Annotated in this window: 57 protein-coding genes (1 of these 57 cut by a window edge); 35 read left to right on the forward strand and 22 right to left on the reverse strand. The window is 68.0% G+C overall.

The genetic code is table 11. From position 1 onward, the window contains the following. The coding region (locus Q2100_RS01355; RefSeq protein WP_302912530.1) for an AAA family ATPase at positions 1–1,149 on the reverse strand (1,149 nt) is incomplete at its 3' end. A gap of 111 nt (positions 1,150–1,260) precedes the next feature. Between Q2100_RS01355 and Q2100_RS01360 the strand changes: the two genes are divergently transcribed. Further along, entirely contained in the window at positions 1,261–1,689 is a 429-nt protein-coding gene (locus Q2100_RS01360; protein ID WP_302912531.1) for a PPOX class F420-dependent oxidoreductase, read from the forward strand. 3 nt (positions 1,690–1,692) lie between these two features. Here Q2100_RS01360 and Q2100_RS01365 read toward each other — a convergent pair whose 3' ends face one another. The 3 genes from Q2100_RS01365 to Q2100_RS01375 all read right to left on the reverse strand — a co-directional run bounded on the left by Q2100_RS01365 (position 1,693) and on the right by Q2100_RS01375 (position 4,985). Beyond that, a complete protein-coding gene (locus tag Q2100_RS01365) occupies positions 1,693–2,448 on the reverse strand; it encodes an SDR family oxidoreductase (RefSeq protein WP_302912532.1) in 756 nt (251 codons plus the stop codon). 117 nt (positions 2,449–2,565) lie between these two features. Further along, positions 2,566–3,507, reverse strand: coding sequence for a winged helix-turn-helix transcriptional regulator (locus tag Q2100_RS01370; RefSeq protein ID WP_302912533.1), 942 nt, complete (start codon positions 3,505–3,507; stop codon positions 2,566–2,568). Next, positions 3,504–4,985 carry a carotenoid oxygenase family protein gene (locus Q2100_RS01375; protein WP_302912534.1) on the reverse strand — a complete coding sequence of 494 codons (1,482 nt, stop codon included), beginning with the start codon at positions 4,983–4,985 and terminating at the stop codon, positions 3,504–3,506. Before Q2100_RS01375 ends, Q2100_RS01370 begins: the two co-directional genes overlap by 4 nt. A 52-nt stretch (positions 4,986–5,037) precedes the next feature. Between Q2100_RS01375 and Q2100_RS01380 the strand changes: the two genes are divergently transcribed. Then, positions 5,038–6,258, forward strand: coding sequence for an acetyl-CoA acetyltransferase (locus Q2100_RS01380; protein WP_302912535.1), 1,221 nt, complete (start codon positions 5,038–5,040; stop codon positions 6,256–6,258). Here Q2100_RS01380 and Q2100_RS01385 read toward each other — a convergent pair. The 4 genes from Q2100_RS01385 to Q2100_RS01400 form a co-directional block, all read right to left on the reverse strand. Further along, positions 6,230–6,589, reverse strand: a complete 360-nt coding sequence (locus tag Q2100_RS01385) for a hypothetical protein (protein WP_302912536.1) — start codon at positions 6,587–6,589, stop codon at positions 6,230–6,232. The two genes, Q2100_RS01380 and Q2100_RS01385, sit on opposite strands and share 29 nt — an antisense overlap. After that, a complete protein-coding gene (locus Q2100_RS01390) occupies positions 6,561–7,286 on the reverse strand; it encodes an LLM class flavin-dependent oxidoreductase (RefSeq protein WP_302912537.1) in 726 nt (241 codons plus the stop codon). The genes Q2100_RS01385 and Q2100_RS01390 overlap by 29 nt, the downstream gene beginning before the upstream one ends. Positions 7,287–7,397: 111 nt before the next feature. Continuing rightward, positions 7,398–7,856 carry a carboxymuconolactone decarboxylase family protein gene (locus Q2100_RS01395; RefSeq protein WP_302912538.1) on the reverse strand — a complete coding sequence of 153 codons (459 nt, stop codon included), beginning with the start codon at positions 7,854–7,856 and terminating at the stop codon, positions 7,398–7,400. A gap of 45 nt (positions 7,857–7,901) precedes the next feature. Then, the gene (locus Q2100_RS01400; protein WP_264013023.1) at positions 7,902–8,120 is read right to left on the reverse strand and encodes a hypothetical protein; all 219 of its coding nucleotides are present in this window, start codon (positions 8,118–8,120) and stop codon (positions 7,902–7,904) included. A 151-nt stretch (positions 8,121–8,271) separates the two neighbouring features. Here Q2100_RS01400 and Q2100_RS01405 point away from each other — a divergent pair, with 151 nt between their 5' ends. Then, the gene (locus Q2100_RS01405) at positions 8,272–9,024 is read left to right on the forward strand and encodes a DUF3060 domain-containing protein (RefSeq protein ID WP_302912539.1); all 753 of its coding nucleotides are present in this window, start codon (positions 8,272–8,274) and stop codon (positions 9,022–9,024) included. Between the two features lie 3 nt (positions 9,025–9,027). Here Q2100_RS01405 and Q2100_RS01410 read toward each other — a convergent pair whose 3' ends face one another. Next, positions 9,028–9,450: a pyridoxamine 5'-phosphate oxidase family protein gene (locus Q2100_RS01410; protein ID WP_302912540.1), complete on the reverse strand. Its 423-nt coding sequence runs from the start codon at positions 9,448–9,450 to the stop codon at positions 9,028–9,030. Between the two features lie 174 nt (positions 9,451–9,624). Here Q2100_RS01410 and Q2100_RS01415 point away from each other — a divergent pair, with 174 nt between their 5' ends. Then, positions 9,625–10,146 carry a YdcF family protein gene (locus Q2100_RS01415; RefSeq protein WP_302912605.1) on the forward strand — a complete coding sequence of 174 codons (522 nt, stop codon included), beginning with the start codon at positions 9,625–9,627 and terminating at the stop codon, positions 10,144–10,146. An 84-nt stretch (positions 10,147–10,230) separates the two neighbouring features. Here the strand turns inward: Q2100_RS01415 and Q2100_RS01420 are convergent, their stop codons facing one another. After that, positions 10,231–10,665, reverse strand: a complete 435-nt coding sequence (locus tag Q2100_RS01420) for a nitroreductase family deazaflavin-dependent oxidoreductase (RefSeq protein WP_302912541.1) — start codon at positions 10,663–10,665, stop codon at positions 10,231–10,233. Positions 10,666–10,752: 87 nt separating this feature from the next. Between Q2100_RS01420 and Q2100_RS01425 the strand changes: the two genes are divergently transcribed. Together Q2100_RS01425 and Q2100_RS01430 are read left to right on the forward strand one after the other, a co-directional pair. Beyond that, entirely contained in the window at positions 10,753–11,673 is a 921-nt protein-coding gene (locus Q2100_RS01425; RefSeq protein WP_302912542.1) for a DMT family transporter, read from the forward strand. A 106-nt stretch (positions 11,674–11,779) separates the two neighbouring features. Beyond that, entirely contained in the window at positions 11,780–12,118 is a 339-nt protein-coding gene (locus Q2100_RS01430) for a hypothetical protein (protein WP_302912543.1), read from the forward strand. Positions 12,119–12,136: 18 nt separating this feature from the next. Here Q2100_RS01430 and Q2100_RS01435 read toward each other — a convergent pair whose 3' ends face one another. Then, entirely contained in the window at positions 12,137–12,898 is a 762-nt protein-coding gene (locus tag Q2100_RS01435; protein WP_302912544.1) for a ribonuclease T2 family protein, read from the reverse strand. Between the two features lie 126 nt (positions 12,899–13,024). Here Q2100_RS01435 and Q2100_RS01440 point away from each other — a divergent pair, with 126 nt between their 5' ends. Together Q2100_RS01440 and Q2100_RS01445 are read left to right on the forward strand one after the other, a co-directional pair. After that, positions 13,025–15,100: a hypothetical protein gene (locus tag Q2100_RS01440; protein WP_302912545.1), complete on the forward strand. Its 2,076-nt coding sequence runs from the start codon at positions 13,025–13,027 to the stop codon at positions 15,098–15,100. After that, positions 15,090–16,424: an RNA-dependent RNA polymerase family protein gene (locus tag Q2100_RS01445; protein WP_302912546.1), complete on the forward strand. Its 1,335-nt coding sequence runs from the start codon at positions 15,090–15,092 to the stop codon at positions 16,422–16,424. Before Q2100_RS01440 ends, Q2100_RS01445 begins: the two co-directional genes overlap by 11 nt. A gap of 244 nt (positions 16,425–16,668) precedes the next feature. Here Q2100_RS01445 and Q2100_RS01450 read toward each other — a convergent pair whose 3' ends face one another. The 3 genes from Q2100_RS01450 to Q2100_RS01460 are packed head-to-tail and all read right to left on the reverse strand — an operon-like array spanning position 16,669 to position 18,342. Then, complete coding sequence (locus tag Q2100_RS01450) at positions 16,669–17,067, reverse strand: type II toxin-antitoxin system VapC family toxin (RefSeq protein WP_302912547.1); 399 nt, start codon at positions 17,065–17,067, stop codon at positions 16,669–16,671. Next, positions 17,064–17,309, reverse strand: coding sequence for a type II toxin-antitoxin system VapB family antitoxin (locus Q2100_RS01455; protein WP_302912548.1), 246 nt, complete (start codon positions 17,307–17,309; stop codon positions 17,064–17,066). The genes Q2100_RS01450 and Q2100_RS01455 overlap by 4 nt, the downstream gene beginning before the upstream one ends. 43 nt (positions 17,310–17,352) lie before the next feature. Then, positions 17,353–18,342, reverse strand: coding sequence for a hypothetical protein (locus tag Q2100_RS01460; RefSeq protein ID WP_302912549.1), 990 nt, complete (start codon positions 18,340–18,342; stop codon positions 17,353–17,355). A gap of 251 nt (positions 18,343–18,593) precedes the next feature. On the opposite strand from Q2100_RS01460, the gene Q2100_RS01465 reads away from it, so the two are divergent. The 6 genes from Q2100_RS01465 (at position 18,594) to Q2100_RS01490 (ending at position 24,898) form a co-directional block, all read left to right on the forward strand. Beyond that, positions 18,594–19,166, forward strand: a complete 573-nt coding sequence (locus Q2100_RS01465; RefSeq protein WP_407667558.1) for a TetR/AcrR family transcriptional regulator — start codon at positions 18,594–18,596, stop codon at positions 19,164–19,166. 132 nt (positions 19,167–19,298) lie between these two features. Next, positions 19,299–19,745: an MmpS family transport accessory protein gene (locus Q2100_RS01470; protein WP_302912551.1), complete on the forward strand. Its 447-nt coding sequence runs from the start codon at positions 19,299–19,301 to the stop codon at positions 19,743–19,745. Next, a complete protein-coding gene (locus tag Q2100_RS01475; protein WP_302912552.1) occupies positions 19,742–22,603 on the forward strand; it encodes an MMPL/RND family transporter in 2,862 nt (953 codons plus the stop codon). The genes Q2100_RS01470 and Q2100_RS01475 overlap by 4 nt, the downstream gene beginning before the upstream one ends. Before the next feature lie 74 nt (positions 22,604–22,677). Next, on the forward strand, positions 22,678–24,276 hold the full coding sequence (locus Q2100_RS01480; RefSeq protein WP_302912553.1) for an MFS transporter: 1,599 nt from the start codon (positions 22,678–22,680) through the stop codon (positions 24,274–24,276). A gap of 35 nt (positions 24,277–24,311) precedes the next feature. Beyond that, positions 24,312–24,518, forward strand: coding sequence for a CopG family transcriptional regulator (locus Q2100_RS01485; protein WP_302912554.1), 207 nt, complete (start codon positions 24,312–24,314; stop codon positions 24,516–24,518). Then, the gene (locus tag Q2100_RS01490) at positions 24,515–24,898 is read left to right on the forward strand and encodes a type II toxin-antitoxin system death-on-curing family toxin (protein ID WP_302912555.1); all 384 of its coding nucleotides are present in this window, start codon (positions 24,515–24,517) and stop codon (positions 24,896–24,898) included. Before Q2100_RS01485 ends, Q2100_RS01490 begins: the two co-directional genes overlap by 4 nt. A 9-nt stretch (positions 24,899–24,907) precedes the next feature. Here the strand turns inward: Q2100_RS01490 and Q2100_RS01495 are convergent, their stop codons facing one another. After that, positions 24,908–25,969: a hypothetical protein gene (locus Q2100_RS01495; RefSeq protein ID WP_302912556.1), complete on the reverse strand. Its 1,062-nt coding sequence runs from the start codon at positions 25,967–25,969 to the stop codon at positions 24,908–24,910. A gap of 146 nt (positions 25,970–26,115) precedes the next feature. Between Q2100_RS01495 and Q2100_RS01500 the strand changes: the two genes are divergently transcribed. Both Q2100_RS01500 and Q2100_RS01505 read left to right on the forward strand, forming a co-directional pair. Then, positions 26,116–28,446, forward strand: a complete 2,331-nt coding sequence (locus Q2100_RS01500) for an AAA family ATPase (RefSeq protein ID WP_302912557.1) — start codon at positions 26,116–26,118, stop codon at positions 28,444–28,446. Between the two features lie 49 nt (positions 28,447–28,495). Next, positions 28,496–29,182: an HAD family hydrolase gene (locus Q2100_RS01505; protein WP_302912558.1), complete on the forward strand. Its 687-nt coding sequence runs from the start codon at positions 28,496–28,498 to the stop codon at positions 29,180–29,182. Positions 29,183–29,190: 8 nt separating this feature from the next. Here the strand turns inward: Q2100_RS01505 and Q2100_RS01510 are convergent, their stop codons facing one another. After that, positions 29,191–30,243, reverse strand: coding sequence for a diaminopropionate ammonia-lyase (locus tag Q2100_RS01510; protein WP_302912559.1), 1,053 nt, complete (start codon positions 30,241–30,243; stop codon positions 29,191–29,193). A 108-nt stretch (positions 30,244–30,351) separates the two neighbouring features. Here Q2100_RS01510 and Q2100_RS01515 point away from each other — a divergent pair, with 108 nt between their 5' ends. The 13 genes from Q2100_RS01515 (at position 30,352) to Q2100_RS01575 (ending at position 45,609) form a co-directional block, all read left to right on the forward strand. Further along, positions 30,352–31,266, forward strand: coding sequence for a LysR family transcriptional regulator (locus tag Q2100_RS01515; RefSeq protein WP_302912560.1), 915 nt, complete (start codon positions 30,352–30,354; stop codon positions 31,264–31,266). A 71-nt stretch (positions 31,267–31,337) separates the two neighbouring features. After that, the gene (locus Q2100_RS01520) at positions 31,338–32,099 is read left to right on the forward strand and encodes a LamB/YcsF family protein (RefSeq protein WP_302912561.1); all 762 of its coding nucleotides are present in this window, start codon (positions 31,338–31,340) and stop codon (positions 32,097–32,099) included. Continuing rightward, on the forward strand, positions 32,096–32,734 hold the full coding sequence (locus Q2100_RS01525; RefSeq protein WP_302912562.1) for a 5-oxoprolinase subunit B family protein: 639 nt from the start codon (positions 32,096–32,098) through the stop codon (positions 32,732–32,734). Before Q2100_RS01520 ends, Q2100_RS01525 begins: the two co-directional genes overlap by 4 nt. Continuing rightward, the gene (locus tag Q2100_RS01530) at positions 32,731–33,612 is read left to right on the forward strand and encodes a 5-oxoprolinase subunit C family protein (protein WP_302912563.1); all 882 of its coding nucleotides are present in this window, start codon (positions 32,731–32,733) and stop codon (positions 33,610–33,612) included. The genes Q2100_RS01525 and Q2100_RS01530 overlap by 4 nt, the downstream gene beginning before the upstream one ends. A gap of 105 nt (positions 33,613–33,717) precedes the next feature. Then, a complete protein-coding gene (locus Q2100_RS01535) occupies positions 33,718–34,671 on the forward strand; it encodes an LLM class flavin-dependent oxidoreductase (protein ID WP_302912564.1) in 954 nt (317 codons plus the stop codon). Continuing rightward, positions 34,668–35,633 (forward strand): CoA transferase subunit A, encoded by a 966-nt coding sequence (locus Q2100_RS01540; protein ID WP_269896734.1) that lies wholly within the window; start codon positions 34,668–34,670, stop codon positions 35,631–35,633. The genes Q2100_RS01535 and Q2100_RS01540 overlap by 4 nt, the downstream gene beginning before the upstream one ends. Beyond that, positions 35,630–36,460, forward strand: a complete 831-nt coding sequence (locus tag Q2100_RS01545; protein WP_302912565.1) for a CoA-transferase subunit beta — start codon at positions 35,630–35,632, stop codon at positions 36,458–36,460. The genes Q2100_RS01540 and Q2100_RS01545 overlap by 4 nt, the downstream gene beginning before the upstream one ends. After that, positions 36,457–37,365, forward strand: coding sequence for an FAD binding domain-containing protein (locus Q2100_RS01550; RefSeq protein WP_302912566.1), 909 nt, complete (start codon positions 36,457–36,459; stop codon positions 37,363–37,365). Before Q2100_RS01545 ends, Q2100_RS01550 begins: the two co-directional genes overlap by 4 nt. Then, positions 37,362–37,865 carry a (2Fe-2S)-binding protein gene (locus Q2100_RS01555; protein WP_302912567.1) on the forward strand — a complete coding sequence of 168 codons (504 nt, stop codon included), beginning with the start codon at positions 37,362–37,364 and terminating at the stop codon, positions 37,863–37,865. Before Q2100_RS01550 ends, Q2100_RS01555 begins: the two co-directional genes overlap by 4 nt. Further along, a complete protein-coding gene (locus Q2100_RS01560) occupies positions 37,862–40,258 on the forward strand; it encodes a xanthine dehydrogenase family protein molybdopterin-binding subunit (RefSeq protein WP_302912568.1) in 2,397 nt (798 codons plus the stop codon). The genes Q2100_RS01555 and Q2100_RS01560 overlap by 4 nt, the downstream gene beginning before the upstream one ends. Next, positions 40,255–40,926 (forward strand): SRPBCC family protein, encoded by a 672-nt coding sequence (locus Q2100_RS01565; protein WP_302912569.1) that lies wholly within the window; start codon positions 40,255–40,257, stop codon positions 40,924–40,926. Before Q2100_RS01560 ends, Q2100_RS01565 begins: the two co-directional genes overlap by 4 nt. A 100-nt stretch (positions 40,927–41,026) precedes the next feature. Continuing rightward, the gene (locus Q2100_RS01570) at positions 41,027–42,187 is read left to right on the forward strand and encodes an XdhC family protein (RefSeq protein ID WP_302912570.1); all 1,161 of its coding nucleotides are present in this window, start codon (positions 41,027–41,029) and stop codon (positions 42,185–42,187) included. A 38-nt stretch (positions 42,188–42,225) separates the two neighbouring features. Continuing rightward, complete coding sequence (locus tag Q2100_RS01575; protein WP_302912571.1) at positions 42,226–45,609, forward strand: pyruvate carboxylase; 3,384 nt, start codon at positions 42,226–42,228, stop codon at positions 45,607–45,609. A 5-nt stretch (positions 45,610–45,614) separates the two neighbouring features. On the opposite strand, the gene Q2100_RS01580 is transcribed toward Q2100_RS01575, so the two are convergent. Continuing rightward, complete coding sequence (locus Q2100_RS01580) at positions 45,615–47,273, reverse strand: PucR family transcriptional regulator (protein ID WP_302912572.1); 1,659 nt, start codon at positions 47,271–47,273, stop codon at positions 45,615–45,617. A gap of 142 nt (positions 47,274–47,415) precedes the next feature. Between Q2100_RS01580 and npdG the strand changes: the two genes are divergently transcribed. Beyond that, positions 47,416–48,156 (forward strand): NADPH-dependent F420 reductase, encoded by a 741-nt coding sequence (gene npdG / locus Q2100_RS01585; protein ID WP_302912573.1) that lies wholly within the window; start codon positions 47,416–47,418, stop codon positions 48,154–48,156. Positions 48,157–48,161: 5 nt separating this feature from the next. Here npdG and Q2100_RS01590 read toward each other — a convergent pair whose 3' ends face one another. The 3 genes from Q2100_RS01590 to Q2100_RS01600 all read right to left on the reverse strand — a co-directional run bounded on the left by Q2100_RS01590 (position 48,162) and on the right by Q2100_RS01600 (position 51,144). Then, a complete protein-coding gene (locus tag Q2100_RS01590) occupies positions 48,162–48,650 on the reverse strand; it encodes a RidA family protein (RefSeq protein ID WP_302912574.1) in 489 nt (162 codons plus the stop codon). Positions 48,651–48,776: 126 nt separating this feature from the next. Beyond that, positions 48,777–49,736 (reverse strand): nucleoside hydrolase, encoded by a 960-nt coding sequence (locus Q2100_RS01595; RefSeq protein WP_302912575.1) that lies wholly within the window; start codon positions 49,734–49,736, stop codon positions 48,777–48,779. Between the two features lie 70 nt (positions 49,737–49,806). After that, positions 49,807–51,144 (reverse strand): MFS transporter, encoded by a 1,338-nt coding sequence (locus Q2100_RS01600; protein WP_302912576.1) that lies wholly within the window; start codon positions 51,142–51,144, stop codon positions 49,807–49,809. A 296-nt stretch (positions 51,145–51,440) separates the two neighbouring features. Between Q2100_RS01600 and Q2100_RS01605 the strand changes: the two genes are divergently transcribed. After that, positions 51,441–52,316, forward strand: a complete 876-nt coding sequence (locus Q2100_RS01605; RefSeq protein WP_302912577.1) for a hypothetical protein — start codon at positions 51,441–51,443, stop codon at positions 52,314–52,316. Positions 52,317–52,331: 15 nt separating this feature from the next. Here the strand turns inward: Q2100_RS01605 and Q2100_RS01610 are convergent, their stop codons facing one another. Both Q2100_RS01610 and Q2100_RS01615 read right to left on the reverse strand, forming a co-directional pair. Beyond that, entirely contained in the window at positions 52,332–53,192 is an 861-nt protein-coding gene (locus Q2100_RS01610) for a hypothetical protein (protein ID WP_302912578.1), read from the reverse strand. A gap of 258 nt (positions 53,193–53,450) precedes the next feature. After that, complete coding sequence (locus Q2100_RS01615) at positions 53,451–53,792, reverse strand: PASTA domain-containing protein (protein WP_302912579.1); 342 nt, start codon at positions 53,790–53,792, stop codon at positions 53,451–53,453. Between the two features lie 242 nt (positions 53,793–54,034). Between Q2100_RS01615 and Q2100_RS01620 the strand changes: the two genes are divergently transcribed. The 4 genes from Q2100_RS01620 to Q2100_RS01635 all read left to right on the forward strand — a co-directional run. Next, entirely contained in the window at positions 54,035–54,358 is a 324-nt protein-coding gene (locus Q2100_RS01620) for a hypothetical protein (RefSeq protein WP_302912580.1), read from the forward strand. A gap of 126 nt (positions 54,359–54,484) precedes the next feature. Beyond that, the gene (locus Q2100_RS01625; RefSeq protein WP_302912581.1) at positions 54,485–54,730 is read left to right on the forward strand and encodes a hypothetical protein; all 246 of its coding nucleotides are present in this window, start codon (positions 54,485–54,487) and stop codon (positions 54,728–54,730) included. A 280-nt stretch (positions 54,731–55,010) separates the two neighbouring features. After that, positions 55,011–55,316 (forward strand): hypothetical protein, encoded by a 306-nt coding sequence (locus Q2100_RS01630; protein WP_302912582.1) that lies wholly within the window; start codon positions 55,011–55,013, stop codon positions 55,314–55,316. Positions 55,317–55,329: 13 nt separating this feature from the next. Further along, positions 55,330–56,254: the 5' portion of a metallophosphoesterase gene (locus Q2100_RS01635; RefSeq protein WP_302912583.1), read on the forward strand. It continues 35 nt past the right edge of the window; the window shows 925 of its 960 coding nt (coding positions 1–925); its start codon is at positions 55,330–55,332; its stop codon lies off the right edge, out of view.

The raw sequence follows: 56,254 nt of genomic DNA on the forward strand, positions 1-56,254 counted from the left end.
GCTATGCGCACGGCCGGCGGAGGCCTCGAGTTCGGCGGCGATGTCGTCGTCGGGGCCCGTTGCGGCGTTGGCGGCGTGCCATGCCCGCCGGTCCGGATCGACCCGTGGGTCTGTGACGTCGGCGAGCGCGCGGTGTACCGCCCTGCGGTCGGAGAGGTCCGCCGCTCGGTACGCGGCGGACCGCACCAGCGGGTGGTGGAACCGGATGGTTGGTCCGAACTCCAGAATGCCGGCCGCCTCGGCAGGCGCCAGCGCGTCAACCGAGATGTCCAGGGCGGCGGCGGCGCGCAGCAGCAGCCCGGCGTCGCCGACGGGTTCCGCGGCCGCAGCGAGCACCAGCAGCCGGGTGTCGCGGGGAAGCGACATGATGCGGCGGACGAAGCTCTCCTCGACGTGTCCCGCGGACGGCCGCGTGGTCGATGTGCCGAAGCCGCCGACGAGTTCGGCCGCGGCGACGTTGCGCGGCACCTCGAGCACGGCCAGCGGGATGCCGCGGGTCTCTGCGATGATGCGGTCACGCACCCGCTCGTCGATGCGTCCGATGACCACGCTGTCGAGCAGATCCCGGGCGTCGCTGTCGGAGAGGCCGCCGACCTCGAGTTCAGGCAGTCCGTGCAGCACCTCGGCGCCGTGCTCACGCGCCGCGAACACCAGCGCCACCGGTTCGGCGAGCAGCCGGCGCGCGACGAATCCGAGCACCTGTGTCGACACCTGGTCGAGCCATTGCGCGTCGTCGACGACGCACAGCAGCGGTTGGTGTTCGGCGGCCGCCGCCAGCAGGCTGAGCACCGCGAGGCCCACGAGGTAGCGGTCGGGCACCGGCCCGACGCCGCGGCCGAACGCCACCGCCAGTGCGTCCCGCTGGGGTTCGGGCAGCCCGTCGACGTGCGGCGACAACGGGGCGCAGAGTTGCTGGACTCCGGCGAACGCGAGTTCCATGTCGGACTCGACGCCCGCGACACGCGTCACGCTGAAGCCGCGGGCCTGCGCAGTCACGTAGTCCAGCAGCGCGGTCTTGCCTGCGCCCGCCTCGCCACGCAGCACCAGCACTTCGCCGCTGCCCGACCGCGCGCTCGACACCAGGCGACGAAGCTCCTGGCATTCGCCGCCGCGCCCGCGAAGTTCTCGACCCCGGTCTGTGTTCGCCATCCGCGCCATCGTAGGTTTCGTTTCGCGGATAACGATAACGGGGAGCGCGAGGCGGCGTCAGCCCCCGGAGCGGGGCTGACGTCGCCTGCCGATGTCGGGCATCATGGCCAGATGGCATCCGATTCGTTGAGCGACGAGGTCATCGCGTTCCTGTCCGAGGGCACCCGCACCGGCAAGCTCGGCTATGTCGCGGCCGACGGCAGGCCCCTCATCGCACCCGTCTGGTTCGTCGTCGAAGGCGGGCAGCTGGTGCTCAACACCGGGAAGAACACCGCGAAGGGCCGCGCGCTGCAACGAGATCCGCGGGTGGTGCTGCTCGTCGACGACGAGCGGCCGCCCTTCTCCTTCGTCCAGGTCCAGGGCACCGCGGCGCTCACCGACGACGATCCCGACATCCTCGACATCGCGACGCGGATCGCGACGCGCTACATGGGCGAGGAACTCGGTCCGCAGTACGGAGCCCGCAACGGCGTCCCCGGTGAGCTCGTCGTCCGGATCACCCCGACCAAGGTGATCGCGGCGTTCGACGTCGCCGACTGACGCCTACCGGGAGGCGACCGTCTCGCGGACCCAGTCGGCGAAGCGGGTGTCGAACAGGGTCGCGCCCTCGCCCGGCACCAGGGTGTCGTCGTCGATGTCCACACCCCAGTAGCGCGCCGCCGGGTCGGTGACGACCGTGCGCGGGTCACCCTTGGCGGCCAGCGCGGAGCGGACGAGCTCGTCGAGGCCGAATCGCTCCGGTCCGCCGATCTCGACGATGCGGTTCTGCGGCTCACCCACGGCGGCGATCGCGACGGCCTCGGCGACATCGGCCGACGCCATCGGCTGCCACTTCGCGTTCGGCAGCCGGACCGTGTCGCCCTCGGTCGCCGAGTCGGCGATGGTGCCGACAAACTCGAAGAACTGGGTGGCATGCACGATCGTGTAAGGCGTTGCGCCGGAGGCGATCAGCTTCTCCTGCGCGAGCTTGGCCTTGAAGTAGCCGCTCTGCGGGGCCAGCCGGTCGGTGCCCACCACCGAAAGCACCACGTGGTGCTTGACGCCCGCCGCAGCCTCGGCGGAGAGGCCGTTGGTGGTCGCGGCGGTGAAAAAGTCCATTGCCGCGTCGTCGAGGGTCGGTGAGTTGGAGACGTCGACGACGACGTCGGCGCCGGTGAAGACGTCGGCGAGGCCCTCCCCGGTCACGGTGTTCACGCCGCTGCTCGGCGAGGCGGAGATGGCGTCGTGGCCGTGTTCGGTCAGGTCCTGCACGACCTTGCGGCCGATGAGGCCGGTCCCTCCGATGACGACGATCTTCATGATGGCGTTCCTTCCGCTGTGGCGTCCTTCTCGACCGCCAGAACGGATGGCCGGTCGCGGATTCATCCCGGGCTCGTAACGCCACGGCGAAAATCCGGCCCGCAGAACGCCACAGCGTTACGCGCGTGCCACTGCCCCGTCACCGTCGACCGGATGCACCTCGATGCCGTCGCCCGTCAGCGCCGCCGAGCACTGGTCGCACGCGAGCTGCGGCGTGAAGTCGTGGCCGTCGTGGGTCATCAGCAGCGCCGGCCCCTCGGGTGAGGAGTAGTGGGCCTGCGCCCAGTGGATCGCCGTCGCGACGACGGGGAAGAACGCCCGCCCCTTCGGCGTCAGGTGGTACTCCGACCAGTCGGCGCGCTTCGGGTGGGCGGCGGCCTGCAGCACGCCGATGTCGCAGAACACCCGCAGCCGGTCGGCGATCAGCGCGCCGGGCGCCGCGAGTCGGTTCTGGAAGTCGCTGAACCGCCGGGTGCCCAGGAACGCGGCGCCGATCACCGCCGAGGACCACCGGTTGCCGACGATCGCCATCGTGTCTGGGAACAGGCCGGCGGGGTCGCTGCCTGTGCGCCGCCGGGTGGCGGCCCGCGGCACCGAGCGCTGCCAGCCGCCGCTCGGCCCCCATCGCCCGGCGATGTCCTGCGACTCGACGGTCTCACCGCAGTGCGCACAGTGCAGGACGGGCGAGAAGTCGTGGCCACAGTGGCGGTGGTGCATGTCGGGCAGCGCGTCAATGCGGTGGTCGGACCACGTGCGTTCCCATTGCCAGATGGCGACGAGCATCGGCCACAGCGCGCGGCCCTCCGGCGTGGCGACGTAACCCGCGCGCAGCGGCTGCTGCTGGTAGATCTCGCGCTGCAGCAGCCCGTCGCGGACCATGGCCTGCAGCCGGCCGGTGAGCACGGCGTTCGAGATCGGCATTACCGCGAAATCGCTGAATCGAGTTGCCCCTAGCAGTGATTCGCGCACCAGCAGCAGCGTCCACTCGTCACCGAGTAGAGCGAGAGCCCGCCCGATGGCGTTGGTGTCGCCGGCCTGCAGATCGAAGGGCGAGCTCATCGCATGGTGTGCCACTGCCGCAACTCGGCGCCGGCGACCCAGGTGGAGTGCGTGCCGCTGCAGACGCGTTCGGGCAGCCGCAGCGTGCAGACCGGGCCGTCGCCGACGCGGGCAGCGTCGTAGACCACGCAGTAGGAGGCGTCGTCGTTCATGTCCATCGTGAGGGTGACCAGGTAGCCGTCGTCCTCGCCGGTGGAGCCGATCCGCGGCGCCATCGCGGTCTCGCTGCCGAACACGCCGTCGCCGAACGTGATCCGCTCCTCGGTGCCGGCCCGCAGGTCGTGTTTGACCAGGCCGTCGAAGAGGAACCAGCCGGGCTTGCCGGTCGCGGCGTAGACGTAGCGGTAGTCGCGGGTCTGGTAGTCGCCGTTGATCATCCCGAATTCGGTGAGGTGGTCACCGAGGCGCTCCTCGGTGGCCGTGCCGGTCGTCAGGTTGAACCGCCACCGGTGCAGCCGGGACTCGAAGGCGTCGAGCGCGAGGTAGCGGTAGGCGGCGTCCTCCAGGGACTTCGCGCCCTTGGTGGACGGCGACGGGTTGCCCTGGAAGAAGCCGTCGAGGACGATCTCGTCGCCGTCCTCGTAGGCGTTGGTGAAGTGCAGCACGTAGGTGGGGTCGGTCTCGAACCACATCACCTTCGACTGGTCGCCGCGGCGCGGGACGACGGCGAACCGCGACGGCAGGTCGGGGTGCCATGCCGGGGCGTGCACGTCGTGCTTGAGCAGTTCGGGCGACCAGAACAGCGGGAAGTCGTTGAGGATCACGTAGTTCTCGGTGTAGGCCATGTCGTGCGGCATGCGCGGGCCGGGCAGCGGGACGTCGGTGGTGTGCAGCAGGTTGCCGTCCTTGTCGACGGCGCCGTAGCGCAGGTACGGCTCCTCCTTGCTGTAGCTGAAGAACAGCAGTTCGCCCGTGACGGGGTCGACCTTCGGGTGCGCCGAGACGCCCCACTCGGGGACCCAGTCCTCCTTGCCCGCGGTGTCGGCGGTGAACGGGTCGACCCGGTAGAGGTCGCCGCACATGTAGAAGCTCGACAGCGCCATGCCGCGGTGCACCACGATGTCGGTACTCGAGGCGTCCTTCATCCGGGTGCGGGCGCCCCAGCCGTCGTCCCGCCTGGCCGATCCCGGCATCTCGAGGAAACCGGCCCACAGCGATTCGCCGGCGTCCTGTTCGGCGAGGAAGCCGTCGGTGCGGACGAACCTGTTGCGGTAGTTGGCGGTTCCGTTGTGGAACTCGACAAGGTGGATCATGCCGTCGCCGTCGAAGGGGTGATAGTTCTCGATCGGCGGGTGCAGCGGGTTCTCGGTGTTGCGCAGGTAGACACCGTCGAGGTCGGGGGGGATCTCGCCCTGCACGACGTCGAGGTCGTCGGCGCGCCACTCGTTGAGCTGAGGGCGCCACGGCCCGGTGCGGTAGCGGTGGGCGTCGTCCGCGGGCAGCGTCGACGCGTAGGTGTTGAGCAGTTCGACCCGCATGAGACTCAAACTATGGTTGACAGAGTCACTCTGTCAACTGAACCATAGGGGCATGGCTGAGGACATCTGGATCGTCGGGGCGTACCAGAGCGATTTCGCCCGCAACCTGACGCGCGAGGGCCGTGACTACGCCGACCTCGCGCGGGAGGTGGTCGACGGGACGCTGGCATCGTCGGGCCTGAGCGGTCGCGACGTCGGGACGGTGCACGTCGGCAACGCCTTCGGCGAGATGTTCAGCGCGCAGGGGCATCTCGGGGCGATGCCGGCGACGGTGAACGAGGAGCTGTGGGGTGTGCCCGCGTCGCGGCACGAGGCGGCGTGCGCGTCGGGCAGCGCGGCGGTGCTCGGCGCGGTCGCGGAGTTGCGGGCGGGCTTCCACGAGGTGGCGCTCGTCGTCGGCCTGGAGCTGGAGAAGACGGTGCCCGGCCGGGTCGGCGCGCAGTACCTGGGGGCGGCGGCGTGGACGGGGCACGAGAGCGTCGACGCGGACAACATGTGGGCGTATGTGTTCTCGAGGGTGGCCGACGAGTACGACCGGCGGTGGGGGCTCGACCACGCACACCTGCATGCGATCGCTTCGACGAACTTCGCTGCCGCCAAGCGCAATCCGATTGCACAGACTCGGGCGTGGTCGCTGCCGGACCTGACGGTGGACGGTGACGACGACGAGGCGAATCCCCGGGTGGAGGGGCGCCTGCGGCGATCCGACTGCACGCAGTTGACCGACGGCGGCGCGGGTGTGGTGCTGGTGACGGACAGCTATCTGCGGGCGAACCCGGCGGTACGGCCGCTGGCGCGGATCAGGGGGTGGGGTCACCGCACGGTCGGGTTGGGCCTGGCGCAGAAGCTGGGGCGGGATCCGGAGTCGCCGTATGTGATGCCGCACGTGCACGCGACGGTGCAGGATGCGTTCGGCCGGGCGCAGGTGAGTCTCGACGACGTCGACGGCTTCGAGGTGCACGACTGCTTCACGCCGAGTGAGTACATGGCGATCGATCACATCGGGCTGACGGGCCCGGGCGAGTCGTGGAAGGCGATCGAGAACGGCGACATCGCACTCGGCGGGCGGCTGCCGATCAATCCGGGCGGCGGGCTGATCGGTGGCGGCCATCCCGTCGGCGCGACCGGAGTGCGGATGCTGGTGGACGCCGCCAGGCAGGTGAGCGGGACGGCGGGCGAGTATCAGGTCGAGGGCGCCCGGACGTTCGGCACGCTGAACTTCGGCGGCAGCACGGCGACGACGATCAGCTTCGTGGTGGGGGCGCCGGGCTGAGTTCCGCCTCGCGAATACGGGGCAGCACCTCCTGCGCCACCAACTCCAGGTGTCGCATGGCGCGGTCGTGTCCGATGTGCGGTATCCGGTACCAGAACACCACCTCATGGAAGGGAGCCGAGGCGCGTATCTCGCGGAGGCGGCGCGCAATGTTCTCGGGGGTGTCGACGAGCATCGACTCCCGGCGCCACGGCGTGTCCGAGTCCGCTTTGACACCGACCTTCGACGGGTCGCCCGCCCAGTTCTCGTACTGGCGGTACTGATACTCGATCGCGCTGCGGTAGAACGTCTCCCAGTCGCGCTCAGGGTCCTCGGACGCCCAGAGCGGCACATTGATCGTTGAATCGGAAGTCGTCGAGGGTGCGGCCGTGCTGCTGCATCGCCGGTGCCAACCGATCCGACCACAGCTCGGCGAATGCGTGATCGGGGTCGAAGAAGTCCACCGGGATGACGCCGTCGGCCAACCGTGCGGCCCGGTCGAAGACCCGCCGCGCGCCGCCGCCCAGGTACACCGGAATCCGCTCCTGCACCGGCCGCGGCAATACGGGCACGTCGGCCCCGCCCGGCCCGTCTGGCAGCGTCCCGTCGGCGAACCCCTGACGCAGGAATCGCAGCCCGCGCTCCATCATGTCGCCACGGCTGCCGAAGTCGACGCCGAACAGGTCGAATTCGCGCGAGTAGCCACCGGCGGCCACCCCGAGCGACAGGCGTCCACCGCTGAGCAGATCGGCGACGATCGACTGCTCGACGACCTGGCGCCACGGATGCAGCGGGAGCAGCAGCGCATTCGTCAGCAACCGGATCCGCTCGGTCGCCACGCCGAGTGCGGCGAGCACCGGCAGCTGTGCGGGCAGATAGCCGTCGTCGACGCCGTGCTGTTCGGTGGTGGCGAACGAACTGAAGCCCAACTGATCGGCGAGCCGAGCTTCGGCAAGCGCCTCGCCGTATCGTCGCCGGCCTTCCCGGTCGCCGGGTTCCGGCCGGAAGTCCGTCCACACGCCTAGCTCCATTGCCGTCAGCGGGGTCACCGGAACCGTCCTTTCGCGTCTGCGGGTCGCGCAGCCGACGACTGCCGTGTCGTCGCTGGTATCTGCAACGACAGGCGCGGTTCGGTATTCCTCCCGGGCGGCCGGCGCGCCCTAGTCGGGCTTGACGGGGTGACGGCTGAGGATCGACACCCGGTTGAACGCGTTCATGGAGGTGGCGACCCAGATGACGGCGGAGAGTTCGTCGTCGTCGAGAACCTCGCGCGCGCGGGCGTATTCGCGCTCGGCGGTGTCGTGGTCGGGCAGTGTGGTGGTGATCTCGGCGAGGCGGAGCGCTGCCCGCTCGCGGTCGTCGAACAGCTCGGTGTCACGCCAGACCGACAGTGTCGCAAGCTGTTTGACGCTCACGCCGGCGCCGCTCGCACGGCGGACGTGCACCTCGAGGCAGGACGGGCAGCCGTTGATCTGCGACACCCGCACGTTGATGAGCTCGATGAGGCCGCGCGACATGCCTGCGTCCTTGGCCGCGGAGGTGACGCTGGTCGCGACACCGATCAGCGCCTTATAGGCCTCGGGTGTCTGCTTGTCGATGTGCAGGTGCGCGGTGTCCACCGCGCCGATGCTACGCAGAGTTGCCCGCCGCGCAGGCGAGCGTGCCTAAACAGCGATGCGGGCGAAGAACGCGCCGGCGACGATGCCGATGATGATCGCGACGGTGGTCTGGCCCATCATGACGGCGACCACGACGCCGGAGATCGCGGCGACGACACCGATGATCGCCAGAACGAAGCCGAACACCCAGCGCGGATCCAGCGGGGCACGGTCGTGCGCAGCAACTGAGTGCGAGGAGAGTGACCCGTGGTTCAGGGCGTCCATCAGCGGCCTTTCCGTTGTGGTGGCGAACACAATTAAACGTGTTCGTGATCAGGATCACAACTAGATCATCTAACGATGTTGCCGCCGGAATGAACAGTCCGCCAAGCGCTTCAGCCCCGCCGTTGATCTAGATGTGGGAACATCTGCGGTTATGGACCCGAACGACGACCCGGAAGCCCGGATTCGCGACCTCGAGCGTCCGTTGGCCGACCGCGCGCACAACTCCGAACTGGGCACACAGTCCTACTCGACGCCCTACCCGACCGACCCGTACACGACCCAGCCGTACACCAACCAGCAGCAGTACTACCCGCCCCCGCCTCCCCCGCCCGGCTACCCGGCCCCGTATTCGATGGCGCCGACGGTGCCGCATTCGAGTTCGAAGGCGGGGTGGGCCGTCTTCGCGGCGGTCGTGGTCATGCTGGTGATCGCTGGTGCCGGCGCACTCATCTACTTCGCGATGCGCCCCGCCGACGGGCCCTCGTCCGGCAACCCGACGGTGGCCGGCGGCGGCGGTCTCCTCGACGAGCCGCAAATTCCGCAGATCCCGTCGATGCCGGTGCTGCCGAGCGGGATCCCCGGCCTGCCGACCGGTCTACCGGGGATGCCGGGAACCAGCGAGACGCTCGAGGCGGGCCCGGGCGAGTCGGTGAACGTGTCCGGAGTCCAGACCGTCACGACGGTCAACTGCGACGACGGCACCGTGAACGTCAGCGGCGTGGCGAACGTCGTGACGATCACGGGCGAATGCGCCGCAGTGATCGCGTCGGGCGTCAACAACGAGATCACGGTCGACTCGTCGGCTCAGATCAGCGCCTCGGGCTTCGACAACACGATCATCTACAAGTCGGGGTCCCCGGAAATCGGCTTCGTGACCGACTCGAATGTCATCAGGCAGGGCTGACGGTCACCCTTCCTTGGTGTAGTCGGTGCTGAGCCAGCGCGTCGGCCGCATCCGGATGAGCACCGATGTGTCGCTGAGATTCTGGTCGGTGAACTGGTTGCCCTCTTCTTCGCCGAGGTAGCGGATGGCGATCTTGCGCACGGCCTCGTCGGTGGCGGACTCGATGGCGGCGACGTCGCCCTCTGCGGTGACGTAACGGTACGGCGGCTGCTCGTCCTGCGCGGTGATCGCGAAACGACCTGCGTCGCGAATGAGCTTGAGCTTGACGGACTCCGCCTCGGTCCAGAGCACGACGTCGCCGCCCGGCTCGTACCAGTACCAGATGGGAACGACCAGTGGAGCGCGGTCGGGCCGCTCGACCCCGATCACACCCACGTGCAGTTCGGACAGGTAGGTCTCGCGCTCGTCACTCGTCATCTTCGCCATGCCGGTGCCAACGATTGTGGCGCCGGTCTCATTCCTGTGTAACAGCAGCCCCTCGAGGCACGATCACAACATCAGTAACTGTCAAGATCATCGGGTCGGCGTGTCGGGGAGGTCGGAGTGCGGAACGGGTGGAAGGCCGCCCTGGGTGCGGTCGCACTGGCTGCCGCCGCGGTGATGGGTGACGTGTCGGCGCCCGTCGCGCAGGCCCAGCCCGCGGCGGCGACGAAGGACTTCAGGAAGCCGGCGATCGTCATCCTCGGATACGGGCTGAACCCGGACGGGTCGATGCGCACGATCCTGCGGCGCCGGGTGTTGACGGGTTTGACGGTGGCGCAGTTCTTTCCGCAGTCGCCGGTGATCGTCACCGGTGGCAATCCGCGCAACGGCGTGACCGAAGCCGCGCAGATGCGGCAGATGCTGACGATGCTCGGACTGCCGCCGAACCGGATCATCGTCGAGGACCGGGCGAACAGCACGGTCCAGAACGCCCGGTACTCCGTGCCGCTGGCCAAGAACGCCGGAGCGACGGGGATCATCCTGGTGACGTCGTCGACGCATCAGGATCGTGCGGACACGAACTTCATCGACGCCGGGGGCAACGTGCTCGCCACGGTGAGCTACCCGGACGGCAGCCCGCAGACCAACGTCTTCCAGTTCGCACGCGACGCGATCAGCCCGTTCATCGGCGTCAGTTAGCGGCCCCGTGCGTTGACTTTGCGCTGAGGGCGCCGAAGTGCGAGTGGCGGGCGCCCTGGAAGCAAAGTCAATGCTGGCCGCCCCCTAGGCGACGGGAGCGAGTTCGAAGATCGGGATGACGCGGTCGGTGCGCTTCTCGTACTCGGCGAAACCGGGCGCGCGCTCCTTGACGATCTCCCACACACGGTCGCGCTCGTCCCGCGCCAGCTCGTGGGCGGTGTAGGGCTTGCGCGGTTTGTCGCCGATCTCGACGGTGACGGCGGGGTTCGCGCGCAGGTTGAACACCCAACCCGGGCTGGCGTCGCGGCCGGCGGCGGAGCCGACGACGTACAGCTTGTCGTCGATGTCGAAGTAGGCGATCAGGCTCTCCCGCTCGGTGCCGGACTTGGCGCCGGTCGAGGTCATGATGATCAGCGGAAAGCCCCCGAACTGGCCGCCCACCTTGCCACCGTTGTTGCGGAACTCCTCGATGTTCTGTCGGTTGAACTCGCGCTCGGACTGCATGTCGTCGTCGGCCATACCCCGATGGTGGCACGGCGCGCGTCGCGCATACCAGTGCGCATAAAACCGTTTGTCGCGTCGTCACCGCCCGTGGTGGAGTTGGCCGTGCGCTCCGACACCGCCGACCGGCTCGCGATCGCTGCCGCCGTCGTCACCGTCCTGCTGTGGGGATCTGCCTTCGTCGTCATCCGGGCGGTCGGCACGGAGTTGTCGCCGGGGCCCCTCGCGTTCGTGCGCCTCGTCGTCGGCGCCGTCCTGCTGGTCGGCATCGCGCTCGCGTACCGCCGGGTGTCGATTCCCCGCGGCCGCGCCCTGGCGCTGATCGCCGGCTACGGGCTGCTGTGGTTCGCCGGGTACATAGTGGTATTGAATTGGGCGGAACAGCATCTCGACGCCGGAACCGCCGCCCTGCTGGTCAACTTCGCCCCCGTCATCGTCGCGGTCCTCGCGGGACTGTTACTCGGCGAGGGGTTCCCGCGGCAACTGATCGCGGGCATCGTCATCGCGTTCCTCGGTGTCGCGCTGATCGCGGTGTCGAGTTCGGGAGGCGCCGAGAACGACTGGCTGGGCGTGGTTCTCGGCCTACTGGCCGCGGTGCTGTACGCGGCGGGTGTGCTGCTGCAGAAGGTCACGCTGCGCACGGTCGACGCGATGACCGCGACCTGGCTCGCCTGTGTCGTGGGCATGGTGGCGACACTCCCCTTCGCACCGCAGGCGATCGACGAGATGCGGACGGCCTCCGCCGGCGCTGTCGCGGGTGCGGTGTACCTCGGCATCGGGCCGACCGCGGTGGCATTCACGACGTGGGCCTTCGCACTGAGCCGCACGAACGCCGGGGCGATGGCCGCGACGACGCTGGCGGTCCCTGCGGTGGCCATCGCCGTCTCATGGGTGTTCCTCCGGGAGATCCCCACCGCGCTGGCACTCGTCGGTGGCGCGCTGGCGTTGGCCGGTGTCGCACTGACCCGCCGACGGCCGGCGCCGGCACCCACGCCGGAGGTCACCGACGAGTCCGCCGGTCGCTGAGCGGTTCTCGTCGTCACTGACGTACCCGACTACTCGTTCGCCGACCAGGCGGCCGGCCGACGATGAGATCGGCGCAGTCCAGCGCCATTGATTCGGAAGGACCATCATGGCCGCCAAGTCCGCCAAGCTGCTGTGGTTGCAGGTACTCGAGACCCGTGATCCGGACGGCGCCGACGAGATCACCATCGGCGCAGACGGAGTCGTCCTCGACAAGGTCAAGATGCGGAAGGACGATGTCCTCGATTTCAACGGCCAACTCATATCGTTCAAGCCGGGCCGCTCGCACGTCCAGGTGACATTCCACGAAACCGACGAGCCCAACCAGTCCACTCAGGCGCTCGGTTCGGTGGTCATCAACGACACCGACCCGCCCGGCGTGGAACTCAAGCAGAAGGTCGGTCAGGTTCACGGGGCGCTGTACGAGCTGTGGTACGGGGTCGTCTGACACTCCTCGCGACGCCGTCTACGGCACGCTGCCGTGCCTGCACTGCGCCGGCATCGGCGGACCCTTGCGCAGCGACTCCGTCAAGGACACGGCTCCGTCGGAGTCCCGCAGCGCGACCACCGGCGGCAGGGACAGCCGCACCTCGACGACGACGGCTCCCGCGCCGGCCGCGTTCCGGCAGCCCAGCCCGACCCGCTCACCGGTCCCCGCGCCGAAGGTGTCATCGACACGCGCACGGACGGCGGCCAGCGTCAGCCGCCCGCCCGGCGCGTCGCGCAGCACCGGGTCGAGGACCTCGCGCGCCTCGTCGGTGAGCGTCGTCGCATCACCGAAGTAGGAGTCCGGCGAGACCCCCGCACACGTGCCGTGGGTGTACCACTCATGGTGCACCAGCGACGCCGTGTCCACCGTCGTCGACCGCAGCCGGTCCCGGGTCTGTTCCGACAACTGCACGGGAGGCAGCTCGGACTCTCTGTCCCGCAACTGCTCTGGCAATCCGCAGTACTGACGGTCGCGCGGCTGCGGCCACAGGCCGTGCAGCACCAGCGTCCGGCCCACCGTGTCGACCTCGCCGGATTCGCACGCATCGTTCTGCGGTTCGACGGTGCAGAAGCTGGGCGCCCAGGTGAGCACCAGCCAACTCGCGGCGCTGTCATCGGACACCAGCGCCGACGGGTTCGGCGTCCGGTCGAGCACGGTCACGCTGTAGGTGACGGCAGCGACGACGACCGCGGCCAGCGCCGCGGAAATCGACAATACGGCTGCGTCACTCCGCCGCATGGCGCACCCTTCTAGGCAGGGAAAAGCAGGTCACCCGAGGCACCAGCCTCCCACGGCAACGCCTCGTCGTTGCGCGATCGTCGACGAAAGGTGTGCGGACGTGTCGCCGTCGTGGAGGAACAACGGGTGAACGACATCGACCGGTGGTTTCAACGCACCGGCCGCCGCAGGCAACGCACGGTCTCGCTGTACGCCTGCCTGCTGACCGGCAGGATGTTCGAGTACTTCCGCTACCGCCTGCGCTATGCGCTGGTGGTGGACGGCATCGCGTTCGTCGTCCACGTCGCCGAGTTCCTGATCATCCTCACCGCACTCGGTGGGCTGGCGGCGTTCACGGTGATGATCCTGCGCGTCGGCAGCCTCATCGTCAGCGGCGCCTGGTGGGGGCTGCTGGAGGTGATGCGCGAACGTCTGCGCGCGTTCTCCCTGACCCGCGACCGCGACGCCGTCGAACGCGAGATCGGCAGCTGGTTGGTGCTGTCGGTGATCGCGGCGACCACCGTGGCCGTCGGCGGCGCGGTGGTGGTGCTGTCGCTGCTGCCCTCGGACGGCGACCCGATGGGAATGCTCTACGCGTTCCTGGTCGTCATCGAGCTCGCGCTGCGAATACCGGTGCGGGTACTGCACTCCGGCATGTTCGCCACCCGGCGGATATGGCGGCCGCTGTGGTCGCTGTTCGCCCCGACGGTCGTGCAGATCGTGGTGATCGGCGCCGGGGCGTTGTTCTATCCGACAGCCGCGGTGGTGGTCGCGATCATCGCCTCCAATGCGCTCTCCATCTGGATCACCGTCCACTACACGTTGCGGCTGTACCGGCTCAACGGCGTCATGCCGAGTCACCGGGCGGCTCGGCCGTTGCGTGCGCGCCTGCCCTCGATCCCGTTCCGGCAGGGTCTGGACACCACGCTGGCGGGGCTCGGCCTGCGGCTGGACGCCATCGCCGTGCTCGCGATCGCCGGGATCTACGGCACCAGTACGCGCTCGTTCGATCTGACCGCCGGGTTCGAGGCGTGGCGCGACATCGACGCCTTTCAGTTCTTCTACCTGGTGCTCCCGCTGTTGCGCGGCGCCTACGAGGCCACGGCCGTGTTCTACTTCGATTTTGTTCGGCTGCGGCGCATTCCGGCGCTGCGGGAGTACCGGTTGTTCTTCTTCCACCGGCTCCTGCTCATCACGCCGGTGGTCACGCTGTACTTCTGGGGGCTGGCCGTGCTGTTGGGGCTGTTCGTGCTGCCCGGCATCCCGTTCGGATTCCTGCTGGCGCTGCTGCCGCTGTTCATCGTGCGCAGCTTCATCGGCACCTATCAGATCCGGCTGTTCGCCGAGGGCCGGTTCCACGCGCTCAACCTGACCATCGTGTTCTCCGGTCTGCTGTTCGTGCTCGTGTGGATCGACGTGAATCCCGCGTCCGACCTCCTCGAGTTGACCGCGGCGATGATCGTCCTGCTGATCGTGCACATCAACGTGCAGCACCTCGAGGACCGCACCCCGCCGCCGGCCACTCAGCTGCCGCTCGGCGACTGGATCCGCGCACTGGCCGCCGAGTCGGGGCCGGTGCGTGCCGGAACCATCACCGTTCCGGAGTGGATTCCGCAGCGGCAGCGATCAGCCGCCGTCGATACGATGCGAAACACGTTGACGGGCAGTGGGTGTCTCGCGTTCTACGCCGCGACGTCTCTCGTCTTCTACCAGCGCGAGTCGGCGATCGACCCGGGCCGCCAACCCCACCTCGAGGTGCAGACCGTCACCGGCGGCGCCGCGAACCGAGGGCAGTACTGGCAGGACCCGGCGGCTGACGGCCGTGACGCGCTCGACCGCATCGTCACCGCCCAGTGGATCAAACCCATTGCGGGAGTGCCGAGAGCACCGCAGAGCCCGGACCACCTCGGGCCGGAGTTCCTCGACATCTTCCCCGACGGGACGGTCGCCGATCTGGACACCCGCGCGGGCGCCAGGATCATGCGGACGTTCGACGAGGACCTGGTCCCGGCGATCCTGCCGTCGGCCATGAAGAGCCTCGACGACGACGCGCTGGTGGTGTCGGTGGCGGGCCGCTGGCTGTCGCCGATCTTCCACGAGAACAAGGTGCGGATGATCTTCCTGCTGCCCCCGGACCCCGAGCCCGCGCCGTTCCAGCGCTGGCTGCGGACACTGCGGGCGTGGCGGCTCGGCCAGTGGGACGGCGCCGGCCATGGCGCTTGAACCCGTTGACATCGACCGTTGCCTGGTCGACCCCGCGACGTACGAGTCCACGATTCTGCGCATCTACGTCAAGCGCAACGAACAGGGCCTCGGCTTCAACGAGGTGTCCTCTGGCGTCAGCTATTTCGACGCGGCGACGGACCGCAAGAAGCTGTCCCGGGCCATCGCCGCCAGCATCGCCGACGGCACCTACCGGCCCCAGCCGGTCGACCTGTGGTTCCTCGAGACCGGCGGCAAGCGCCGCACCGCCCACCTGGCCGGCTTCGTCGACCACGTCGTCGGCTCGGCGCTGTTCAAGGTGTTGTCGAACAACGCCCGCTGCTACGGGCTGCCGGGTGTCTGGTCCTACCTGCCGGGCCTGACGAACGTCGGGGCGATGCGGGCGTTCGCCGCGTTCATCCGTGCCCACCGCGAGCGGGTCGGGCCGAGGGGCGGGCCGCTGTACGTGCTGCAGTCCGACTTCGAGAAGTACGGTGACAACCTGCCGGTCGGTCCGGACGCCGCGCTGTGGCACACGTTGCGGGAGGTGGCGTCGCTCGGCAGCGCTGGCGGTGAGATCGGCGGTGCCGCCTGGGATCTGATCACCACGCTGGTGCGGCCCGTGGTGCGCGACGAGGACGGCGCCGAGTTCACCCGCCTCAACGGCGTCGCGATGGGCACTCCCCTTGTTCCTCTGCTGGGGAATCTGGCCGTGGTGCCGATGGACCGGGCGCTCAGCGACCTCGACGGCGTGTTCTACGCCCGCTACAACGACGACTTCATGATCGCCCATCCCGACCTGGCGGTGATCCAGGAGGCGGACGCCCGCATCGACACGCTGGTCGCGGAGCTGGGGGTGAAGCGGAAGCTGAGCAAGGAGATTCGCACCGCCCTGAGCGGGAACGGCCGCCCGTGTCCGGTCGATCCGGCGTACGGCGGCCGGGACCGGATCGACTGCCTCGGCATGTCGGTGACGTCGGCCGGCACGGTCACGCTGGGCCCGCATCGGTTGCGCCGCTTCGTCGCCCGCATCGCCGCGCGGATCGACGCTGCGGCGCCGACGCTGGCGCAGATGACGGTGCGTGAGCGGGCCCGCCACCTGGTGGCGGCCACCAACGTCATGCTGGACACGACGAGTCCGTTCGCGGTGGCCGGGTTGTCCGCGCTGCTCGACGCGGTCACCGACCGGGGTTCGCTCAAGGACGTCGACTACCGGATCGCCCGCAAGATCGCCCAGGCCGCGACGGGCATCCCGGGGGTTCGCGGCTTCCGGCAGCTCCCGCCGGAGGTGCTGTACCGCGAGCTGGGCCTGGTGTCGCTGGTGGCGCTGCGCAATGCGCGATGACCTTGCGGGACGCGGTGGCGCGCGGCTAGCTTGAGGATGGCGCGGATCCCGCACATGTGCGGTCATCCCGAGAGACCACAGAGGTTGCGGCTTTCGGTCTCTCTTTTTCGGCGTTTTTCCCCGCGCCCCCAACTCGTCGTGCGGCCGACCGGCCCACGGTCACCGCCCGCAGTCGTCAACTCATGTTGACGCCCGCGGGTGGTCACTGGCCTCGGGGACGCCACAAAGGGCTGCTCGGCTCCGTCTATTGCTCGAGCGCGGACGCTATGCCCGTGTGCCCGAAATCGTTGCCCTTCCATAGCAGCAGCTCACGTGTTTCGAGTGCCAACGCGTACGAAAGGCAGTCGCCGAAGTTCAAGCCGGCAGGATGGCCGCTTCCCCTGCCGAAGTCCGAATAAGCCTGTCGGGCCAGCCGGGCGTGGCGCTCGGTCACCGGCTCGATGACGAACTCCGCCTCCGCGAGTAGTTCGTCCAGGCTTCTGCTGATCACCGGATCTCGGTACTGATCGATCACGATCCCGCACTCGAGGTAGCTCGCAGCCGACAGTCGTCTCACACGAGCTGCGGCGATGGCATGAGCGTAGGTCGCCGCGTCTTCTTCATCGGTGAGGATTGCGACGATGGCAGACGTATCCACGATCATGAGGGCAGTCCCCGCTCGTCGTAGAGCAAGGCACCGTGGTCGAGTGTCTTCGCATCGACACTCATGCGGCTCGCGCTCTTGCGGCCGATCGCCAGAAGACGGCCGACGAGTTGGTCTTCCTCCAGCCTGGCCAGCCGCTCGCGCACAGCCGTCGCAACGGCCTGTGCCTGAGACTCCCCGGTCATCGCACTTATCCGCTTGACCGCGTCGTGCACCGCGACGTCTTTGATGTTCAGTGCCATGGGTACCTTTCTACCGATTGAATGGTACCAGTGACGCGACGGGCTACGCGGACTGAGCATCGGCGCATCGCACCTGGTTGCACGCCTCGCGGAAGCGAGCCCATTCGCTCGCGGTCGGTCGCACGCCGCAGTCGTCGAGGGCGTCGGAACTGACGACGAATCCTGGTGCGAGAGGGGCCAGTGAGCCCGCGAGTTGGGCGATATGCCCGGCCGGGCTGTCCTCGAAGCTCTCGAAAACCCGCTCTCGGAGCCACGTCTCCGCTGTATCAATGCCCGCGATCGGGTCCACTTCGGGTAGGCGCAAGGCGCCGCCGCATCGACTGACCTGCTCCTCGTAGCGGTCCTCCCATACCTCGGTGCGCCACCCTGCCCAGAGCTCGGGCAGTGCCCGAAAGAAACCCATCGTGTCGGCGGTCTGCCAGGCCCCCAACGTCTTTCGTTGCACGTCGATGTGAGCCCCGCCTTCAGGGATCTTGCCGAGTCTTATTCGGCTGATACCCGGGCCGGGCAGCTTGTCCAGCAACGCCGGCCCGTGCCACGCCTTGCTGAGGTGCCACCACAACGGCCAGAAACGCAACTTGCCGTCTCCATCCACCACTGAAATCAGATGGCACAGGTGCTTTCGACCGCGAGCCAGCTTCAACGTCGGCTGACGGTCCCAATCGACGGGTCGCAACTGGACCCCGACGTAATCCGCCAGCTCCTCGGTGCCGTCGTACGCCCAGCCGATCTCGTAACCGGGCCACACGGTCGCGAGCACACTCATCAATGCACGGCGCTCGCTCATCTCCATCATCAATGGTTCGCCGAAGAACAGGACCCTGCAACGGTCGAGATCCACCACCGCGCCGCCGTCGGCCCACATCGGGTCGCACCATTCGTCCTTCTTGCATCGTCGCAGCGAAGCTGCATATCGCAGCGCGAGTTGCGGCCCGCCGATCAGCGCGTCGAGCATGCGGCAGCCTCCCCAGTGGGAGTAGTAGAGCTGCCAATCACCGTCTTTCACGATGACGAAGTTCGCCCTGTTGCCCATCGCTTCCCCGATCCTCATGACGCGGTCACGCCGACGACGTCGTTGAGGCAAGTGTCGATCGAGGGTCGGACAACTCGCGGCGTGAACAGGTCGGTACGGCCTGCGACTGTGGATAACTTCTGGATCACGCTCGTCGGCTCGCCGGCACCGCCTTCGACGGCACTGGTGCGATCTTGTCCGCTGTGGAGCACAATGCCGGATACTCGTCCGCACATGCCGATTGGAGCCGCGTGACCCGAAGCCTCGAAGACGTGGACTCCCCGTGGTCGCCGCGGGAGTGCGAGCTGCTGGCGGTCACCCTCGAGTTGCTCCAGGAGCACGGCTACGACCGGCTGTCCGTGGACGCGGTCGCCACCACTGCACGCGCGAGCAAGGCAACGCTCTACAAGCGATGGCCGACGAAGGCCGAACTCGTGCTGGCCGCCTTCGTCGAGGGCACCCGGCACGTCGCCGTCGACCCGGATACCGGCACGCTGCGCGGAGACCTGCTCAAGCTCGGCGAGCAGATCCGCGCCCACGTCAACACCCATGCGGGCACCATTCGCGCGGTGCTCGTGGAGATCTCCCGCAGCTCCGAACTCGCTACCACGATGCAGGAGCGGTTCCTCGACCAGCGGAAAGCGCTGATATCCCATGTTCTCGCGCGGGCCGTCAACCGCGGCGAGATCGCCTCGACCGCCGTCACCGAGGACCTCTGGGACGTAATGCCGGGCTACCTCATCTTCCGCACCCTCCTGAACGGCCGAGCCCCGTCCCGTCGCACCGTCACCGACCTCGTGGACAACGTGCTCATCCCCAGCCTCACCCGTCACAACAACCGGTGATCTTGACCCGAGCAAAGGGTTGAGCAGTACGGTCCCGTACCGTACTGTCAACGAAGTTGATATGACTCGAGCCGGCGGGTCGCCGGTCGCCGAGCCCTGCCAACGTGCCGCCGCCCGTCGAAAGGGTCACGTATGCAGCGGGTTTCACTCGGTGGCCGCCTGCTGCGGCAGTGGATGATCCTGGTGGCGATCGTCGTCATCGCCATAGCGGGCTTCGCGGTGTACCGGCTGAACGGCATCTTCGGATCCGAGGACGTCACGTCCACCCCCAGCGGCGCAGCGAACGAGATCGTCCCGTTCAACCCCAAGCGCGTCCTCATGGAGGTGTTCGGCCCACCAGGCACCGTCGCGACCATCACCTACACCGACATCGACGCCCAGCCGCAGCGCGTCGACGGCGCGACCCTGCCGTGGACTTACGACACCACCACCACCCAGCCCGCGGTCTTCGTCAACGTCTCCGCCCAGGGTGACAGCGACTCCCTCGGCTGCCGGATCACGATCGACGACGTCGTCAAGGACGAGAGAACGGTCACCCAGTTGAACGCCTACACCTTCTGCCTGGACAAGTCCGGATGAGCCAGCACCTCGCCGAACGCCCGGCGAAGACCGACCGCGTCGCCACCTGGATCCGGCGGCTGGCCCTGCCGATCGTGCTGGTGTGGGTGGCGATCGCCGCCCTGACGAACGTGCTGGTGCCGCAGCTCGAGGTGGTCGGCGAGGCACAGAACGTGGCGTTGAGCTCACCCGATTCGCCGTCGCTGCAAGCCTTTCAGCGGATCGGCGAGAAGTTCGACGAGTTCGACTCCGACAGCGCGGCGATGGTGGTGCTCGAAGGCGAGCAACCCCTGGGGGCCGAAGCGCACACCTACTACGACGAGCTCGTCAAGCGGTTCGAGGACGACACCACCCACGTCCAGCATGTCCAGAACTTCTGGGGCGACCCGCTGACGGCCGCGGGTTCGCAGAGTCCGGACGGCAAGGCCGCCTACGTCCAGGTGTTCCTCGCCGGCAACCAGGGCGAGGCGCTGTCGCTGGAATCGGTTGACGCGCTGCGGCAGATCATCGCCGATACGCCTGCGCCGCCGGGCATCAACGCCTATGTCGCCGGCTCGGCCGCGCAGATCGCCGACCAGTTCGAGGTGGGCAACGAAAGCACGGTGCTGGTCACGCTGTTGACCGTCGGCGTGATCGCGGTGATGTTGCTGATCGTCTACCGCTCGCCGGTGACGATGATCCTCGCGCTCGTCACGGTGCTCATCATGATGTCGGCGGCCCGCGGAATCGTCTCATTCCTGGCTGATTCCGGATTCATCGGCTTGTCGACGTATTCGACGAACATCCTGACGTTGCTGGTGATCGCCGCCGGTACGGATTACATGATCTTCTGGCTCGGCCGCTATCAGGAGCGGCGCAACGAGGGTATGGAACGCGAGGCCGCCTTCTTCGACGCGTACCGCGGAACCGCGCACGTCGTCCTCGGCTCGGGGCTGACCATCGCGGGTGCCGTTGCGTGCCTGCACTTCACCCGTCTGCCCTACTTCCAGAGCCTCGGTATCCCGGCGGCCATCGGTGTGCTCGTCGCGCTCGCGGCGTCGCTGACGCTGGCGCCCGCCGTGCTGGTGATCGGCAGTAAGTTCGGCCTGCTCGACCCGAAACGCAAGACCGCCAAGCGTGGTTGGCGACGGATCGGCACGGCGATCGTGCGGTGGCCGGGGCCGATCCTGATCGCGACGATGGCGCTGGCGCTCGTCGGACTCGGGGCGCTTGGCGGGTACAAGGTGAGCTACGACGTCAGCCCGTACATGCCCGACGACGCCCCGTCGAACGTCGGGTATGCGGCCGCGGAGCGGCACTTCTCGAAGGCGCGGCTCAATCCCGAACTGCTGATGATCGAGACCGATCACGACCTGCGCAATCCGACAGACATGATCCTGCTGGAACGGGTGGCCAAGGCCGTGTTCCACACCGAGGGCATCGCGCAGGTGCAGTCGATCACGCGGCCGCTGGGCACGCCGCTGGACCACACGTCGATCCCGTTCCAGATCAGCGCCAACAGCGCCGCGCAGATCAACAACCTGCCGTATCAACAGGCCCGGGCGCAGGATCTGCTCAAGCAGGTCAGCGAGATCAACACGTCGATCGACACACTGCGGCAGCAGTATGCGCTGCAGCAGCAGTCCGGGGAGATCACCCACGAGCAGAGTGAGGCGTTCCAGAACACGGTGGCGATCGCGGCGGAGCTGCGGGACAAGATCGCCAATTTCGACGACTTCTTCCGTCCGATCCGCAACTACTTCTACTGGGAACCGCACTGCTACGACATCCCGATCTGCTGGGCGTTCCGGTCACTGTTCGACGCGCTGGACGGTATCGGTGAGCTGACCGATCAGCTGGCCAGCGTGTCGGGGAGCATCGCCAAACTCGATGAGCTGCAACCGAAGCTGCTGGCGCTGATACCGCCGCAGATCGCGGTGCAGGAGACCAACCGCGACCTGACGATGACGAACTACGCGACGACGTCAGGGATCTACGATCAGACGCAGAAGGCGCTGGAGAACTCGACGGCGCTGGGGAAGGCCTACGACGCGTCGAAGACCGACGACTCGTTCTATCTGCCGCCGGAGGTGTTCAGCAACTCGGAGTTCATCCGTGGGCTGAAGCTGTTCCTGTCACCGGACGGCAAGGCGGCGCGAATGATCGTGACGCACGAGGGCGATCCGGCGACGCCCGAGGGTATCTCGCACATCAACGAGATGCGCGACGCCGCAAAGGCGGCGGTCAAGGGCACACCGTTGGCGGGGTCGAGCATCTACATCGGCGGGACGGCGTCCACGTACCAGGACATCCAGGAGATGGCGCACTACGACCTGATCATCGCCGGCATCGCGTCGCTGACCCTGATCCTGCTGATCATGATGTTCATCACCCGGAGCATCGTCGCCGCGCTCGTGATCGTGGGCACGGTGGCGCTGTCGCTGGGGGCGTCGTTCGGGGTGTCGGTGCTGGTGTGGCAGCACATCCTGGGCATCCAGATGTACTGGGTGATCCTGCCGTTGGCGGTGATCCTGCTGCTGGCGGTGGGGTCGGATTACAACCTGCTGCTGGTGTCGCGGTTCAAGGAAGAGATCCACGCCGGCATCAACACGGGCATCATCCGGTCGATGGCGGGCAGTGGCTCGGTGGTGACGGCGGCCGGCCTGGTGTTCGCGTTCACGATGGCGTCGTTCATCTTCAGTGACCTGCTGGTGCTGGGGCAGATCGGCACGACGATCGCGCTCGGCCTGCTGTTCGACACGCTGATCGTGCGGTCGTTCATGACGCCGTCGATCGCCGCGCTGCTCGGGCGGTGGTTCTGGTGGCCGGTGAAGGTGCGCCAGCGCCCGGTGCCGCAGAAGTTCGGCGACGAGGACACCCGCCAGCTCTCGCTGTTCTAGCGTGCATGCCGACTGAGCGAGGCGGGAGCGGGAACCCACCCCTACAGTGACCAGAGGTCCAGACAGGGGGCGGGATGGCATCGGTGAGCACGGCGGCGACGTCGACGTGCGCTCCGCTGCGCTCACCGGTCTACCGCGCGCTGTGGATCGCGCAGCTCGTCTCCAACCTCGGCACCTGGATGCAGACGGTGGGCGCGCAGTGGATGCTCGTCGGCGATCCGCGGGCGGCCGTCCTGGTCCCGCTGGTGCAGACCGCCACGACGCTGCCGGTGATGCTGCTGGCGCTGCCGTCAGGTGTGCTCGCCGATCTGATCGACCGGCGCCGGCTCCTCATCGCCACCCAGGGGGCGATGGCCGCGGGAGTGGGCCTGCTCGCCACGCTGACCGGTTTCGGGTTGACCACGCCGGCGGTGCTGCTGACGTTGTTGTTCGTCATCGGCTGCGGGCAGGCGTTGACCGCGCCCGCGTGGCAGGCGATCCAGCCTGATCTTGTTCCGGCCGAGCAGATTCCGGCCGCGGCCGCGTTGGGCAGTATGAGCATCAACGGTGCTCGGGCGATCGGACCTGCGATCGCCGGGGTGCTGGTGTCGCTGTCCGGACCGACCCTGGTGTTCGCGCTGAACGCCGTCTCGTTCGTGGGCATCGTGTTCGTCCTCGTCGCGTGGCGCCGCCCCGCCGTCGAGAGCGGCTATCCCCCCGAGCGGGCACTGGCGGCGCTGAGCGCGGGCGGACGATTCATCCGCAGCTCCCCCATCGTGCGACGAATCCTGTTGCGGGCGGCGTTGTTCATCGCACCGGGCAGCGCGATCTGGGGTCTGCTGCCGGTGATCGCCAGCGACCGGCTGGGGTTGTCGTCCGCGGGGTACGGGTTGCTGCTGGGGGCGCTCGGCGCGGGAGCGGTGCTCGGCGCGTTCATGTTGTCCCGGCTGCGTGCGCGGTTCGGCCAGAACACCATGCTGACGCTCGGTGCGGCGGGTTTCGCGGTGGCCACCGCGGTGCTGGCGCTGGTGCCGATCTTCACGGTGGTGTTCCTGGCCCTGGTCGTCGGTGGCGCGTCATGGCTGCTGTCGCTGTCGACGCTCAATGCGTCGATGCAGCTGAACCTGCCCGCGTGGGTACGGGCCCGCGGATTGTCGGTGTATCAGCTGATCTTCATGGGCGGGCAGGCGTTGGGTTCGGTGGTGTGGGGAGTGCTCGCGGGGACCACCACCAGTTCGATCAGCCTGCTGGTCAGCGCGGCGCTGCTGGTGGTGTGCGGACTGTCGTCGTTGTGGTGGCCGCTGCACGCGAACACCGGCAATCTCGACCTGACGCCGTCCGCGCATTGGCCCGAACCGACGCTGACCTTCGAGCCCGAGCCGTTGGACGGGCCGGTCCTGGTGCTGACCGCGTATCGCGTCGCGGCGTCGGACGAGGAAGGCTTCCTGTCCGCGATGGCCGTGCTGGGTCGGTCCCGTCAGCGCACCGGGGCAGCGGAGTGGCGTCTCTTCCGGAGCGTCGAGCATGAGTCGACGTTCGTGGAGTCGTTCGTCGTGCGGTCGTGGGGCGAGCACATGCATCAGCACTATGTCCGCCTCACCGGCCAGGACCGGCTGATCGAGGAGGCGGTCGAGCGTTACATCGACGGCCCAGCGGTCTCCGAGCACTACCTGGCGGTGCGCGACAGGAAGTGAGGTGGCAGTGGTATCACTCCGGTATCATCACGTTCATGGGGATGACTCTGCGGACCAGTGACGAGCAGACCGAAGCTTTGCGGCGACAGGCCGCGGCCGAAGGGCGGTCGATGCAGGCTGTTGCGCTGTCCGCCATCGATGAGTACATCGCACGCCGAGCGCACACCGAGAGGGTCGATGCGGCACTGCAACGGGTAGTCGCCGATGAGGCCGGCGTACTGGAGCGCCTCAAGAACGCGTGATCGAGTACCTCGACCTCGACGATCTCCTCCACATCGCCCGTCGTGTCATGGGCGAGGACGTCAAGATCAGGGACTACGGATTGCTCGAATCGGCGTTGGCGCGGCCCCGTGCGTCGGTTTACGGCCGCGACGCATACACGGATCTCCACCTCAAGGCGGCCGCGCTGCTGCACTCGCTGGTACGCAATCACGCACTGGTGGACGGAAACAAGCGCCTCGGGTGGACCGCGTGCCTGACGTTTCTGGCAGTGAACGGACAATGGGTGCGCGCTACCGAAGACGACCGCTTCGATTTCGTCATCCGGGTTGCCACAGGGGCCGAAACGGACCTCGCAGATATCGCGGGACAACTACGCGAGTGGTGCGATCAGGCGAGGTAAAGAACCCACTCACACGACTTCCTCGTCGAAGAGATCACCATGATCTCTCGCCCACTTGATCACCTCCTCGTGGTATCCGGGAGCCGACTCGTCGATGGCCGTGAGCGCCTCCGCTGTCAGACCGTCCCGAATACCGCTCTGCGCGTGTGCAAACGGCACATACGCTCGCAACAGCTCCGGGGCGTTGATCAGGACCTCCAGTTGAAGGTCGTGATCGCAGTACGACGAGTCGCTCAGCGCCCCCCGGATCCGCAACCTGCTCCACCGCAGCGGATCCGCGGTGCCGGATTCCAGGAGTACCGTCAGCAGCTCCCGGTAGTCAGACCCGCGGAACCGCCGTCCCGCCGTCGATTCGAAGAACTGCCCGAGGACGACAGCGGTGTCCTCCCATTTCCAGAACGGAGGATAGAACGCCGTGCCGCCCTCGGGGAGGTGTCGAATCAGCCACCGTACCAACGGGCGGCACCCCGGCCACTGGCTGTATTCGTCGAAGAACAGCGCACGTTCGAGTCCATGGTGAATCCACGCCCTGGCGTCGGCGAGGCTCATATCGACGATGCTGGAGTCGCCATCATGCTCGTCGGCACCCGGCATGACGTCGTCGATGCACTTCGTCCAGAAGACGACGTCCGCGACCTCCGACATCTCGTTGTGGTCGATCGCGACCGCGCAGGTCAACTCCTGGCCGCCGGTCAGTCGCGCGCCGAGCCACAGTTCATCACGGTCACCGAGGACGTGCGTTCTGCGCACTGCCCGGTGGACCCAGATGTCAGACAGGTGGCGCAGCCACGCCGGCAACAGGTGCGTCCGCGACGCCAGCGCGGTTCGGCATCGCGCCTGCAACTCCTCGTCGTCGGGCAGGAGTTCGGCAAGGACGGTCAGCATGACCGTGGTCTCACGGGTATCGGTGCCGCTGTAGACGGCGATCAAGGCATCCAAAGGAAACGGCTTCTCCTCTGGTGACTTCAGTTGAGTCCACGGGTCGGGTTTCGACTGGTGAACAGCCGTGCTGGCCAAACCAAGCAGGTCCAGCGGACCGCTCGCCAATGCGAGACGCACCTTGTCGACCATCGGCGGCTCATCCGGACTTCGCCCGTTCCGGTTCTTCATGCGGCGTGCGTCACGCCGCCCCTGCTTGGCTCTTCTCCGCCTGCGTCCGTCGTCCATGGCGCGGAAGCTACTCCCGACCGGTGACATCGCCGGACTACAGTGCGGCCATGGCCGGCATCGTCCTCACCGACGAGTTCCGTCGAGCGCTGGACCTGTTGGCCGGCGGCCGCCACCTCTTCCTGACTGGAAAGGCGGGCACCGGCAAGTCCACGCTGATCCGGCTGTTCACGGCCGACACCGACCGCAACGTCGTGGTGGTCGCGCCCACGGGGATCGCCGCGCTCAACGTCGACGGCTACACCATCCACAGGCTGTTCGGCTTCCGCACCACCACGACGCTCGACGACATCCGCAACGGCGCCTACCGCCCGGGACGGTTCACCAAGACTCTCGCATCGCTGCAGACGCTGATCATCGACGAGGCCTCGATGGTCCGCGCTGACGTCTTCGACATGGTGGCCGCGGCGCTCGAGCGGTTCGGCCCCGCTCCCGGCGCGCCCTTCGGCGGCGTACAGATCGTCCTCGTCGGCGACCTTTACCAACTGCCGCCGGTGGTCAGCGAACACGAAGCCGGCTTCTTCACCACCGCCTACGAGACGCCGTACTTCTTCTCCGCCCGCAGTTTCGACCGCGACGACTTCCCGACCATCTCACTGACGACGGTGTTCCGGCAGCTCGGCGACGACCGGATGACCGGCATTCTCAACGAGATTCGTGAGGGCGTGCTGCTCGGCCACGCGCAGCAGCAGCTCAATGCCCGGGCCGACGCCGACTTCGTCCCACCAGACGGCGAGTTCTGGCTCACCCTCGCCCCGACCAACCGGCTCGTTACCGCACGCAACCGCCAGCATCTCGAACGGCTGCCCGGCGACGAACTGGTCCACCAGGCGCGAGCGTCCGGTGACCTGTCGCTCTTCGATCCGCCGGTCGAGGAGACGCTGCGGTTCAAGGTCGGCGCACAGGTGATGATGCTCAACAACGACCAGGGCGACCGCTGGGTCAACGGCAGCATCGGCCGCGTCGTCGGTGTCGGCTACGACCGCTACGGCGCCGTCGTCGAGGTGGAGTTCCCCGACGGCTCCGTGGCCGACGTCACGCCCTACACGTGGGAGGCCACCCGGCCGGTGGTGTCCGGCTCGTCGCTGGGCCGCGAGGTGATCGGGTCCTACACCCAGCTGCCGTTCAAGCTGGCGTGGGCGATCACGATCCACAAGAGCCAGGGCCAGACGCTCGACCGGGTGATCGTCGACCTCACCGGCGGCATGTTCTCCACCGGCCAGCTATATGTCGCGCTGAGCCGCTGCACGTCGCTGGCCGGGCTGGTGCTGAAACGCCCTGTGCTGCCGAAGGATCTAAAGACCGACCGGCGCATCGCCCGCTTCCTGCGGACCGCGAACGGCGGCACGGGCACGCGACGGTACTGCGCGATCGGCATGCTGACCGTCGGCGACGAGGGGCGGATGTCGCGGCCCCGGCCGGTGGAGCTGGCGGTGGCGTTCGACGACGGCACCGCGCTCTCGACGCTCGCCAATCCGCAGCGCGACCTCGCCGATGCGCGAACGGCGTTCGGCATCACCGTGTCCGATGTGCTGCTGGCGCCGACGCTGCGCGAGGCGTGGGCGGTGATCGCTCCAATGCTGGCCGGCTGCACGCCCGTCGGGGTCGACGTAGACGACCAGCTCGGTCTCATCGACTTCGAACTCAAACGTTTGGGCTTCGTGACGGCGATGCCGTTGGGCGTCGAGCTGCGCGGTACGCGGATCTCGGGGCGCACCGCGCTGGAGCGCGCCCGCTCAGCTCTGAACGCACACAATGGAATGCCCGCCGAGGACGGCTCGTCACCGTTCGAGGAACCCGACGCCGTCGAGTCGTCCGGTCTGCTGGTGAGCCGTGACCTCCACGCACCCACACCGGTCGCCGACCACCTGCCCGGGTTGTCCGCGTTGCTGCGGATCAGCCGTGATGTCAGCGCCGTGCTGCTGGGCGCGTCGGTGCCGAGGGACCTCGACGCGCCGGCGGATGCGGCGGCGCGGCAGTCGGTGGCCGACCAGCTGCGCGCGGCGGCGGCGCGGGTGCAGCTGCCGATGGAGGTGGCGGCCCGGCTCGAGGAGGCGTCACGGCTGCTCGGGGTGGACATCGGCACGGACGCGCTGTGCACTGGCGGCGACGACATCGCGGCGACGCTCACGCCGGGGATGCGCATCTGCTTCACCGGCACGGCGCAGGACAGCGCTGGTCGGATCGTCGAGCGCCCGGAGATGGAGCGGCTGGCCGCCGAGGCGGGGCTGACGCCGGTAAAGACGGTGTCGAAGACCCGCTGCGACGTGCTGGTGACCGCCGAGGTGGGCACGCAGTCGGGCAAGGCGCGCAAGGCGCAGGAGTACGGCAAGCCGGTGTTCTGCGCCGACGACTTCTTCGCCTGGCTCGAGACCCGCTAACCGGTTGTCCCGCTTGGGTACTGTAGGCACGGCGAGGAGAGGGCACGCTGTGATCACCCACGTTTTCTTCGATTTCTTCGGCACACTGGTCGATTACGACCCGTCGGTGCATCCGGCGAATCGCAATGCGCCGTGGGATTTCGCGCGGCGCGCGGGTGTGCCGATCTCAGCAGACGAGTCGAATATGAAGTGGCAGAAGGTCTGGGACGATCTCGATGCCGATGCCCATCGAACAGGCCGGGAGTTCTCGATGCACGATGTGGCGCAGCGCTTTTGGCGTTCCATCGGATCGCCCTCGGTCGGCTCGGATTCCACCGAGGCGTTGATCGCCGAGTATTTCGAGGCGTGGACGGCCGACGTGTTCGTCGCCGCCGGAGCCTTGGAGTGCGTCGCTGATCTGGCGTCCGACCGCACCCTGGCGATCGTCAGCAACACCCACGATTCACGGTTGGTTCCTCGGCTGGCACGCCAATTCGGATTGCACGATCACTTCGACCGTATCGTGACGTCCGTCGATGTCGGCTGGCGCAAGCCTCATCCGAAGATCTACGAAGCCGCCCTCCGTGACTGCCAGGCATCCGCGGGCAACGCGGTCTTCGTGGGCGACAACTGGACGGCCGACGTCGAGGGACCCCGACAGGCGGGGATGTCGGCGATCTATGTCGGTCCGCCCGCCGAGGAGCGCCCAACCGTCACGTTGAAGGAGCTTCCGGAGCGAGTTCGGTCACTGGATTGAGCAGTGCGTCACCCGCTTGCGCTCGAACCTTCGGTGTTGAGCAGCAGGACCCGCGTGTCAGGGCCGAGTCCGAATCGCGAGCGCGCTGGTTCGGCGGCCAGGATCTTGAGCGCGGCGAGTCCCGCGGCGCCGCAGGGACCGGCATCGAGGCCCTCTGCCGCAAGATCAGCCACGGCCCGCGTGGCCGCCTCGTCGTCGACCACCACAGCGCCCACGAGCCCGCGCTGCAGATCGGGCCAGGCGAGATAGGCGGGGGTGCCGCAGTTCAGCCCCGCCATGTTGGTCTGCCCGGTGGGCACGGTCGTCAGGGCGCCCGCGGCCAGGCTGGCCCGCAGGCAGTCGGCGACCTCGGGCTCGACGGCGATGACGCGGCAGTCGGTCCGGGAACGGGCGAAGGTCACCGCGGCGTGGGCGAGCGAGCCGACTCCGGCGGGCACGACGACGAGGTCGATGCCCGCGCCGAGTTCTGCGGCCTGTTCGGCCGCCTCGTCGAAGAGAGTGGCATAGCCGTCGACGATCCACTGCGGAACGTCCTCGTAGCCCGGCCACGAGGTGTCCTGCACCAGAAGCGCATCCGGATCGGCATCGGCGAGCGCGGCAGCCTGCCGGACCGCGTCGTCGTACGACACGTCGAGGACGCGCACCTCGGCCCCTTCGGCACGGATCAGGTCGATGGCTCGCTCGGAGACCCCACGCGGGATGACGATCGTCGCCGGCAGCTTCATCAGCGCCGCCATCCGCGCCACCGCGCGTCCGTGATTGCCGTCGGTGGCGGTGACGAGCCGGGGCCGGTCGCCCGTACTGCGTTGCAGCGCACGATGGACGGCCCACGACGCGCCGAGCATCTTGAAAGCCGGCAACCCCAGTCGCAGCGACTCGTCCTTGACCAGCACCGCGCCCAGCCCGAGCGTCTCGGCGATCGCCGGAAGCGTCAGCAGCGGGGTCACGGCGTAGCCCGGCAGGGTTTCGTGGAAACGCCGGATGTCCTCGGTCTCCCGTGGTTCGGCGGTATGGCCGGGGTTCCAGCCGGGGTTGAGCAGAAACGGTTCGGTCGTCAGCACGACACACCTCCTGCCGACGAAGACTAGGCGCAGTCCGGGCGGCGCAAAATCTTCGATTCCTGCCGTCGATCCGGCAGCATCGCTGAAGTGTCTCCCTAGACTCGAGTGATGTTGGATGTGCGCCGGTTGCGATTCCTCGTCGAGCTGAGCCAGCGCGGCACCATCGCGGCGGTGGCCGCGGCTCTGCACATGAGCCCTTCTGGCATCTCCCAGCAACTGGCGCTCCTCGAACGGGAAGCCGGTGCCGCACTGCTCGAGCGGATCGGTCGGGGGGTGCGGCTCACGGAGGCGGGACAGCGGCTCGCCGATCGGGGCGCCGACATCCTGGCCGCCCTCGAGTCGGCGCAGTCCGAACTACGGTCACCCGAGGAGCCACCGACAGGGACGTGTCGAGTGGCGGCCTTCGCCAGTGCTGCCCGGGCGCTGGTTCCCGCACTGCTCGACTGCCAACAACGCCATCCGGGCCTTCGGGTCGAACTGGTCGAATCCGAACCCGAGGTAGCGGTGCCGGCCCTGCTGACCGGCGACTTCGATCTGGTCGTCAGCGAGGAGTATCCCGGCGGCACACCGGCGTTGCCCCGCCACGTGCACCGCGAGATCCTTGCTGAAGACCCCCTGGAGATCGTCGTTGCGTCGTCGTTGCTGGGGACGCGCGATTTCACGAGAACGGCGAAGAACCTGCCCTGGGCGCTGGAACCCGTGGGCGCCGCGTCGCGCTCCTGGGCAGTGCAACACTGCCTGGGCCTGGGCTTCACACCCACCGTGCAGTACGAGTCCTATGACCTGAACCTGCTTCTGCTGGTGGTACATCAGAGCGCCGCGGCCAGCATCCTGCCGCGATTGGTGCTGCCGCCTCAGCGGGAGACCGCCTCGCTGGTCAGGCTGGAGACCGGCTGGTCACGACGACTGGTCGCACTCACCCGCCGCGCCCGGGCCGGTGACCCGTCCGTCGCAGCCGTCCGGCGTTCACTGCAGGGGCAGTTCCGCGAATCGGTAGTTCCAGTGACGAATCGACTGCAGTGACTCACGCTGTTCCTGGGTGTGCAGGCCGGGGATACTCGGAGCACGACGACCCCTACGAGGGCAGGAGGCCCATGGTGCCGCAAGTGGCGTTGACGACGGATATCGGTGAGGGACTGGGCCGTTGGAGCCTCGGGGACGACGATGCCCTGCTCGAAATCGTCACCAGCGCGAACATCGCGTGCGGCTTCCACGGCGGCGACCCGGGCATCATGCGACGAACGTGTGCCATCTCGGTCAAGAACGGCGTGGCGATCGGCGCGCAGGTGAGCTACCGCGACCTGCACGGCTTCGGTCGCCGCTACATCGCCATGCCCGGCGACGAGCTGCGCGACGACCTGCTCTACCAGATCGGGGCGCTCGAGGTGTTCGCCCGACTGGCAGGCGGCAAGGTCGATTTCGTGCGCGCGCACGGCGCCCTGTGGACCGTCGTCACCAAGAACACCGAGCACGCCCAGGCACTGGTGGACGCCACCGTGGAGTACGGCGGAGACCTGCCGCTGCTCGCGTCGCCCGGCACGGAGGTGTGGCGACTCGGCGAGCAGGCCGGCCTGAGGATGGTCGCCGAGGCTTTCGTCGACCGGGCCTACACCCCGGAGGGGCTGCTGCAGTCCCGCCTCGAGCCGAACGCGTTGCTGACCGACGCCGACGCCGCTTCGGCACGAGCCGTGCAGATGGTCAAGGAAGGTCATCTCACGGCCAACGACGGCAGCGAGGTCGACGTCACCGCGGAGGCGCTGCTCGTGCACTGCGACACCCCCGGCGCCGTCGACATCGCGAGGAAGACCCGCGCCGCGCTCGAGGCCGCCGGGGTCGAGCTCGTACCCATTCGGTGACTTCTCGAGTCGCCGACGTGCCGGCATTGCGGCCCTGCGGCGAGCACGCATGGCTCCTCGACCTCGACGACAACGCGATGGTCCACCGTTGGGCCGCGGCGATCCGCGAGGCCGAACTGCCAGGTGTGCGCGAGGTGGTACCGGGACTGACCACCGTCCTCGTCACCTTCGACGCCGGCCTGACGAACGCATCCGCGCTGCGCGCCGCGCTCTGTACCCTGCAGCCCCGTCCCGACCAGTCAGAAGATCACGATCATCACGTCATCGACGTGCGGTACGACGGTGAGGACCTCGACGACGTGTCGAAGCTGACCGGCCTCACCGTCGCCGAAGTGATTGCCGCCCATACCGAAAGCGTCTGGACCGTCGCCTTCTGCGGCTTCGCTCCGGGTTTCTCCTACCTGGTGGGCGGTGATCCACGGTTGTACGTGCCCCGGCGCGACGAGTCCCGCGTCCGGGTGCCTGCCGGTGCGGTCGCCATCGCGGGCGCGTTCTCGGCGGTCTACCCCCGGGTCTCCCCCGGCGGCTGGCAACTGCTCGGCCACACCGACGCTGTGCTGTGGGACTCCGCTGCCGACCCGCCTGCCGTCCTCCGCCCCGGGGCGGTGGTGCAATTCCGTCGTGTCGGCTCATGAGTCGGCTCACCGTCGAGTCGGTCGGCGTGCTGGCGCTGCTGGAGGACCGCGGCAGACACGGACTGGCCCACCTCGGCGTGGGGCAGTCCGGCGCCGCCGACGGGGCGTCGTATGACCTGGCGAACAGACTCGTCGGCAACGTCGCGGGCACACCGTGCCTCGAAATCACCCTGGGGCGCATGGCTTTCAGCGTCGATGCCCCGACGTTGGTCGCGGTGACCGGCGCGCCGGTCAGCATCACGTGCGGCGGCCGCGCACACGGCATGAACGCCGCCTTCACGGCGCGGGCCGGACATCGCATCACCCTCGGCGCCCCGACCGCGGGGCTGCGCACCTATGTCGCGGTTCGCGGCGGCCTCCGCGGCCAGGATGTGCTCGGATCGATGTCGTGGGACACCATGGCCCGGCTGGGGACGCCACCTCTGCGAGCCGGTGACGTCCTCCCACTCGGCAGCGCCGCGGCGGATTGGCCCGCACTCGACTTCGCTCCCGTCGCGACGTGGGGCGCCGAACCGCTGGTACTGCCGCTGCAACTCGGGCCCCGCGACGACTGGTTCTGCGACGAGGCCCTGGACCGACTGGGCAGCGCCGAATTCACCGTCACGTCCGACGCCGATCGTGTCGGGATCCGGCTCGCCGGTCCGGAGCTTCCGCGGCGGCGAAGCGGTGAGCTCGGCAGCGAGGGCGTGGTCCTCGGCGCACTACAGGTCCCCACCCGGGGTCGACCCACACTTTTCCTGGCCGACCGGCCGGTGACCGGCGGATACCCGGTCATCGGTGTGGTGCCGGAAGCGGCGGTCCACCGGGCCGCCCAGGCAGTACCCGGCACCTGTGTCCGCTTCGCTGTCGCCGGCCGAATATTCACTGGCAACGACTGACAAAGAGCGACTCTCCACTTGGCTAGTAGTGACATGGATGGGCGGCAGCTTCGTCACCTAACGTGGCGTACCTCACAGCGAATAGAACAGAGAGGACGGTCATCCATGCCCGCGACCTTCGGGCTGGCCGTGGAGAATTTCACCTCGGCTCAGAAGACCCCCCAGATCGAAGAACTGCTCGTCACGGCTCGCCGCGCCGAACAACTCGGATTCACCTCGCTGTGGGCGTGGGACCACCTCTTCCTCGGCAGCCGCCAGCCCTTCCCCCAGCTGGAGGTGCTGACCACGCTGGCGGTGCTGGCGAGCCACACGACGACGATCACCCTGGGGACCGGAGTCCTCGTCCTGCCGATCCGGGATCCGGCCCTGCTTGCCAAGACCGCCGCCACCATCCAGGCCGTCTCCAACGGACGGTTGCGCCTCGGGGTCGCGGCCGGTTGGTACGAACGCGAATTCGAGGCGACGGGAACACCTTTCAAGGGCCGTGGCAGGATCTTCGAACGCAATCTGGAGATCTGCATGAACCTGTGGACCCAACCGGAGGTGACCGGCACCTGGGACGATCGGTCGTTCCGCCGCGTCAAGATGTTGCCACTCCCGCAGCCGCGTCCCCAGGTCCTGATCGGCGGCTACGTCGACCGCGTGCTCAAACGCGCCGCCACCCTCGGGGACGGCTGGCTGACCTACTTCTACACGGCCGAGGCCTTCAGCGAGTCGTGGGCCAAGATCTGCCGATTCGCCGAGGAGGCCGGCCGCGACCCGGCCGACCTGCACTCGCTGAACCAGCTGCCGATCTGCATCGGCCCCTCCAAGGAGAAGGCGCAAGCCCTCACCGGGCCGTGGCTGGCGTCGTACTTCGACACTCCGGACTGGAGCAGTGCGACCCCGGAGAGCGCGATCTGCGGCACTCCGGAGGACTGCGCAGAACAGATCGCGGCTCACCTGGACGCCGGCGTCCAGGAGATCTGCCTGGTGCCGCACGCCTACGATCCCGAGCAGGTGGAGTGGTTCGCCGCCGAAGTCCGTCCGCTGCTCGGCAGTATGGTGGGGGCCGCATGAGTGGACGCCTGACGACGCTCGGGGTGCTGGACGCCCGCGCCGAACTGGAAGGGCTCAGCCGCACCGATGCCGACAAGCTGACCACCGCCGCCGAGGCGGTGCGCCGGCTCGTTCCCGACGACGCGGTCGTCGGCGTCGGCGGCACCAACCACGCTCGCACGCCGATGGCGTTGCTGATCGAGATCCTGCGCCAGGGCCGTTCCGGATTGACGATGGCCCGGCCGCTGTCGTGCATCGAGGCCGAGCTCATGTTGGCCACCGGGACCGCCGAGCGGATCATGACCAGCTGGATCGGCGTCGGGCACGGCTGGGGCCTGGCACCGGTCGTACGTCGCCTGGTCGAAGAGGGCCGCCCCGTGTTCGAGGAGTGGAGCCATCTCGGAATCGGCTTGCGCTACAAGGCCGGAGCCATGGGGGTGCCCTACCTGCCCACGGTCAGCATGCTGGGCTCCGACATCGACCGGAAGCTCGACCTGGCCAAGGTCGCCTGCCCGTACACCGGGCAAACGCTCAACGCCGTCCCCAGTCTCAACCCCGACGTGGCACTCATCCACGTGCAGCGCGCCGACCGGTTGGGCAACGCCCAGATCGACGGATACCAGCTGATGGACGCCGACCTGGCACTGGCCGCGCGGCGCGTCATCCTCTCCGCCGAGGAGATCGTGGACACCGACCAGTTCCGGCTCGATCCCGCACGCACGGTCATTCCTGGCTTCGCGGTCGACGCGGTGGTGCATCAGCCGATGGGCGCCTACCCCCACGAGTGCTACGGGCACTACGAAGCCGACCTCGACGAGTTCACCGCCTACATGCAGGCGGTCAAGTCCGGCGGCATCCAGGGTGCCCGGGCGTACGTGGAGAGCCTGACCGCCCATCCCGACCATGACGCCTTCTGCGCCGCGATCGACCCGACCCGGCTGTCAGCGCTGCGACGTACCGCCGAGGAGATGCTTCCGCGATGACCGACTCCCTCACCCCCACCGTCGACCTGGAATCGCTCAGCGGCGCACAGCATCCCGACGCACGACCCGACGAGATCATGACGATCGCCGCGAGCCGTCTGCTCGAGGACGGCAAGGTGCTGTTCGCCGGCATCGGACAGCCGCTGGTGGCCGCGGCGATCGCCAAGCGCCGCCAGGCGCCCACCCTGACGGTGCTGCTCGAAGGCGGCATGATCGGCATCGAACTGCTGCCCGGGCACCTGCCGGCATCGACGAATGAGGTCCGTGCGGCCGTCGGCGCCCAGATGCTGACCGGTGCCGCCGACATCTTCCTGATGGCCCAGCGCGGCTTCTTCGACTACGGCTTCATCGGTGTCGCCCAGGTCGATCAGTACGGCAACGTCAACACCAGCATCATCGGCGATCACGAGCAGCCGTCGGTGCGGCTGCCCGGCCCCGGCGGCGCCAATGACATCGCCTCGATGTGCAATCAGGTCGTCGTCGTGACCCAGCACGAGCCACGCCGGTTCGTCGAGAAGGTCGACTTCGTCACCAGTCCGGGCTTCTTGACCGGTGGCACCAGTCGCCGCGACAGCGGGCTCGTCTACGGCGGGCCCGCCTGGGTGGTCACCGATCTGGCGATGCTCGACTTCGCCCCCGACTCACACCGGATGAGAATCCGGGCCCTGCAGGCCGGGGTCACGCTCGACCAGGTGCGGGCGGCGACCGGGTTCGAGTTGCTGGTTCACGACGACGTCCACGAACTCCCACCGGTCGACGACGACGAACTCGCGCTGTTGCGATACCTCGTCAACGGCGGGACACCAGAGCTGGAGGTAACGAGATGACCGTGCAGGAGACGCTGCCGACACCCGCGGAGCGCACCGCGGCCACCTGCTTCGAGTACCAGCGCGCCCAGACCTGGTCCGATGCCGTCGAGCTGCTGGAACTGTGGGACGGCGAGGCCAAGATCCTCGCCGGCGGGCAGAGCCTGATCCCGATGCTCAACCTGCGGTTGGCCTTTCCCGGCGCACTCATCGACGTCAACCCCATCGCGGCCGCCGACCCGCGCGTCGAGGACGGCCACCTCGTGATCGACGCCAACACCCGCCACAAGACGCTGATGACGTCAGACGCGGTGCGCACCCACGCGCCACTCCTCGCCCACGTCATTCCGTTCATCGGCAACGTACGGGTACGCAATCGCGGCACCTTCGGCGGCACACTGTCGCACGCGGACCCGACCGCCGAGATCGCCGCGGTCGTCATGGCCCTGGGTGGGGAGGTCCTCCTGCAGGGGCCGGCAGGCGTGCGGACCGTCAGCGCGGACTCCTTCTTCATCACCTACCTGACCACCGCGACCGAACCGAACGAGGTGGTCGTCGGCGCGCGCATCCCCGTCGGCGGCACGGGACGCTGGGGATTCCACGAAGTGGTGCGCCGCTATTCGGATTTTGCGACGGTCAGCGTCGCCGTGATGGCGCGATCGGCCTCGGACGGCGATCCGGGACTGCGCGTCGTGCTCGGCGGCGTCGCCGACCGTCCGCTGCTCGTCGACCAAGCGCTGCTCGCACCCGCACTCGCCGACCCCGGCAGCCCCGACGGTGCCCGGGAGAGCGCCGACGCGATCGCCGCCTCATTGGATCCAGACAGCGATCTGCACGGCAGCGCCGACTACCGGCGTCGCCTCGTCGCCGTCCACACCCGCCGCCTGCTGCAGCAGGTCTTCACCGCACAGGGAGACGCCGAATGATCCGGACGCAGGTGGTACTGCGGGTCAACGACCGCGACCACGAGGTGTGGGTTCGCAATGACCGCACACTGCTCGACGTCCTGCACGACGACCTCGGCATGCCCGACGTGCGGTACGGCTGCGCCGAAGGTGTGTGCGGCACCTGCACCGTGCTGATGGACGGAGACCCGGTCAGCGCGTGCGCCGTTTACGCCGTCCAGGCGGAGGGCCACGAGATCGTCACTCTGCGCGGGTGGTCGGATCCCCAGGAGGAAGCCCACCCGCTACAGAAGTGCTTCCTCGAGCGCGGCGCATCGCAGTGCGGATTCTGCACGCCGGGAATGCTTCTGACCGCGGCCACGCTCGCCGAACGCAATCCGGACGCCTCCCGCGAGGAGATCCGGCACGAGCTCGTCGGGAACCTGTGCCGCTGCACCGGCTACCAGGCCATCGTCGACGCGGTGGAGGACTACCTGCACCTGTCGACTCCCCCATCGCCTGAGAAGGAGGATGCCCAGTGACGACCGTCGAACCGGGGACCACTCCCGACACCACCGAACCACCCCGTGCGCCGGCCGATTTCGATCCCGACGTCGACTCCGGACCCCAGGACCGGGAGCGCAACTTCCGGGTCGTCGGGCAGTCACCCGCGCACCACGACTTCATCAACAAGGTCCGCGGCACCCTGCTGTACGCCGCGGACTGGAGCCTGCCGGGCATGCTGCACGGGAAGATCGTCCGGTCCGACATGGCCTCGGCCAAGATCGTCCGGATCGACACGTCGGCCGCCGAGCGACTCGAAGGTGTCGAAGCGGTGCTCACCGCTGCCGACGTGCCGCACAACGCGGTCGTCGAGCACGCCAGCGGCGGCCTGGGTGAGTTGACCGTCGAACAGCCCGTACTCGCGGCCGACCGGGTCCGCTACGTCGGCGAGCCGATCGCGGTGGTGGCCGCCGTCGATCCCGAAACCGCCGCGGAGGCAGCCGATCTCGTCGAGATCGAATACGAGCCACTGCCCGGCGTCTTCAGTCCCGAAGAAGCGCTGGCCGACGGTGCGCCCCTGGTCCACGACGAGGGCAACGTCCTGGTCAACTGGCACATCGAACGCGGTGACCTCGACGCCGCGTTCGAAAAGGCCGACATCGTGGTGGACCGCACCTATCGCAGCCAGCCGGTAGAGCACGCCTACCTGGAGACCGAAGCCGGTGTCGGGTGGATCGAGAACGACGTTGTCACGCTGCGCATCTCGACACAGGTCATCGAGCACGCGGTGGAGATCGCCTCCATCCTCGGATTGCCGCAGAGCCAGGTCCGCCACATCGCCTCGTACATGGGCGGAGGTTTCGGCGGTAAGGAGGACATGACGGTCGAGCCCTACCTGGCGCTGCTGGTCTGGCGCACCCGCCGCCCGGTGCGGATGATCTGGTCACGGCAGGAGTCGATCCTGGCCAGCTCCAAGCGCCACCCGTTCACCATGCACTACCGCACCGCCGCGACGAAGCAGGGCGAGATCCTCGCCGTCGACGTCGACGTCATGGGCGACGCCGGCGCCTACCCGTGCCTGAGTGCCCGCGTGCTGTTCGCCGCCGCAGCCCTGTCCCCGGGGCCCTATCGGGTGCCCACCGTCCGGATCCGGTCACGCGCGGTGTTCACCAACAACACCCCCACCAGTGCGTTCCGCGGGTTCGGCGCCATGCAGGTCACCCTCGGTTACGAATCCCAGATGGACACGCTGGCAGCCGAACTGGGACTCAGCCGCCAAGAGGTGCGCGACCGCAACTATATCGAGACAGGTGACCTGCTCGCCGGTGGCGAACCGATCACCACGGCGGTCGCGGTCCGGGAGACCCGCGATGCGGCACTCGCGATGCTCGGCGAGCCGAGCCCTCCCAGCGACCCCGACAAGGTGGTCGGCCAGGGATTCGCGTGCGGCATGCAGCCCTACGGCCGATCGATCTGGTTCCGCGACCACGCCGCGGCCTGGGTCACCCTGCAGGCCGACGGCACGTTGCTGATCCGCAGCGGCGTCACCGATCTCGGCGCAGGCCAGGCGGCCAGCCTCTGCCAGATCGCCTCGGAGATCCTCGGTGTCGCACTGTCCGACATCAGTGTGTACATCGGCGACACCGCGCTGACGCCGCCGGCCGGTGGCACCTACGCCACCCGGCAGCTCTACATGTCCGGCAACGCCATCCTGCGGGCCGCACGCACTCTCCGCGACCAACTCACCCCGGTGGCGGCCGAGGAACTCGGTGTCCCCGAGGACGCACTGATCTGGGTCGACGGGATGGTCCGCACCGAGGACGGCGCCCGCGGGCTGAGCCTGCCCGAACTGGTGCGCGCCGCGAACGAAGCACGGGTGGACACCGCGGTGCTGCACACCTGGCGCGCCCGCTCCGGGGGGTTCGACCCGCAGAAGGGCCAGGGGCACACCTATCCGGACTACACCTTTGGCACCCACGCCGCCGAGGTCGAGGTCGACGTGGAGACCGGCGAGGTGCGGCTGCTCAAGTACGTCGCCTGTCACGACGTCGGCCGCGCGATCAATCCCACGCGGGTGCGCGGCCAGATCATCGGCGGAGCCGCCCAGGGCATCGGCTACGCGTTGACCGAGGACTGTGTCACCGAGGCCGGCCATCCGTCGTCGTCGCTGTTCGCCGATTACCTGATCCCCACGGCGATGGATCTGCCCGACATCGGCGTGGCCATCATCGAGAGCGGTTCCGGCCGGGGGCCTTTGAACGCCCGCGGCATCGGGGAGCCGCCGATCGGCCCGCCGGCAGCCACCATCGCCAGCGCCGTCGAAGCGGCCATAGGATCCCGCCCAGAGCAGCTACCCATCACCGCCGAACGGGTGTTGGCGCTCATCGACCAGCAAGGCCTGCAGGACCAGACGAAGGGACGAAGCGCATGAAACTCCAGCATCAGACCGAGGTCGGCGCCTCACCCGAGCACGTGTGGAAGTTCCTGCAGGACACTGCCGCCGTCGTGGAGTGCATGCCGGGCGCCGAACTCGTCGACGACCTCGGCGACGACCGCTACGAAGGCGTGCTGCGCGTGGCGATCGGGCCGCTGAAGATGAACTACGCCGGCCGGGCGTCGGTGGTCGAACGCGACGACTCGTCACGACGGATCGTGCTGGACGCCACCGGTCGCGACAAGCGCGGGTCCGGCTCGGTGGTCGCACATGTCGCCATGCAGATCGAACCCGTCGACACCGGCACCCGCATCGACGTCGTCTCCGACATCGACCTCACCGGCCGCATCGCGTCGCTTGGCCGCGGGATCCGGGACGTGTCCAACCAGATGTTCACGGCATTCGCCGACGAGCTCGCCGACCGGATCGAGCAGCCCGGTCAGCCGGCTCCCGCGGTGGCCGGGATCGCCGCCGGGAACGGCCAGCGCACGGCCGCGGCGGCGACCACCGCCGAACACACACCACCCGCCGCCCCTCGGCAGCGCCCTCCCCGCCCCACCGGCGGTGGCGGTGAGATCAAGGTGCTGCCGCTGATCTGGATGGTCACCCGCGAACGCCTGGCCGGCATCCTGGACCGCGCGGCCGCCCGCGTGCGTCCCAACTGACCGGCACGTCGACACGCACATTCCACGCGCCCCGCGTCGGGCGCAGTGCGACGCTGCCTGCACTCTCCGAGCACACCGAACGAGAACCGGATGATCAGCTATGCGTGAGGTCCTGACCGAGCTACTCCCCTGGTGGCGGGCGGGTGAGAGTGTCGGTCTCGCAACAGTCGTCGCGACGTTCCGGTCCGCGCCGCGGCCGCCCGGCGCCTCGATGCTGGTCGGCCCGGGCGGGTGCGCTGTCGGGTCGGTGTCAGGAGGCTGTGTCGAGGGTGCGGTCTACGAACTCGCGCAGTCCGTGGTCGCCTCCGGGCGACCGGTGTTGCAGCGCTACGGGGTGTCCGACGACGACGCCTTCGACGTCGGGCTGACCTGTGGGGGTGTCCTCGACGTCTACGTCGAGAAGGTCGATCGGTCGACCTTCCCCGACTTGGCGGAGGTCGCGGCTGACATCGAGGCCGGCCGCCCGGTCGCGGTCGCCACGGTGATCGAGCACCCCGACCCGGCATGGTTCGGTCGCCGCCTGACCATTCGTCCCGGCGCGGACGGTTCGCCCTCCGTGACGGGCGGTCTGGGATCCGGCCGTGCCGATGACGCGATCCGCGACGACGCGCTCGGCCTACTGGCCACGGGCACCAGCGCCACGCTGACCTACGGGACCGACGGCCAACGTCGTGGCGAAGGGATGCGCGTCTTCGTGTGGGCGTTCGCCCCGAAGCCACGCCTGCTGGTCTTCGGCGCCATCGACTTCGCCGCCGCCGTCGCACGGGCCGGTTCCTTCCTCGGCTACCACGTCACGGTGTGCGACGCGCGGCCGATATTCGCCACGCGAGCACGGTTCCCGGATGCCGACGAGGTGGTGGTCGACTGGCCGCACCGTTACCTCCGCGACGAGGAACAGGCCGGAAGGCTCGATGCGCGCACCGTCGTGACGGTGCTGACCCATGACCCGAAGTTCGATGTGCCGCTGCTGCAGGTGGCCTTGCGGATTCCCGAGATCGCCTACGTCGGAGCGATGGGTTCGCGGCGGACGCATCATCAGCGTCTGGACCGGTTGCGGGACAACGGATTGACCGTCGACGAACTGGACCGACTGCACAGTCCGATCGGGCTGGATCTGGGTGCGCGCACGCCCGAGGAGACCGCCGTGTCCATCGTCGCGGAGATCATCGCCAGACGGTGGGGCGGCAGCGGCCGGCATCTCAGGGACATCGCCGGAGCGATCCACGAAAGCGCCGATCGGATGTCGGCGCTGCCGCGGTAGCGGACCCACGAGTTTTCTGCGAGATCGGAGAGTGCACGATGCTGTCGAAGGTGTTGGTCGCCAACCGCGGCGAGATCGCGATCAGGGCGTTCCGCGCGGCGTACGAGTACGGGATCGACACGGTCGCGGTGTACGCGTTCGAGGACCGCAATTCGTTGCACCGGCTCAAGGCCGACGAGTCCTATCAGATCGGCGAGGTCGGCCATCCTGTCCGGGCGTACCTGTCGGTGGACGAGATCATCCGTGTCGCGCGGGACGCCGGTGCCGACGCGGTGTATCCGGGCTACGGGTTCCTGTCCGAGAGTGCGAAGTTGGCGTCGGCATGTGCCGATGCCGGCATCACGTTCATCGGGCCGAGCCCGTCGGTGCTCGATCTGACGGGCAACAAGACGCGGGCGATCGCGGCTGCCCGCGAGGCTGGGTTGCCCGTGTTGGCGTCGTCGGCGCCGTCGGAGTCGGCTGACGATGTCGTCGCGGCCGGGGAGTCGATGCGGCTGCCCCTGTTCGTCAAGGCGGTCTCCGGCGGTGGCGGCCGGGGCATGAGACGCGTCACCGAACGCGACACACTGCGTGAAGCGGTCGAAGCCGCCTCGCGCGAGGCGGAGTCCGCCTTCGGCGACCCCCGCGTCTACCTGGAAGAAGCGGTGCAGGATCCGCGCCACATCGAGGTGCAGATCCTGGCCGACTCCACCGGCGACGTGGTGCACCTGTTCGAACGCGACTGCAGCGTGCAGCGCCGCCACCAGAAGGTCATCGAGATGGCGCCGGCGCCGAACCTCGACGACGACCTGAGACGTCGGATCTGTTCGGATGCTGTGGCTTTCGCACGTCACATCGGCTACACCGGCGCGGGAACGGTGGAGTTCCTCCTCGACCGGTCCGGGGCGTACGTGTTCATCGAGTGCAACCCGCGGATCCAGGTCGAGCACACGGTGACCGAGGAGATCACCGACGTCGACCTGGTCGCCGCCCAGATCCGCATCGCATCCGGGCACACCCTGTCCGACATCGGGGTCGATCAGGCGACGCTGGCCATCCGCGGCGCCGCCGTGCAGTGCCGCATCACCACCGAGAACCCCGCCGACGGGTTCCGGCCCGACACCGGCCGTGTGACCGGGTACCGGTCGCCGGGAGGAGCGGGGATACGTCTGGACGGCGGCACCCACATCGGGGCGGAGATCCTCGGGCACTTCGACTCGATGCTGGTCAAACTGACTTGCCGGGGCAGCGATTTCGCCGCCGCGATCTCCCGCTCGCGCCGCGCCCTGGCCGAGTTCCGCATCCGCGGTGTCTCGACGAACATTCCCTTCCTGCAGGCCGTGCTCGACGACGCCGACTTCGCCGCCGGAAACGTGACCACCTCCTTCATCGACGACCGGCCCGAACTCCTCACCGCACGCTCCCACGCCGACCGCGGCACGAGGATCCTCAACTACCTCGCCGATGTGACCGTCAATCAACCGCACGGCGCCCGCCCGTCGACCGTGTACGCGCACGACAAACTCCCCCCGATCGACCTCCATGAGCCGCCGCCGCAGGGCAGCAGGCAACGCCTGACCGAGTTGGGCCCCAACGGCTTCGCGCAGTGGCTGCGCGACTCGCCCGCACTCGCCGTGACCGACACGACCTTCCGCGACGCCCACCAGTCACTGCTGGCCACCCGGGTGCGCACCTCGGGCCTGCTGGCCGTCGCTCCCCACGTCGCACGCCTGACACCACAGCTGCTCTCGGTGGAATGCTGGGGCGGAGCGACGTACGACGTGGCACTGCGCTTCCTCAAGGAGGACCCGTGGGAGCGCCTCGCCGCGCTGCGGGCCGCGATGCCCAACATCTGCCTCCAGATGTTGCTGCGTGGGCGCAACACCGTCGGCTACACCGCTTTCCCACCGCGCGTCACCCGGGCGTTCGTGGCCGAGGCCGTCGCGACGGGCATCGACATCTTCCGGATCTTCGACGCGTTGAACAACGTCGAGAACATGCGCCCGGCCATCGACGCGGTCCTCGACTCGGGCGCAGCGGTCGCCGAGGTCGCGCTCTCCTACACCGGCGACCTGTCAGATCCCGACGAGAACCTCTACACCCTCGACTACTACCTCAAGCTGGCCGAGCAGATTGTCGATGCCGGCGCCCATGTGCTGGCCGTCAAGGACATGGCCGGACTGTTGCGCCCTGCGGCGGCGGCGACCCTCGTCGACGCCTTGAAGTCTCGTTTCGACCTGCCGCTGCACATCCACACCCACGACACCCCCGGTGGGCAACTCGCGACGTATCTGGCGGCGTGGCAGGCCGGGGCGGACGCGGTGGACGGCGCCGCAGCACCGCTGGCCGGCACCACAAGCCAACCGGCGCTGTCCTCCATCGTGGCCGCGGCGGCCCACACGCGATTCGACACCGGACTGAGCCTGGACGCGGTGTGCGAACTGGAACCGTACTGGGAGTCGTTACGGAAGATGTACGCCCCATTCGAGTCTGGTCTGCCCGCTCCGACCGGCAGGGTGTACACCCACGAGATCCCCGGCGGTCAGCTGTCGAATCTGCGGCAGCAGGCAGGCGCCCTCGGCCTGGGCGACAGGTTCGAAGAGATCGAAGCCACTTATGCCGCCGCCGATCGCATCCTCGGCAGGCTGGTGAAGGTGACACCGTCGAGCAAGGTGGTGGGTGATCTGGCCCTGGCCCTGGTGGGCGCCGGAGTGACCGCAGACGAGTTCGCCGCTGATCCGGCACGCCACGACATCCCCGACAGTGTGATCGGCTTTCTGCGCGGCGAACTCGGCGACCCGCCCGGCGGGTGGCCTGAACCACTGCGCACCAAGGCGCTGGCCGGACGCGACGAGGTCAGGGCCGAGGAGCCGCTGTCCGCAGAGCAGGACGAGGCACTGCGACATCCGGGGAAGACCCGACGCGACACGCTGAACCGGCTGTTGTTCCCGGGTCCCACAGCGGAATTCGAGGCGCACCGCGAGGAATACGGTGACACCTCACAGCTCAGCGCCAACCAGTTCTTCTACGGTCTGCGGCACGGTGACGAACACCGGGTCGAACTCGAGCGCGGAGTGCAGTTGCTGATCGGACTCGAAGCGATCTCCGATCCCGACGAACACGGGATGCGCACGGTGATGTGCATCCTCAACGGACAGCTGCGACCCGTCCTCGTGCGCGACCGGAGCATCGACGCCGTGGCGCCCACCATGGAGAAGGCCGACCGCGCCAACCCCGACCACGTGGCCGCACCGTTCGCCGGAGTCGTCACCGTCGGTGTCGCGGTCGGCGCCGAGGTGCGCGCCGGTCAGACCGTCGCCACGATCGAGGCGATGAAGATGGAGGCCGCCATCACCGCGCCCCACGCGGGCACCGTCGAGCGGATCGCCATTGCCCCGACCTCGCATGTGGAGGGCGGAGATCTGCTGATGCTCGTCACCTGAACGCGTCACCGGGGGCGTTGGGCGAGAATCCTTTGCATCTCGGTGATCTGCAGGGCGATCCCGATCTGGATCGCCAGCGGTGTGCTGGTGCTGAACGGACCGAGAAGCCGTTCGAGCTTGGCCAGTCGGTAGCGCAGCGTGTTGTAGTGGAAGTGCAGGTTGCGCGCCGCCTCCGCCATGTTCATGTTGTGCTTGATCAACGTCTCCAGCGTCTGGAACATCTCCGACCGTTCCGGCTCGCTCATCCTCAGGACGGGTCCGAGTGTCTCCTCCGCGAAGGTCTGCAGCTCGTCGTCACCGACCTGGGCGAGCAGCCGGAAGAGTCCGAGTTCGCCGTACGCGGTCACCGCGCCGGCACCCGACACACGAGGTCCCAGGCGCAGGGCGGTGCGTGCCTCCTGGTAGGCGGTCGAGACCTCGGCCGGCCCGGGATACGGTCGGCTGACACCGATTGCGTACTGGCTGTGCGTGAACCGCGCGACCTCGTCCTGGACGGCATGCGCGACGGTGAGCACGTCCTGGTCGGCGCCGATGACGGCGACCAGTTCGGAGCCCAGGCCCGCGGCGGCGGCCATGCGGTCTCTGCTGCGGACCGCCGACGCCCAGAACTCGACAGCCCGGTCGTCGGCCAGACGAGACCGGCGTTTGGTCGGGGAGGCTTCATCCGTGGCGCCCTCGCGCCGTCCCACCAGGACGACGATGTCGCGCTCCAGATTCCACCCGAAGCCCGAACCCAGCGAGGCGTAGTCGTCCGACTGGGTGTCCGCGCCCGAGATCAGCTCGAACAGCGCATTGGAGGAGAAGCGGCGCTCCACCGCCGTCACCGCGAGGTCACGGGTCACCTCCAGCGCCGCGACGATGGCTGCCTGACCGACCGCCACCATGCTGAACTCGCCGAAAGGCCGGTCGGATTCGACGGCGACCACGAAGCCGTGATGCAGACGGCCCGCGCGGATCTCACTCGATGCCCAGTGCTTACCGGTGGCGCCGTGGGTGTGCGAGCCGGTCGGCCCCAACCGCAGCACGTCGGCGGATTCTGCGTCCAGCAGCTCGACGTCGGCCAGCAGCGTCTGATCGCCGGCGTGGGCCAGCACGGCGCCGTGCCGGTCGGTGATCGCGACACCGGCGTCGCCGAGCAGACTGGACAGACTGCCGGCCAGCTCGTTGAGGCCACCGCCCGACAGCGTGATCGCCAGGAATGAGTGGTGGATCTCCTGGGCTCGCTCCAGCGCCGAGGCCTGGCGGTTGACGATGATGCCGAAGGCCCTGCTCAAGATGTCGTCGAAGCGAATGGACTCCGGGATGACGACCAGCGGGAGCCCGATGTGTTCGGCCGCGTCGATCATCGCCTGACTCAGCTCGGGCATGTAGCGGTCGAGTTTGATGCCGATACCGGCGATGCCGAGCCCGTGCAGATCGGTCAGCAGCCTGCCCTGGTCCTCGCCGTCGCGAGGCAGGGGATATCCAGTGGCGAGCAGGAACTCGTCCTTGCGGACCCACCGGCCGATGTCGGGCACCGTCATCACGTTCACCGCGCCGATCGCCCGGTCCAGCCTTGATCCACCCGCCACCAACTCGGCGCCGGCCAGCACCTCGTCGTTGAGCAACTCGCCGAGAGTGAGGATTTCACTCGCATTCGGGGTGGTCGCTTTGGGCGTTTCCATGGACCCTCAATCTAGCGTTGATTGCCAACAATCGCGGGATTACTTGGCAGAAATCGCCATGGGGCGAAGCGGTCGGCGGACCCTACGGTTGCTGTACCCGGCCACTTAATCAGTAAGGGCTGATCCCGATGAGGAGCGTGCCGTGACGCACAGCCTGAAGTTTCCCGCAGCAGTCGACGGCGTTGCGCACGAAACGGTTTCGATCCTGGGCGGTACCGGGAAACTCGGCTTCGGCCTCGCACTGCGACTGGGGCGGGCCGGATACACGGTCTGCATCGGATCCCGTGACGCCGACCGCGCTCAGAGTGCGGCCGAGGAGGCGTGTGCGCTCGTGGGCACCGACGCGGTGACGGGATGTCTGAACGAGGACGCCGTCGCATCGGCGGACCGCCTGGTGATCGCCGCCGTGCCGTTTCTGAGTCACGTGACCACCCTGCGCAGCGTCGCCGATCATTGGCGTTCCGGACAGGTGCTGCTGGACACCACCGTTCCGCTCGCCACCGCCGTGGGCGGTCGTCCCACTCACCTGGTCGAGCCGTGGCACGGGTCGGCGGCCCAGCAGGCACGGGCGGCGATCCCCGACCACGTCGCGCTGGCCGCCGGGCTCCACACGATCAGCGCTGCGGTGCTGCGCGACATGGATCGTCCGCTCGATCAGGACACGCTGATCTGCGGCGACCGGCACGCCAAGACAGTGGTCACCGAGGCCCTGGACGGCATCGAGGGCCTGCGCGTCGTCGACGCCGGCCCCCTGGAGATGAGCCGCCTGCTGGAGGGCCTCACGCCCCTCCTGATCGGCATCAACATCCGCAACAAGACCCACGCCGGCATCCAGGTGACGCATCTGCATGCGCGCCCGATGCCCGAGGCGGTCACGGCCTAGCGCCATCACGCGACTTCCACGATCAACTCCACCTCGACGGGTGCGTTCAGCGGCAGTTCCGCGACGCCGACCGCTGATCGTGCGTGCTGGCCCGCGTCGCCGAACACCGACACCAGCAGGTCGCTGGCGCCGTTGATTACGATGGGCTGACCGGTGAATCCCGTTGCCGAGGAGACGAATCCGACAGCCTTCACCACGCGCGCGATCGAATCGAGGTCGACGAGAGCGCCGACGGCCGCCAGGGCGTTCAGCGTGCAGGTGCGTGCGGCGTCGACCGCGTCCTCTGGGGACACGTCGGCGCCGACCTTGCCCTGATGCGTCAGCGCGCCCGACACGAGGGGAAGCTGGCCCGAGGTGTAGATCAGGTTCGCCGTCCGCACCGCCGGGACGTAGCTGGCGACCGGCGCCGCGATCGCCGGCAGCGTGAGCCCGAGTTCGTCGAGCCTCTGCAGTGTTCTCGTGTGCCGGTGTGTGGTCGGGGACGCTTGTGTCATCGTGATCCTTTGGTGGCGAGTGGCGGTACCACGCCCATGGTCCCCGCGACACCGCTGGACGGTCCAGTAGCCACTTCTGCGGTATGCAGGGCAGTGTCAGTGACCAATCCTGCTGTCACACAGTGTTCAGTCCTTCGGGCGCAGGGCATCCTTGAACAACGCCATGACCCGTTCGGCATCACAGCTCATCGCCATCTCGATGCGCGGCCAGGGCTCGCGGCGGCTGTCGTGCACGGCGTCTTCCCCGAGTGTTCGCCGCCGGTCGACCAGCGTCTGACCTCTGCTCAGTCCGCGCGCGAATTCGACCTGCACCGGCCAGGTCTCGAACTCGAAGAGCTCGGGCGCCACCAGCCCGCACACCGCGCCGGCGTCGCCGATCAGTGGGTTGGCGTAGGTCTCGCCCGTCGGCGCCGCGACTTCGAAGCCGAGCAGAGCACCGACGGCCCGCTGTAGTGGATCCGTCGACGCCTTGAGTTCACCGAGCAGCGCGGTGTCGGCGATCACGCGACGGTAGACATCGAGGCCGTACATCGTCAGTGGCACACCACTGTTCAGCATGATCGCCGCAGCTTCGGGGTCGTGCCAGATGTTGTACTCGGCGACCGGGCTGGCATTGCCGGTGGACGCGGAGCCGCCCATGAAGACGATGCGCTCGATCCGGTTGACGACGTCCGGATAGGTGCGAATCAACAGGGCCAGGTTGGTCAGCGGCCCGAGCGCGACGACGGTCAGCGGCGTGGCGGCGGCCAGGATTTCGCGACGCAGGATTTCGACGGCGTGCAGTGCGGCGGGCTGCCGGGCGCTGGGCGGGAGAGCGAGGTCGGCCAATCCTCCGGCGCCGTGCACCCAGGAGGCGTCGCGTGGCGGCTCGACGAGCGGACGGGTGGCGCCCGCCGCCACCGGGATGTCGGGTGCCGCGAGCAGGTCCAGCACCGCGCAGGTGTTCAAGACGACTTGGTCGACGCCGGTGTTGCCTGCGACGCAGGTGATCGCTCGTACGTCGAGATCGCCTCGCCTGTGCGCGAATATCAGCGCGAGGGCGTCGTCGATGCCGGTGTCGACGTCGAGGATGACAGGTCGCGCCACATGAGCTCCTGACGGGAAACGCATTAGCCGCCGGACTGGATTTACCAGTCCGGCGGCGTCAGCGTATGACCTAGGCGGGCGTGCGGTCCACCGGCGTCTTCGTCACCGCCACGCGGATTTCGGGATGGGTCGGCGTGACGACGTCGTCCGGCTCCTCCGTGTGTGCGGTGAGATAGATGGTGGCAGCGACCGACAGCACGGCCGCCACACCGATGTAGACGCCGAACGTGACCACCGTTCCCGTGGATGCGATGAGCGCGGCTGCCGCCAGCGGGGTCAGGCCGCTGCCGATGATCGAGCCGAGCTGATAGCCCATCGAGATTCCGGAGTAGCCGACCCGGCTGTCGTAGATGCTGGCGAAGAAGGCGGCCATGGTTCCGTAGGTCGCGGCGTACGGGATGAAGATCAACAGGTAGCCCAGCAGTGCGAGGCCGAAGCTGCCGGTGTCGAGCAGCATCACCCACGGGATGCCCATGAGACCCATGCCGACGTTGCCGATCAGGAAGACCTTCTTGATGCCCACCTTGTCGCCGATGTTGGCGAACGTCGGGATCAGGATCAGCACCACGATCTGGCACAGCAGGATCAGCAGGAGCATGTCGCTGTAGCTGAAGTCGAGGCGAGTGGTTCCGTAGCTGAGGCTGTAGACCGCGGCACCGTAGATGACGACACCGTGCACGAGGTAGGCACCGGCCATCAAGACCACCTGCTTGCGGTACTTCCGCAGGACGCTGACCAGCGGGCTGGTCACCTTCTCGTTGGTCTTCTCCAGCCGCTTGAACTCCGGGCTCTCCTCCACGCGCAGCCGGATGACCAGCCCTACAGCCACGAGGATGAAGCTCGCCAGGAACGGGATTCGCCAACCCCACGCGAGAAGATCCTCCCGCGACATCATGGAGGTGGTGATCAGGAAGACGCCGTTGGCGATGATCTGGCCGGCAGGCGATCCCGCCTGGACCCAGCTTCCGTACAGACCGCGCCGGTGCTTGGGCGCGTGTTCCACCGTCATGAGAACGGCCCCGCCGTATTCGCCGCCGACCGAAAGTCCCTGTATGAAGCGCAGACCCACGAGGAGCAGAGGCGCGGCGATGCCGATCGACGCGTAGGTGGGGAGCAGGCCGATCAGGCCGGTCGCGGTGCCCATGACGACGAGGGTCAGCACGAGCATGGGCCGGCGGCCGACTTTGTCGCCGAAGTGGCCGACGATGAGTCCGCCGAGCGGCCGGGCGAGGAAGGCGACGCCGAAGGTCGCGAACGAGAGCAGGGTGCCGACCACCGGGTCCTGGGCAGGGAAGAACACGTGGCGGAAGATCAGCGCGCTGGCCGTGCCGTAGATGAAGAAGTCGTACCACTCGATCGTCGTGCCGACGAAACTGCCGAGCGTGGCTTTCTTTGCTGGCGTAAGCATCGCAGCCTTTCTGTCCCCTCAAAACCTGGGGAGATACGTGAGCGGACAAGTTGTGAGGTTCATCACGCTAGGTTCGGCGGGTGAGTAAGCACACATGACGAGGAGACAAGTTCGACGGGGAGTCTTTGGCAGACAATGCCAACGGCCGGGTCACGTTCGAGGGCTGGCCCGATTGCTGCGTTCAGCGCTCACGCAGGTATGGCTTGTTGATGGGTTTACTGGCCCGCGGGAGCGAGCTTACGATCCAACGCCGTCGGACCCGATCACTATCGTCGGAGTCAGAGGAGGACACGGCGATGGACGAGCGGCGACCGGAGCGCACGCGTCCGATCACGCCCAGAGACGTGTTCCAGCGGTCGAACATGCCCTCCCGGTGGGAGCGCCTCACGAGTGTCTCGCCCAAGACGGCCGCCGACCGGAAGTACCTCGCTTTCGTCGCGGCCCGCTATCGCGGCGACGGGCGACTCCCCCACCCTGACCAGCTCGCGACGCCCTCGGCGTTGCGCGCGGTGCAGATCGCCAAGACGTGCGCCGTCGTCGTCGCTTCTTTGGCGCTCATCGGCATCGTCACCGAGCAGCTGACGACGGCCGCCGCCGCCGGCGGCTGTCTCGCCGCCACTCTCATCGTGCTGCTGATCCTGTCCGTGTCCGCCGGTCCGCAGATCCGGACGTTTCACGACGTCCGCACCCGCGCTGAGGCCGCGCAGTCACGGTTACACGCCGACCGCATGGACGCCGAGGACAGCGGCACGTTGAACGAGATGATCACCCACGACGAGGGCACCCTCGCGTACTGCGCGGCGAAGATCGCCGCCGAGATCGAGCAGGATCCCGGCCGCCGATCCGATGCCGTCGGGATCGTCCCCATCGACCTGTGGGATGAGGTGGCCGAGGTCGGCGCCAGCGCCCGGCAGATCGCCGAGGACCGGAGAGCGACGGAGACCCTCGAGTGGGGACGGCTGCGTGACGAGCCTGATGTCCGCGCTGCCATCGAGGAAGACAGGCTGCAGCGCAAGGAAGCCATCGCACTACTGGCTGCCCGCGTCCATGCCTTCGCCGACTACCGCGACCGCGTGCACCGCGACGGTATGGCCGCACTCCGAGAACTGAACTCGCTCAACCGGATGGTGCGTTTGGCGTCCGACGAGCAGGCCGGGCGACGGCCGCTGTGAAGTGACCGCTCGCCGTCATACCCACTCGTGGTCACACACGTCGCAGTGCCACTGCGCGTCCTGCGGGCAGCAGCCACCCATGTACAACCACGGTCCCCACGATTGGGGCTCGAACGGCATGCCGTAGGAGATCGACTTGGTGCGCTGCCCTCCACAGTCCGGGCACGCGGGGTGTTGGGCGAACCGGTAGGCGACGAAGCTTCGGAATCCGCCGTCGCGCATCCGGTCCCGACACCGTCGGCAGATGACCGCCGGCCAGTCGGCGGTCGCCTCGCGCAGCGACGCGATGTAGGGCCGCCTACCGCTGGCCTGATCTGCGGCCCTGATCGGCAGGCCGGGCTCAGGGCGCGGCAACGGGTCGACGGTGTGCACGAACACCTGGTCGCGCGCGTGGGCGCCACTGAGGTCGACCTCGTCGAGGCAGCCATGGCAGATGCCGTTGAACCTCAGCAGGTTGCGGGCGGCGGCGGTCGACGAATGCCCCCAGCGGTAGAACGGGTCGCCGTAGATCGGGCTTTCGTGCAGCGCCAGGATCACCCTTTCGGCGGCGTCGTCGTCGAGGCGCCAGCTGCTGAACGCGTCGTCCCCGAGGTCGAGCAGCATCGCCACGGTCGTCAGGTCGACCAGGTCGGCGTCGTATCGCTGATTCAGGAGTGCCCCGCTCAGGCCGCCTTCGTCGCCGACGCGGGCGAGGACGGTCAGCACCGACGCCGGGTCGGTGCCGAGCACGAGGATCGCGTAGTCGCCGGGGCGCGCCTCACCGAAGGCGTAGCGCCAGGGCCGGTAGGGCGAGCGGGGTTCGAGCAGGGTTATGACGCCGGCTTTCCAGTCGGCGGCCTCGAGGATGTGGAGGCGGTGATGAATCGTTTGCGACACAGATCATTGTCTCAGCGAGGTATGACAATTCGAGTGCTGAGTGGTTAGCCACTGGCGCCCAGGATGGCAACGCTCGAGCCCAGCTTAGAAGCACCGTCAGGTCTCGCCGACGCGCTCCTGCAGAGGCCGTCATATGCGCCGGCGCGTCCGACTCTTCGGCTCGACCTCTGACCGCCAAGGCTGCCCGCGAAAGTGCAGCCGTGGTTGTCCTCGGCCGCTGATCACGACCACGAATGCTCACTCGCTCCGGCGATGCGTCTACTTGTCGCCGCAGCCGTCGAAAAATCGAGACACAGACATCTCGATGTCCTCGTTCGGGGTGAATTCCGCACCGGCGGCCGGTGATTGGGAACAGACTTCCCAGTACATCAAGTCGATCTGCTTCTGCTGCGTTGGGCCGTCGATGTTGTGAGACTTGATGACGAATTTCGTGTTGGGGTCGAGCTTGTCGATGGTTTTGGTGGCTTTCTGGAGGCTCATCTTCTCGACCGACGGCATGACGAATGTCGGCCCGTCGGCTGCCGCCGGACCGGCAAGTCCGATTGCGGCGGGGGCGAGCAGCGCGAGAGCGCCTGCGGCGCGGAGGGCATGCATCTTCATGGGGACTCCTAGTTTGTGCTCGAGCAGTGGCGCGGACCGTGGGCAGTCGGGTCGGCGTGTCGCAGTGCTACAGCGCCGTAGGGCCCGCGATGAGCGAAGAATGCCTGTCACAACCCTGGCAAGACCAGAGTTTTCTCATGGCAACATGCTGCCGACCGGCTGTGCGTTTTCGCGGTTTCCTGTGAAGCCGGCACCAAGATTTGTCGCGTCTCATGTGGCTGCGGTCGACTTAGGCTCGATGGGTGGATATGTCAGCGGACATCGCCTTCTGGGCGGGATTCGGTGTCGTCGCCATCGGCATGGTGGGCGGCGCTTTCCTGTCCACGAGGCGCGACCGGCGGCGGGCGTATTGGATCTGCTGGCTGGCAGGTGGCGTGCTCATGGTGCTCGCCGCCGGCCACGACGACACGCACCGCGGCCTGACCATCGCGGGGTTCTGCGTCGCGATGTCGGTGATCACCGCCTTCTTCCGGTCCCCACACCTCAAGATCGGGGGCGTCATCTTCGCGGCCTCGCGTAACGACCGGCAGCCCGACCCGCCGGAGGACGAGCAGCCGCCCCGATAGCCGCGATGCCCGCGCTCCTCCCCCGGCGCCTTGGCCCGGCTCGCGACTCGCTGCCCGCCGACGTTCTTGTCGGTGGCAGCTGACACGATGCGTCGGCCGTACACGCGATAGGGATAGGAGGAGGCCGTGGTCTGGAAGACGCACTTCATCGCCGCGGCCGCCTTCCGCCGGCGGATCATGGACCTGGAGCTCGACGAGGAAGACCGGGAGCGGACGGCGGCATCGGCGCGGCGACTGGCCGATCAGTTCAAGCGACGCCATCCGGAGTTCAGCTACGAGTGGTTCTACGGTGCGTGCGGGCTGGACCACTGGGGCGAGCTCCCGCCTGAGTATCCCAATTCGCATGGGCCCATGAAGGCGGACGGCGACTGAAAGGTCGGGCCGGTGTCGGTGCCACCGTCAAGTGCGAGTCCGGTGCGCCTGCGCATGGACGTCGAGGGCGAACTCATGGGGCGGATCACTCGGCGCGTCAAAGCGCTTTCGTCATAGCGATGCCGACGAGCGTCCTGTCGGACCCTCGCGGTACATTGCAGGTGGAAGTTGTCGAGGCAGTTCGCAGAGCTCGAAGCACCTGCTCGCTCGCAGACTCGCCCACTCTTTCTTCCCCACTTGACCTGCGGGTCGAATCGGCCCGCCGCTGATGGGAGGGACGATGACGACTTCAGATCTGTGGATCAAGAATCTGTCGGGAGGCCAGTCGCTCGGTCAACACGGCGGGATGGTCAGTCACGCATCGTATGTCGCATGGGTGGTGCTCGACTTCATCGCGGCCGACAGGGTGGATGCGCGGTACGCCATCACCGACATCGACACGGTGGTCTCGGGCGAACTGCTGCTCGAGATCTTCCATGAAGCCGAGAAGCAGTACGGAGTGACGCTGACGGAACGGGATGGCGAACGAAGCATCGACTGTGTGAGCGCAGACGACACCTACCGCGTCCTGTTCACCGAATTCTGAAGGGAGAATGAGCATGACGGGCTATGACATCATCGGCGACGTCCACGGCTGCGCATCGCTGTTGACGCGTCTAATGGGGCGACTCGGGTACCGAGTAGGCGAATCGGGAGCGTACGAGCAGCCAGGTCGGCAAGTCGTCTTCGTCGGAGACCTCGTCGACCGCGGCGGCGAACAACTGCAGGTGCTGGAGACCGTCAAACGGATGGTGGACAGCGGAAGCGCCCAGATCGTCATGGGCAACCACGAGTTCAACGCCGTCGCCTACGACACCGAGCATCCCGACCGGCCCGGCGAGCATCTCCGGCCGCGCTCCGAGAAGAACACGAACCAGCACCGAGCGTTCCTCGACCAGGTCGACGGCGAGGCGCGCGCCGGCTACCTGAAGTGGTTCGCGGCGATGCCGCTGTGGCTGGATCTCGGCGACATCCGCGTGGTGCACGCCTGCTGGCATGAACCGTCGATGCGGGTGGTCGAGGAGGCGCTCGGGTCGAATCGGTTCAGCGCTCGTGAGCAGTTCGTCCGCGCCTCGGACACGGAAGACCCGTTGTATGAGGCAATCGAAGTCCTGCTGAAGGGGCCCGAGATCGACTTGGCGAAACATCGGCTCGAGCCCTACTACGACAAAGACGGCCACCCCCGCAGTCGCGCCCGAGTGGCGTGGTGGCGAGAGAACGCGACCACACTGCGTCAGCTCGCGGTGTTGGACGGCAACTTCCGAACTGCCAGTGGCGAGGCGTATCCGGAGCTGCCCGACGTCACGGTCGATCCGGCAGAGAGCTCCTACACGTACCGCGGTGACGTCCCTGTGTTCTACGGGCACTACTGGCGCAGCGGCTCACCCGAGGCCGGCAGCGACTACACGAGGCGTTCCGCGTGCGTCGATTTCAGTGCGGTCAAAACGGGGAATCTTGTCGCATACCGTTGGGACGGCGAAGACG

Origin of the sequence: Mycolicibacterium arseniciresistens (genome assembly GCF_030519285.1) — a bacterium.
In the GTDB taxonomy this organism is placed as follows: domain Bacteria; phylum Actinomycetota; class Actinomycetes; order Mycobacteriales; family Mycobacteriaceae; genus Mycobacterium; species Mycobacterium arseniciresistens.

Excerpts from the sequence above, each read along its gene's own strand:
- Q2100_RS01360 (WP_302912531.1), top strand. The coding sequence starts at position 1,261 with ATGGCATCCGATTCGTTGAGCGACGAGGTCATCGCGTTCCTGTCCGAG.
- Q2100_RS01365 (WP_302912532.1), bottom strand. The coding sequence starts at position 2,448 with ATGAAGATCGTCGTCATCGGAGGGACCGGCCTCATCGGCCGCAAGGTC.
- Q2100_RS01370 (WP_302912533.1), bottom strand. The coding sequence starts at position 3,507 with ATGAGCTCGCCCTTCGATCTGCAGGCCGGCGACACCAACGCCATCGGG.
- Q2100_RS01375 (WP_302912534.1), bottom strand. The coding sequence starts at position 4,985 with ATGCGGGTCGAACTGCTCAACACCTACGCGTCGACGCTGCCCGCGGAC.
- Q2100_RS01380 (WP_302912535.1), top strand. The coding sequence starts at position 5,038 with ATGGCTGAGGACATCTGGATCGTCGGGGCGTACCAGAGCGATTTCGCC.
- Q2100_RS01400 (WP_264013023.1), bottom strand. The coding sequence starts at position 8,120 with ATGGACGCCCTGAACCACGGGTCACTCTCCTCGCACTCAGTTGCTGCG.
- Q2100_RS01405 (WP_302912539.1), top strand. The coding sequence starts at position 8,272 with ATGGACCCGAACGACGACCCGGAAGCCCGGATTCGCGACCTCGAGCGT.
- Q2100_RS01410 (WP_302912540.1), bottom strand. The coding sequence starts at position 9,450 with ATGGCGAAGATGACGAGTGACGAGCGCGAGACCTACCTGTCCGAACTG.
- Q2100_RS01415 (WP_302912605.1), top strand. The coding sequence starts at position 9,625 with ATGGGTGACGTGTCGGCGCCCGTCGCGCAGGCCCAGCCCGCGGCGGCG.
- Q2100_RS01420 (WP_302912541.1), bottom strand. The coding sequence starts at position 10,665 with ATGGCCGACGACGACATGCAGTCCGAGCGCGAGTTCAACCGACAGAAC.
- Q2100_RS01430 (WP_302912543.1), top strand. The coding sequence starts at position 11,780 with ATGGCCGCCAAGTCCGCCAAGCTGCTGTGGTTGCAGGTACTCGAGACC.
- Q2100_RS01435 (WP_302912544.1), bottom strand. The coding sequence starts at position 12,898 with ATGCGGCGGAGTGACGCAGCCGTATTGTCGATTTCCGCGGCGCTGGCC.
- Q2100_RS01445 (WP_302912546.1), top strand. The coding sequence starts at position 15,090 with ATGGCGCTTGAACCCGTTGACATCGACCGTTGCCTGGTCGACCCCGCG.
- Q2100_RS01450 (WP_302912547.1), bottom strand. The coding sequence starts at position 17,067 with ATGATCGTGGATACGTCTGCCATCGTCGCAATCCTCACCGATGAAGAA.
- Q2100_RS01455 (WP_302912548.1), bottom strand. The coding sequence starts at position 17,309 with ATGGCACTGAACATCAAAGACGTCGCGGTGCACGACGCGGTCAAGCGG.
- Q2100_RS01460 (WP_302912549.1), bottom strand. The coding sequence starts at position 18,342 with ATGGGCAACAGGGCGAACTTCGTCATCGTGAAAGACGGTGATTGGCAG.
- Q2100_RS01470 (WP_302912551.1), top strand. The coding sequence starts at position 19,299 with ATGCAGCGGGTTTCACTCGGTGGCCGCCTGCTGCGGCAGTGGATGATC.
- Q2100_RS01475 (WP_302912552.1), top strand. The coding sequence starts at position 19,742 with ATGAGCCAGCACCTCGCCGAACGCCCGGCGAAGACCGACCGCGTCGCC.
- Q2100_RS01480 (WP_302912553.1), top strand. The coding sequence starts at position 22,678 with ATGGCATCGGTGAGCACGGCGGCGACGTCGACGTGCGCTCCGCTGCGC.
- Q2100_RS01485 (WP_302912554.1), top strand. The coding sequence starts at position 24,312 with ATGGGGATGACTCTGCGGACCAGTGACGAGCAGACCGAAGCTTTGCGG.
- Q2100_RS01495 (WP_302912556.1), bottom strand. The coding sequence starts at position 25,969 with ATGGTCGACAAGGTGCGTCTCGCATTGGCGAGCGGTCCGCTGGACCTG.
- Q2100_RS01500 (WP_302912557.1), top strand. The coding sequence starts at position 26,116 with ATGGCCGGCATCGTCCTCACCGACGAGTTCCGTCGAGCGCTGGACCTG.
- Q2100_RS01515 (WP_302912560.1), top strand. The coding sequence starts at position 30,352 with ATGTTGGATGTGCGCCGGTTGCGATTCCTCGTCGAGCTGAGCCAGCGC.
- Q2100_RS01520 (WP_302912561.1), top strand. The coding sequence starts at position 31,338 with ATGGTGCCGCAAGTGGCGTTGACGACGGATATCGGTGAGGGACTGGGC.
- Q2100_RS01530 (WP_302912563.1), top strand. The coding sequence starts at position 32,731 with ATGAGTCGGCTCACCGTCGAGTCGGTCGGCGTGCTGGCGCTGCTGGAG.
- Q2100_RS01535 (WP_302912564.1), top strand. The coding sequence starts at position 33,718 with ATGCCCGCGACCTTCGGGCTGGCCGTGGAGAATTTCACCTCGGCTCAG.
- Q2100_RS01540 (WP_269896734.1), top strand. The coding sequence starts at position 34,668 with ATGAGTGGACGCCTGACGACGCTCGGGGTGCTGGACGCCCGCGCCGAA.
- Q2100_RS01545 (WP_302912565.1), top strand. The coding sequence starts at position 35,630 with ATGACCGACTCCCTCACCCCCACCGTCGACCTGGAATCGCTCAGCGGC.
- Q2100_RS01550 (WP_302912566.1), top strand. The coding sequence starts at position 36,457 with ATGACCGTGCAGGAGACGCTGCCGACACCCGCGGAGCGCACCGCGGCC.
- Q2100_RS01555 (WP_302912567.1), top strand. The coding sequence starts at position 37,362 with ATGATCCGGACGCAGGTGGTACTGCGGGTCAACGACCGCGACCACGAG.
- Q2100_RS01565 (WP_302912569.1), top strand. The coding sequence starts at position 40,255 with ATGAAACTCCAGCATCAGACCGAGGTCGGCGCCTCACCCGAGCACGTG.
- Q2100_RS01570 (WP_302912570.1), top strand. The coding sequence starts at position 41,027 with ATGCGTGAGGTCCTGACCGAGCTACTCCCCTGGTGGCGGGCGGGTGAG.
- Q2100_RS01575 (WP_302912571.1), top strand. The coding sequence starts at position 42,226 with ATGCTGTCGAAGGTGTTGGTCGCCAACCGCGGCGAGATCGCGATCAGG.
- Q2100_RS01580 (WP_302912572.1), bottom strand. The coding sequence starts at position 47,273 with ATGGAAACGCCCAAAGCGACCACCCCGAATGCGAGTGAAATCCTCACT.
- Q2100_RS01590 (WP_302912574.1), bottom strand. The coding sequence starts at position 48,650 with ATGACACAAGCGTCCCCGACCACACACCGGCACACGAGAACACTGCAG.
- Q2100_RS01600 (WP_302912576.1), bottom strand. The coding sequence starts at position 51,144 with ATGCTTACGCCAGCAAAGAAAGCCACGCTCGGCAGTTTCGTCGGCACG.
- Q2100_RS01605 (WP_302912577.1), top strand. The coding sequence starts at position 51,441 with ATGGACGAGCGGCGACCGGAGCGCACGCGTCCGATCACGCCCAGAGAC.
- Q2100_RS01615 (WP_302912579.1), bottom strand. The coding sequence starts at position 53,792 with ATGAAGATGCATGCCCTCCGCGCCGCAGGCGCTCTCGCGCTGCTCGCC.
- Q2100_RS01630 (WP_302912582.1), top strand. The coding sequence starts at position 55,011 with ATGACGACTTCAGATCTGTGGATCAAGAATCTGTCGGGAGGCCAGTCG.